The organism is Nonomuraea sp. NPDC003804, from assembly GCF_040610675.1.
Taxonomy (GTDB): domain Bacteria; phylum Actinomycetota; class Actinomycetes; order Streptosporangiales; family Streptosporangiaceae; genus Nonomuraea.
On sequence record NZ_JBEXMT010000004.1, the window covers coordinates 141738 to 199408 of the forward strand.

General features: G+C 72.2%; 39 protein-coding genes (2 of these 39 cut by a window edge). 19 read left to right on the forward strand and 20 right to left on the reverse strand.

Going from position 1 to position 57671, the window contains the following annotated elements; genetic code table 11:
* Positions 1–26: the 5' portion of a hypothetical protein gene (locus ABZX22_RS06875; protein WP_354906635.1), read on the reverse strand. Its footprint begins 568 nt before the window's first position; 26 of the gene's 594 nt are visible here — the first part of the coding sequence; its start codon is at positions 24–26; its stop codon lies beyond the left edge, outside the window.
* Positions 27–769: 743 nt separating this feature from the next.
* Between ABZX22_RS06875 and ABZX22_RS06880 the strand changes: the two genes are divergently transcribed.
* Positions 770–913, forward strand: a complete 144-nt coding sequence (locus tag ABZX22_RS06880) for a hypothetical protein (RefSeq protein ID WP_354906636.1) — start codon at positions 770–772, stop codon at positions 911–913.
* A gap of 107 nt (positions 914–1020) precedes the next feature.
* On the opposite strand, the gene miaB is transcribed toward ABZX22_RS06880, so the two are convergent.
* Positions 1021–2502: a tRNA (N6-isopentenyl adenosine(37)-C2)-methylthiotransferase MiaB gene (miaB, locus tag ABZX22_RS06885; RefSeq protein WP_354906637.1), complete on the reverse strand. Its 1482-nt coding sequence runs from the start codon at positions 2500–2502 to the stop codon at positions 1021–1023.
* A 124-nt stretch (positions 2503–2626) separates the two neighbouring features.
* Here miaB and ABZX22_RS06890 point away from each other — a divergent pair, with 124 nt between their 5' ends.
* From ABZX22_RS06890 to ABZX22_RS06910, 5 genes are all read left to right on the forward strand, one after another.
* The gene (locus tag ABZX22_RS06890; RefSeq protein ID WP_354906638.1) at positions 2627–3376 is read left to right on the forward strand and encodes an amino acid ABC transporter ATP-binding protein; all 750 of its coding nucleotides are present in this window, start codon (positions 2627–2629) and stop codon (positions 3374–3376) included.
* 20 nt (positions 3377–3396) lie between these two features.
* The gene (locus ABZX22_RS06895) at positions 3397–4266 is read left to right on the forward strand and encodes a glutamate ABC transporter substrate-binding protein (RefSeq protein ID WP_354906639.1); all 870 of its coding nucleotides are present in this window, start codon (positions 3397–3399) and stop codon (positions 4264–4266) included.
* A gap of 76 nt (positions 4267–4342) precedes the next feature.
* Positions 4343–5011, forward strand: a complete 669-nt coding sequence (locus tag ABZX22_RS06900) for an amino acid ABC transporter permease (protein WP_354906640.1) — start codon at positions 4343–4345, stop codon at positions 5009–5011.
* Positions 5008–5922, forward strand: a complete 915-nt coding sequence (locus tag ABZX22_RS06905) for an amino acid ABC transporter permease (protein ID WP_354906641.1) — start codon at positions 5008–5010, stop codon at positions 5920–5922. The genes ABZX22_RS06900 and ABZX22_RS06905 overlap by 4 nt, the downstream gene beginning before the upstream one ends.
* A 38-nt stretch (positions 5923–5960) precedes the next feature.
* Positions 5961–7778 carry a prolyl oligopeptidase family serine peptidase gene (locus tag ABZX22_RS06910; protein WP_354906642.1) on the forward strand — a complete coding sequence of 606 codons (1818 nt, stop codon included), beginning with the start codon at positions 5961–5963 and terminating at the stop codon, positions 7776–7778.
* Between the two features lie 228 nt (positions 7779–8006).
* Here the strand turns inward: ABZX22_RS06910 and rny are convergent, their stop codons facing one another.
* From rny to recA, 3 genes are all read right to left on the reverse strand, one after another.
* A complete protein-coding gene (rny, locus tag ABZX22_RS06915; protein ID WP_354906643.1) occupies positions 8007–9626 on the reverse strand; it encodes a ribonuclease Y in 1620 nt (539 codons plus the stop codon).
* Positions 9627–10688: 1062 nt separating this feature from the next.
* Positions 10689–11132, reverse strand: a complete 444-nt coding sequence (locus ABZX22_RS06920) for a regulatory protein RecX (protein ID WP_354906644.1) — start codon at positions 11130–11132, stop codon at positions 10689–10691.
* 3091 nt (positions 11133–14223) lie between these two features.
* On the reverse strand, positions 14224–15321 hold the full coding sequence (gene recA / locus ABZX22_RS06925; protein ID WP_354906645.1) for a recombinase RecA: 1098 nt from the start codon (positions 15319–15321) through the stop codon (positions 14224–14226).
* 226 nt (positions 15322–15547) lie between these two features.
* On the opposite strand from recA, the gene ABZX22_RS06930 reads away from it, so the two are divergent.
* Positions 15548–15838: a hypothetical protein gene (locus ABZX22_RS06930; RefSeq protein WP_354906646.1), complete on the forward strand. Its 291-nt coding sequence runs from the start codon at positions 15548–15550 to the stop codon at positions 15836–15838.
* Positions 15839–16149: 311 nt separating this feature from the next.
* Here ABZX22_RS06930 and ABZX22_RS06935 read toward each other — a convergent pair whose 3' ends face one another.
* From ABZX22_RS06935 to ABZX22_RS06945, 3 genes are all read right to left on the reverse strand, one after another.
* Positions 16150–16344 (reverse strand): DUF3046 domain-containing protein, encoded by a 195-nt coding sequence (locus ABZX22_RS06935; protein WP_354906647.1) that lies wholly within the window; start codon positions 16342–16344, stop codon positions 16150–16152.
* 243 nt (positions 16345–16587) lie between these two features.
* Positions 16588–17076 (reverse strand): VOC family protein, encoded by a 489-nt coding sequence (locus tag ABZX22_RS06940; RefSeq protein ID WP_354906648.1) that lies wholly within the window; start codon positions 17074–17076, stop codon positions 16588–16590.
* Between the two features lie 42 nt (positions 17077–17118).
* A complete protein-coding gene (locus tag ABZX22_RS06945) occupies positions 17119–18438 on the reverse strand; it encodes an aminotransferase class I/II-fold pyridoxal phosphate-dependent enzyme (protein ID WP_354906649.1) in 1320 nt (439 codons plus the stop codon).
* A 116-nt stretch (positions 18439–18554) separates the two neighbouring features.
* On the opposite strand from ABZX22_RS06945, the gene ABZX22_RS06950 reads away from it, so the two are divergent.
* Complete coding sequence (locus tag ABZX22_RS06950) at positions 18555–23240, forward strand: ATP-dependent helicase (protein WP_354906650.1); 4686 nt, start codon at positions 18555–18557, stop codon at positions 23238–23240.
* A 391-nt stretch (positions 23241–23631) separates the two neighbouring features.
* Here the strand turns inward: ABZX22_RS06950 and ABZX22_RS06955 are convergent, their stop codons facing one another.
* On the reverse strand, positions 23632–24294 hold the full coding sequence (locus ABZX22_RS06955) for a hypothetical protein (protein WP_354906651.1): 663 nt from the start codon (positions 24292–24294) through the stop codon (positions 23632–23634).
* A 9-nt stretch (positions 24295–24303) separates the two neighbouring features.
* Here ABZX22_RS06955 and ABZX22_RS06960 point away from each other — a divergent pair, with 9 nt between their 5' ends.
* Positions 24304–24513 (forward strand): hypothetical protein, encoded by a 210-nt coding sequence (locus ABZX22_RS06960; protein WP_354906652.1) that lies wholly within the window; start codon positions 24304–24306, stop codon positions 24511–24513.
* Between the two features lie 5 nt (positions 24514–24518).
* Positions 24519–25421 carry an oxidoreductase gene (locus tag ABZX22_RS06965; RefSeq protein WP_354906653.1) on the forward strand — a complete coding sequence of 301 codons (903 nt, stop codon included), beginning with the start codon at positions 24519–24521 and terminating at the stop codon, positions 25419–25421.
* A gap of 387 nt (positions 25422–25808) precedes the next feature.
* Here the strand turns inward: ABZX22_RS06965 and ABZX22_RS06970 are convergent, their stop codons facing one another.
* From ABZX22_RS06970 to ABZX22_RS07005, 8 genes are all read right to left on the reverse strand, one after another.
* Positions 25809–26993: a tetratricopeptide repeat protein gene (locus ABZX22_RS06970; protein WP_354906654.1), complete on the reverse strand. Its 1185-nt coding sequence runs from the start codon at positions 26991–26993 to the stop codon at positions 25809–25811.
* Entirely contained in the window at positions 26990–28579 is a 1590-nt protein-coding gene (locus tag ABZX22_RS06975; RefSeq protein ID WP_354906655.1) for an ATP-binding protein, read from the reverse strand. The genes ABZX22_RS06970 and ABZX22_RS06975 overlap by 4 nt, the downstream gene beginning before the upstream one ends.
* Positions 28580–28845: 266 nt before the next feature.
* Positions 28846–34173: an amino acid adenylation domain-containing protein gene (locus tag ABZX22_RS06980; RefSeq protein WP_354906656.1), complete on the reverse strand. Its 5328-nt coding sequence runs from the start codon at positions 34171–34173 to the stop codon at positions 28846–28848.
* A complete protein-coding gene (locus ABZX22_RS06985; RefSeq protein WP_354906657.1) occupies positions 34173–35249 on the reverse strand; it encodes a 2-oxo acid dehydrogenase subunit E2 in 1077 nt (358 codons plus the stop codon). The genes ABZX22_RS06980 and ABZX22_RS06985 overlap by 1 nt, the downstream gene beginning before the upstream one ends.
* Positions 35242–36207, reverse strand: a complete 966-nt coding sequence (locus ABZX22_RS06990) for a transketolase C-terminal domain-containing protein (protein WP_354906658.1) — start codon at positions 36205–36207, stop codon at positions 35242–35244. The genes ABZX22_RS06985 and ABZX22_RS06990 overlap by 8 nt, the downstream gene beginning before the upstream one ends.
* On the reverse strand, positions 36204–37064 hold the full coding sequence (locus ABZX22_RS06995; protein WP_354906659.1) for a thiamine pyrophosphate-dependent dehydrogenase E1 component subunit alpha: 861 nt from the start codon (positions 37062–37064) through the stop codon (positions 36204–36206). Before ABZX22_RS06995 ends, ABZX22_RS06990 begins: the two co-directional genes overlap by 4 nt.
* Positions 37061–38434: a condensation domain-containing protein gene (locus ABZX22_RS07000; protein ID WP_354906660.1), complete on the reverse strand. Its 1374-nt coding sequence runs from the start codon at positions 38432–38434 to the stop codon at positions 37061–37063. Before ABZX22_RS07000 ends, ABZX22_RS06995 begins: the two co-directional genes overlap by 4 nt.
* Positions 38427–39806 (reverse strand): AMP-binding protein, encoded by a 1380-nt coding sequence (locus tag ABZX22_RS07005; protein WP_354906661.1) that lies wholly within the window; start codon positions 39804–39806, stop codon positions 38427–38429. The genes ABZX22_RS07000 and ABZX22_RS07005 overlap by 8 nt, the downstream gene beginning before the upstream one ends.
* A gap of 182 nt (positions 39807–39988) precedes the next feature.
* On the opposite strand from ABZX22_RS07005, the gene ABZX22_RS07010 reads away from it, so the two are divergent.
* The 4 genes from ABZX22_RS07010 to ABZX22_RS07025 are packed head-to-tail and all read left to right on the forward strand — an operon-like array spanning position 39989 to position 49243.
* A complete protein-coding gene (locus ABZX22_RS07010; RefSeq protein WP_354906662.1) occupies positions 39989–45967 on the forward strand; it encodes an amino acid adenylation domain-containing protein in 5979 nt (1992 codons plus the stop codon).
* Positions 45964–46200 (forward strand): acyl carrier protein, encoded by a 237-nt coding sequence (locus tag ABZX22_RS07015; protein WP_354906663.1) that lies wholly within the window; start codon positions 45964–45966, stop codon positions 46198–46200. Before ABZX22_RS07010 ends, ABZX22_RS07015 begins: the two co-directional genes overlap by 4 nt.
* Positions 46197–47441, forward strand: coding sequence for a condensation domain-containing protein (locus ABZX22_RS07020; protein WP_354906664.1), 1245 nt, complete (start codon positions 46197–46199; stop codon positions 47439–47441). Before ABZX22_RS07015 ends, ABZX22_RS07020 begins: the two co-directional genes overlap by 4 nt.
* The gene (locus tag ABZX22_RS07025) at positions 47438–49243 is read left to right on the forward strand and encodes a N,N-dimethylformamidase beta subunit family domain-containing protein (RefSeq protein ID WP_354906665.1); all 1806 of its coding nucleotides are present in this window, start codon (positions 47438–47440) and stop codon (positions 49241–49243) included. Before ABZX22_RS07020 ends, ABZX22_RS07025 begins: the two co-directional genes overlap by 4 nt.
* A gap of 60 nt (positions 49244–49303) precedes the next feature.
* Here ABZX22_RS07025 and ABZX22_RS07030 read toward each other — a convergent pair whose 3' ends face one another.
* Positions 49304–49945 carry a M15 family metallopeptidase gene (locus ABZX22_RS07030; RefSeq protein ID WP_354906666.1) on the reverse strand — a complete coding sequence of 214 codons (642 nt, stop codon included), beginning with the start codon at positions 49943–49945 and terminating at the stop codon, positions 49304–49306.
* A 12-nt stretch (positions 49946–49957) separates the two neighbouring features.
* Complete coding sequence (locus ABZX22_RS07035; protein ID WP_354906667.1) at positions 49958–51118, reverse strand: ROK family transcriptional regulator; 1161 nt, start codon at positions 51116–51118, stop codon at positions 49958–49960.
* A 166-nt stretch (positions 51119–51284) separates the two neighbouring features.
* On the opposite strand from ABZX22_RS07035, the gene ABZX22_RS07040 reads away from it, so the two are divergent.
* The 4 genes from ABZX22_RS07040 (at position 51285) to ABZX22_RS07055 (ending at position 56140) form a co-directional block, all read left to right on the forward strand.
* Complete coding sequence (locus tag ABZX22_RS07040) at positions 51285–52625, forward strand: extracellular solute-binding protein (RefSeq protein WP_354906668.1); 1341 nt, start codon at positions 51285–51287, stop codon at positions 52623–52625.
* Between the two features lie 2 nt (positions 52626–52627).
* Positions 52628–53644: a sugar ABC transporter permease gene (locus tag ABZX22_RS07045; protein ID WP_354906669.1), complete on the forward strand. Its 1017-nt coding sequence runs from the start codon at positions 52628–52630 to the stop codon at positions 53642–53644.
* Positions 53641–54492, forward strand: coding sequence for a carbohydrate ABC transporter permease (locus ABZX22_RS07050; RefSeq protein ID WP_354906670.1), 852 nt, complete (start codon positions 53641–53643; stop codon positions 54490–54492). Before ABZX22_RS07045 ends, ABZX22_RS07050 begins: the two co-directional genes overlap by 4 nt.
* Before the next feature lie 214 nt (positions 54493–54706).
* Positions 54707–56140 (forward strand): glycoside hydrolase family 3 protein, encoded by a 1434-nt coding sequence (locus ABZX22_RS07055; protein WP_354906671.1) that lies wholly within the window; start codon positions 54707–54709, stop codon positions 56138–56140.
* Here ABZX22_RS07055 and ABZX22_RS07060 read toward each other — a convergent pair whose 3' ends face one another.
* The gene (locus ABZX22_RS07060; RefSeq protein WP_354906672.1) at positions 56141–57301 is read right to left on the reverse strand and encodes an ROK family transcriptional regulator; all 1161 of its coding nucleotides are present in this window, start codon (positions 57299–57301) and stop codon (positions 56141–56143) included.
* Positions 57302–57504: 203 nt separating this feature from the next.
* On the opposite strand from ABZX22_RS07060, the gene ABZX22_RS07065 reads away from it, so the two are divergent.
* Positions 57505–57671: the beginning of an Rrf2 family transcriptional regulator gene (locus ABZX22_RS07065; protein ID WP_354906673.1), read on the forward strand. It continues 283 nt past the right edge of the window; the window shows 167 of its 450 coding nt (coding positions 1–167); its start codon is at positions 57505–57507; its stop codon lies off the right edge, out of view.

A 57671-nucleotide genomic window follows, 5' to 3' on the forward strand; every position in this document is an offset into this window, starting at 1 on the left:
GTCGGGGAGGGGACGTGCCCGTGCATGAGAGAACTCCCTGCGGTCGTATCGGGGGGAAACGCGATGGCTTCCGCGGGTGATGGACCACACTAACCGCAGGAGCCGAATGCCCGCACACCAATCACAAAGGAATCACGACTTGTCATCATTTGACGCCATATGCCCAGGTTGGCGGGCGAGAGCGGTTCCCATCGCGGGCGTGGCCGCCGTCCTCGGGACCGCCGGACTGGGGGTTTTCCTGGCGCTTCCTGCGGATATCGATGATCGCTCCGATGAGCGTCGACCTGGGGCGATAAGGGCACTTACCGCAAATCCTGAAATATCAACTTCCACGGCAAGGGCAGACTCTCCCTGGGTACGGCCGGTGCCCGCCCCGCCGTACCCAGCGGCCGGACGGTGGTTCGGCGGCGGCCGCACCGGGGAAGCGGTGCCGCCCATGGACAGTGCGGCGTTCCTCGACGGAATGCCGCGCTCCGGCGGGCCGACGCTCCTCGACGGAACGCTGCGGTCCGGCGGGGCGGCGGTGGTGGACGGGACGCCGTCCTCCGGTGGGCCGTCTCCGGCCGAGGGGGAGCGCGTCGGTGGAGCGCCGCGTTCGGGTGGGGCCGCGAGTGTCGACGGAGCGCGGGGTTCGGGTGGACCGGCGAGAGTCGACGGAGCGCCGGGTTCGGATGGACCGGGGGAAGTCGGCGGAGCGCCTGGCTCCGGCCGGCCGACCGGTGACGAGGCCCCGGGCGGTCAAAACGGCGGCGCCCCGCCGCGGGCGAACGTGGCGGAGCGGACGCCGCGCAGCGAGCCCCGCACGCCCGCGGTCCAGCCGTCCGCGCCGGGCCCGGCGCCCGACCCCTGCGCCACGTTCCATGACCTGCGGCGCACGTACTGCTACGACGTGCTGGACCGCCTGACCCCCTGAACGGCACGGCCGCCGCGTCGAATGGCCCGCGGCCGGCACGGTTGCCTGGGGAAACCCGAAGGGCGGGGCCGCCCCACGTGCAGGAGCGCCCCGCCGTACGGCACGCGTCAGGAGGTGACGGCGCAGCCGGACGGTTCGACGGGCAGGGGCGCGGGCCTGCCGATGGTCGGCATGCCGAGCGCCACTCCCTTCGGCCTGGCAGCGGCGCCCTGGCGGGCCTCCCACGCGTCGCCCGCGCGGGTGCGGCGCAGCCCGAGCGGACGGTCGGCGACCAGGTGGTGCGGGGCGGCGTAGGTCACCTCGACCGTCACCATGTCGCCGGGCCGCGGCGCCCGCTCGCCCACCGCGAAGTGCACGAGCCGGTTGTCGGGCGCGCGGCCCGACAGGCGCCTGGTGGTCTCGTCCTTGCGGCCCTCACCCTCGGCGACCAGCACCTCGAGCGTGCGGCCGACCTGCTTCTTGTTCTCCTCCCAGGAGATCTCCTCCTGGAGGGCGATCAGGCGCTCGTAACGTTCCTGCACGACCTCCTTCGGCACCTGGTCGGGCATGGTGGCCGCGGGGGTGCCGGGGCGGATGGAGTACTGGAAGGTGAAGGCGTTGGCGAAGCGGCTCTGCCGTACGACGTCGAGGGTGCCCTGGAAGTCCTCCTCGGTCTCGCCGGGGAAGCCCACGATGATGTCGGTGGAGATGGCCGCGTCGGGCATGGCGGCGCGGACCCGGTCGATGATGCCGAGGAAGCGCTCGGCCCGGTAGGAGCGGCGCATCGCCTTCAGGACCCGGTCGGAGCCCGACTGCAGCGGCATGTGGAGCTGGTGCATGACGTTCGGCGTCTCGGCCATGGCGGCGATGACGTCGTCGGTGAAGGCGGCCGGATGCGGGGAGGTGAAGCGGACCCGCTCCAGCCCCTCGATGTCGCCGCAGGCGCGCAGCAGCTTGCCGAAGGCGAGCCGGTCGCCGAACTCGACGCCGTAGGTGTTGACGTTCTGGCCGAGCAGCGTGACCTCGAGGACGCCCTGCTCCACCAGCGTCCTGACCTCGGCCAGGACGTCGCCGGGCCGCCTGTCCTTCTCCTTGCCGCGCAGCGAGGGCACGATGCAGAAGGTGCAGGTGTTGTTGCAGCCGACCGAGACCGACACCCACGCCGCGTACGGCGACTCGCGCTTGGTCGGCAGCGTCGAGGGGAAGACCTCGAGCGACTCCTTGAGCTCGACCTGCGCCTCCCCGGCGATGCGGGCGCGTTCGAGCAGCACGGGCAGCGACCCGATGTTGTGGGTGCCGAAGACCACGTCGACCCACGGGGCCTTGCGGACGATCTCGCCCTGGTCTTTCTGCGCCAGACAGCCGCCGACGGCGATCTGCATGTCGGGGTTCTTCAGCTTGGCCGGCCGTAGGTGGCCGAGATTGCCGTAAAGGCGGTTGTCAGCGTTCTCGCGAACGGCGCACGTGTTGAACACGACCACGTCGGCGTCCTGGCCCTCGGGGGCGGGAACGTATCCGGCGTCCTCCAGCAGGCCGGAAAGCCGCTCGGAGTCGTGCACGTTCATTTGGCACCCGTAGGTGCGCACCTGATAAGTCCGGGTCACAGTCATGGCACTTCCAAGCGTAGGCGTTCCGCCGCAACACTCGCGCCGGGGCCGAAAATGAGGATGCCGTGATCGGATCGGTACCACCCGGTTAGTGACCGTTGCGTCCGACCCCTCTACGTTGTCATCCATGACGGAGAACTCGACTCCGCTGGTCAAGCTGGAGAATGTCCAAAAGCACTTCGGGGCGCTGCACGTCCTGAAGGACATCAATCTGACCGTTTCCCGCGGTGAGGTCCTGGTCGTGATCGGCCCTTCGGGCGGTGGCAAGTCCACCCTCTGCAGGACGATCAACCGCCTGGAGACCATCGACGGCGGCCAGATCATCTTCGACGGCACTCCGCTTCCAGCCGAGGGCAAGGCGCTGGCGAGCCTCCGCTCCGAGGTCGGCATGGTCTTCCAGTCGTTCAACCTGTTCGCCCACAAGACGATTCGGGAGAACGTCACGCTCGGGCCGACCAAGGTGCGCGGCGTCGCCAAGGACAAGGCCGACAGGCGGGCGATGGAGCTGCTGGAGCGTGTCGGCATCGCCGCGCAGGCGGACAAGTATCCGGCCCAGCTGTCCGGCGGGCAGCAGCAGCGGGTGGCCATCGCCAGGGCGCTCGCGATGGACCCCAAGATGATCCTGTTCGACGAGCCCACCTCCGCGCTGGACCCCGAGATGGTGCAGGAGGTTCTCGACGTCATGATCGGGCTGGCCCGTGACGGGATGACCATGGTGGTCGTCACGCACGAGATGGGCTTCGCCCGTAGGGCGGCCAACAGGGTGGTGTTCATGGCCGATGGTCAGATCGTCGAGGAGGCCACCCCCGAAGAGTTCTTCACCAACGCCCAGACCGATCGGGCCAAGGACTTCCTGTCGAAGATTCTTACGCACTAGAACTAGAAGAGGTGTCATACATGCGTGTTCAACGTGCGGGTGCCGCGATCGCGGCAGCGGGCGTCCTGATCGGGAGCCTGGCGGCTTGTGGCGGCGACAAGACCTATTCCAGCGTGCTTGAGAAGGCCCAGGACGGTGCGACGGTCGTCGTCGGCACCAAGTGGGACCAGCCGAGCCTGGGGTTGAAGAAGGGCGCCGAGCCCGAGGGTTTCGACGTTGACGTCGCCAAGGCCGTGCTCAAGGAGATGAACGGCGGCAAGGATGTCAAGATCGAGTGGAAGGAGTCGGCCTCGTCCAACCGCGAGCCGTTCCTGGCCAACGGCACGGTCGACATCATCTTCGCCACCTACTCCATCACCGAGGCCCGCAAGCAGAAGGTCACCTTCGGCGGGCCGTACGTGGTCGCCCACCAGGACGTGATGGTCCGCGGCAACGACACCGCGATCACCAAGCCGCAGGACCTGACCGGCAAGCGCATCTGCAAGGCCTCGGGTTCCAACTCCTACAAGCGGATCACCGACCCGCCGCCGGACGGCCAGCTCGACCTCGACGCCACGACGGTCGACGCCGCCAACTACTCCGAGTGCGTCCAGAAGCTGCAGGGCAGCAACCTCGACGCCGTCACCACCGACGACCTGATCCTGGCCGGCTTCGCCAAGCAGGCGCAGGCCTCCGGTGGCAACTTCAAGGTGCTCGGCCAGCCGTTCACCGACGAGAAGTACGGCGTCGGCCTGAAGAAGGGCGACACCAAGACCTGCGAGGCCGTCAACACGGCCGTGGCCAAGCTGTGGCAGAACGGCACCATGAAGCAGCTGCTGGAGAAGTGGTTCGGCGGCATTCAGGGCCTGCAGCTGTCGTCGGAGGCCCCGAAGGCCGAGGGTTGCGCCTAGCCGGACGGCGAGCGAAGGACCGGACGCGGCGGCCGGGTAGCCTCGGCCGCCGCTGTCATATCAACGGTGGAGCACTGTGGACGAACTGATTCAATACGCCCCTGAACTGGCGCGGGGGTTCATGGAGAACATCAAGCTCTCGCTGGTGGGCCTGGTGGTCTCCCTCACCCTCGGCACGGTGCTGGTGGCGATGCGGGTGTCTCCGATCCCCGTCATGCGCGTGGCCGGCACGGTCTACGTCAACATCGTGCGGAACACGCCGCTGACGCTGGTGCTGGCGTTCTCGGCGCTGGGCCTGAGCGACACGCTCGGCCTGGTCTTCTCCGACATACCGCGGACCAACTCCTTCTGGATCGTCGCGATGGGCCTGTCGTGCTACACGGCGGCGTTCGTCTGCGAGGCGCTGCGCGCGGGCATCAACACAGTGCCGCTCGGCCAGGCGGAGGCGGCGCGGGCGATCGGGCTGACGTTCTTCCAGTCGCTCAGGCTGATCATCCTGCCGCAGGCGTTCCGCGCGGTCGTGGCGCCGCTCGGCAGCGTGATGATCGCCATGGTGAAGAACACCACGGTGGCGACGGCGGGCGGCTTCCTCGGTGAGGTGGCGGCGACGATGAAGGAGATCTTCGACACCACCGGCGCCTCGATCCCGATCTTCGTGGGCATCGTGCTCGCGTTCATGGCCGTGACCCTGCCCATCGGCTACTTCACCGGATGGCTCTCCCGACGGTTGGCGGTGGCCCGATGAGCACCTCTGTCCTGTTCGACGCGCCGGGGCCGCGGGCCAAGATCCGCAACGGCATCCTGACGGTCGTCAGCGTGGTCGCGGTCGCGGCCGTGCTCTACGGCATCTACGCGGGCTTCGACGCCAAGAACCAGTGGGACAGCCGCATCTGGCAGCCCTTCCTGCAGGCCGAGACCTGGGAGATCTGGATCATCCCCGGCCTGATCGGCACGTTGCGGGCGGCGGCCGTGGCGGCCGTGCTCGCGCTGCTCTTCGGAGCGGTGTTCGGCCTGGCCAGGCTCTCCGACCACAAGTGGATCAGGGTCCCGGCGGGCGTGGTGGTCGAGGTCTTCCGCGCCATCCCGCTACTGCTGCTGATCTTCTTCATCTTCTACCTGGCGCCCACGCTGTTCGGCGGTGGCGACTACGCCTTCATCTCGGTCGTCCTCGGCCTGATGCTCTACAACGGCTCGGTGCTGGCCGAGGTGGTCAGGGCCGGTGTGCTGGCCGTGCCCAAGGGCCAGTCGGAGGCGGCGTACGCGATCGGGATGCGCAAGAACCAGGTGATGCGCCTGGTCCTGCTGCCGCAGGCGGTCACCGCCATGATGCCGGCGATCGTCAGCCAGCTCGTGGTCCTGCTCAAGGACACCGCGCTCGGCTACATCATCGCCTACGTCGACCTGCTCAACACCGGTTTCAAGATCCTTCCCTCGGCGCTCTTCGGCTCGCTGATCCCGGCCGCGATCGTGATCGGCGTCATCTACGTCGGCCTCAACATGGCGCTGAGCGCGCTGGCCACCTGGCTGGAGCGGCGCAGCAGGCGCAGCCGCAAGACCGCGGCGCCGCCGGTCGTCCCGCCCGCCGCGGGCATGCTCGGCGGCGGACCCGCTCCGGCGGCCCCCGGCGCGGCGGAGGCCGTGTCCACGATGGAGTAACGGCCACGAGAGGCATGGTTTTCCGGCAGGATGCGGCTATGCCTCTCTGGCTTTCTCCCATCTCCACCACCGACGTCGCGAGCTCGGGCCTGCGGCTGGCGTGGCCCACCGTCTCCGGCGAGGAGATCTGGTGGACCGAGGACCGGCCCGACGAGGGCGGCCGCACCACGATCGTCCACCGGGCGGCCGACGGCACGCGCACCGAGCTGCTGGCCGCCCCGTGGAACGCCCGCAGCAGGGTCCACGAGTACGGCGGGCAGCCGTACCTGGTGACGCCGCGCGGGGTCGTCTTCGTCAACTTCGCCGACCAGCGCCTCTACCTGGTGACCTCCGGCGAGCCGCGACCGCTCACCGCCGACGACGGCTCCCGCTACGCCGACCTGCACCTCGGCGACGGCCGATTGTGGTGCGTGCGCGAACGCCACGACGGCAAGGTCACCCGCGCCATCGTCTCGATCCCCCTCGACGGCGGCGACGCCGGCGAGCTGGTGACCGGCAACGACTTCTACGCCTCCCCCACCCTCTCCCCCGACGGCCGGCACCTTGCCTACATCTGCTGGAACCATCCGCGCATGCCGTGGAACGGCACCGAGCTGCGCGTCGTCCGCCTGTCCGACGGCGACTCGTGGACCGTCAAGGGCGGATCCACCGAGTCGGTCCTGGCGCCGCAGTGGAAAGACGACAGCCACCTCTACCTCGTCTCCGACTCGTCGGGCTGGTGGAACCTCTACCTGATCGGCATCCACGGCACCTCCCTCCAGGCGCTCCACCCGGCCGAGGAGGAGTTCGCGGGGCCGCTGTGGTTTCTGGGCGGCCAGCCGTACCAGGTGATGGGCGACGGGCGGCTCGCCGTCCTGCACGGGCGGGGCGACCTGCGCCTCGGTCTCCTCGACCCGCGGACCGGCGTCCTGAACGACCTCGACGTGCCCTACTCGGGGTGGGATCCGGCCCTGTCCGCCGACGGCACGATGCTGGCCGGAGTCGCGTACGGCGGGGCGATCCCCCGCTCGGTGGCCAGGATCGACACCGTGACCGGCACGGTCGAGGGCCTGCGCCGAGACATCACCGAACTGCCCGACGTGGCCTACCTGCCCACGCCCGAACCCGTCGAGTTCACCGGCCGGCTCGGACGGCAGGTGCACGCCTTCCTCTACCGGCCGCTCCACGCCGACGGCGCGGCACCCTACGTGGTGTTCGTCCACGGCGGGCCGACCGCGCACAGCGGCTCGGCACTCGACCTGGAGAAGGCGTTCTTCACCTCGCGCGGCATCGGCGTGATCGACGTCAACTACGGCGGCTCCACCGGGTACGGCAGGGCCTACCGCGACCGGCTGCGCGGCCAGTGGGGCATCGTCGACGTCGAGGACACGGTCGCCGCCGCCGAATGGCTCGTCGCCGAGGGGATCGCCGACCCGGCGCGCATCGCCGTCCGCGGGGGAAGCGCGGGCGGCTGGACGGTGATGGCGGCCTGCTGCCGGTCGGACGTCTTCGCCGGCGGCGTGTCCTACTACGGGGTGAGCGCGCTCGCCCCGCTCAACGCCCACACGCACGACTTCGAGTCGCGCTACACCGAATGGCTGGTCGGGCCGGAGGATCCCGCGCTCTACGCCGGACGGGAGCCGCTGGCACTGGTCGGCGGGGTGTCATGCCCGATGCTGCTGCTCCAGGGGCTGGACGATCCGGTGGTACCGCCCGCGCAGTCGTCGGCGTTCGCCGACGCGCTGTCGGAGCGGGGGGTGTCGTGCACGTATCTCGCGTTCGAGGGGGAGTCGCACGGCTTCCGCCGCACGGAGACGAGGACGGCGGCGCTGGCCGCCGAGCTGTCGTTCTACCAGCAGATCTTCACGTTGCCGTAGGGGCCGGGGCGGCGGCCCGCGCACCACGGGCGCGGGACCGGCCTCAGGCTTCGAGCCGGGGGCGGGCGCGGGACCGACCCCGGCCGGTGGGCCGAAGAACCCGGCCGGCGTCCCCGACGTGACGGCGGGCACCGAAGTCCTGCTGGAGCACGCGTGGGAGGACGGACGGTCACCGGTGACCCCGGTGGCCTCGACCGTGGCGTGCCGTACGGGAAGGACCGGACGGCGTCAGCGGGCGAACTCGGTGGCCCGGGACTCGCGGACGACGGTGATGCGGATCTGGCCGGGGTAGGTGAGCTCCTCCTCCACCTGCTTGGCCACGTCGCGCGCGATCACCTGGGCCTGGATGTCGTCGACGGCGTCCGGCTTGACCATGACGCGGATCTCGCGGCCCGCCTGCATGGCGAACACCTTGTCCACCCCGTCGAAGGAGGTGGCGATCTCCTCCAGGCGCTCCAACCGCTTCACGTACGCCTCCAGCGACTCGCGCCGCGCCCCCGGCCGCGACCCGCTGATCGCGTCGGCCGCCTGGGTGAGCACCGCCTCCACCGTGCGCACCTCAACCTCGTTGTGGTGCGCCTCGATGGCGTGGACGACGTCCTCGTGCTCGCCGTAGCGGCGAGCGATCTCCGCGCCGATCAGCGCGTGGCTGCCCTCGACCTCGTGCGTGAGCGCCTTGCCGATGTCGTGCAGCAGCGCGCACCGCTTCAGCAGCTGATGGTCCATCTTGAGCTCGGCGGCCATGATCCCGGCGATGTGCGCGGACTCGATCAGGTGCTTGAGCACGTTCTGACCGTAGCTGGTGCGATAGCGCAGCTGGCCCAGCAGCAACGTCAGCTCCGGGTGCATGTCGGTGATCCCGAGCTCGACCAGCGCGTCCTCGCCCGCCCGCGCGCACAGGTCCTGCACCTCCTGGCGGCTGCGGTCGTGGGCCTCCTCGATGCGCTGCGGGTGGATCCGCCCGTCGAGCACGAGCTTCTCCAACGTCAGCCGCGCCGTCTCCCGCCGCACGGGGTCGAAACAGGACAGCAACACCGCCTCGGGCGTGTCGTCGATGATGAGGTTGACCCCCGTCGTCGACTCGAACGCCCTGATGTTGCGCCCCTCACGACCGATGATCCGGCCCTTCATGTCGTCACCGGGCAGGTGCAGCACGCTGACCACGGACTCCGCCGTCTGCTCGGCCGCGATCCGCTGCACCGCCAGCGTCACGATCTTGGTGGCGCGCTTCTCGCCCTCCTTGCGGGCGTCGCTCTCGATCTCCCTGACGATCAGCGCGGCCTCGCGCTTGGCCTGGTTCTCGATCTCCTTGACCAGCTCGTTCTTGGCCTGATCGGACGTCAGCCCCGCCACACGCTCGAGAATGGCCCGGCGCTCGGTCTCGACCTGCAGCAGCTCCTCACGGCGGTCGGCCAGCTCCGTCTCGGTCTCGGCAAGCTTCCTGCCCCGCTCGGTCTGCCGTCGAGCCTCCTCGTCGAGCCGTTGCTCCCGCTCGCCCAGGCGGTTCTCCCTCCGCTCCAGGTCGGCCCGCAGCTCCTTCAGCTCGTTCTTGAGGATGCGGCTCTCCTCCTCGACCTGCTGCCGCATCTGCGCCGCCGTCTCTGCCGCCATCTCCGACCTGCGCAGGATCTCGACGGCGTCGGACTGGGCCTTGTCCCTGATCTGTACGGCTTCGCGGCGCGCCTCCTCCAGCTCCGACTGCACCGCGGCCAGCTCGTCCGGTGACGGTTTGACCGCCTGAGGCGGCGTCAGGGCGGCAGTACGGCGCAACAGCACGACAAACGCGACGATCATCACGCACGCCAGCAGGAGCACCGCCACCGCCAGCACCACGACAGGCGTCTCCATGTGCGCCCCGCCCTCCTCGCGTCACAGCTTCCAAACGCCCCAGGAGGGGTCACGTGCACGGCACGGATCGCCCCATCGGTGTCTCCACCAGGACAAATATCAAGCCAAGGCGGACCGGGCGTCGACGTGGACCGCCGACACCTTGTCGTTCATGGTCAATCGAGCTCGCTCGTCCGTAGTTCACCGGTATGGCAATCCGCACTGCGCGGAGTAACTCCTCACTGCCGTCGAGGTTATGCGTCGAAGAGGTAACGGGCAAGCAAAGACTCATTGTCAAGCGTGTCCTACCATCAAATCGAGCACATACCGCACGATCTTTCCCAAAATGGCCGACATGCCGTCATTTACCCAGCTAATCCTGACCTGACGCGCCCCGGAGACGCTGATCTCAGCACCTCTTACCGGTTCATGACCGGACCGCCGCACCACCCCCGATCATGATCGTCGGAGGGTCGGAGCGACCATGATCAGGCCTGCTCGAACCGGCGTTTCCACCGCGCCTGACGGGCTCCTCGCGGATCACCCACCGGCCCCGGTGCGGGACTCCTTAGTTTGGAGAACGGTCTAACGTCCGGGGGCGATCGCACGGTCCCCCGACTCGCCCGCACGACGGGTCGTGCAGCCCCATGACCAGCGCAACCACCCTCGACGGGCCCGCCCAGGCCCCAGCTCCCGGGCAAGGCGAGGTCGGCGAGACCTCACGGCCGGGTCAAGCACCCGCCGTCGCCAGGAAAGCCCACCCTCCTAGGCTGAAGGAGGCCGCCTACCGCTCGTCCGAGGGAGGCCGCCTGCCGCTGTCTGGAGGGTGCCACCTACCGCCTCGGATGGTGGAGAAGCCCCTGCCGCGGTGGAGAAGCCCCCGCCCGCCTCCGCGTCGCGAGGGAGCCGCAAGGCACTCCCTCCGCGTCGTGGGGAGCCGCAAAGCACTCCCTCCGCGTTGCAGGGAAGGCGCGGACCACCCCTCCGCGTCGCGAGAAGCCGCAAAGCACTCCCTCCGCGTTGCGGAGAAGCCGCGGACCACCCCTCCGCGTCGCGAGAAGCCGCAAAACGCTTCCTCCGCGGCTAGGGGAAGTCGTCCTCCACCTCGACACCCTCGCTCTCCAGCGCCTCACGGACCACCCGGTAGGCCACCCCTGCCCCGTACCCCTTCCGCGCCAGCATCCCGGCCAGCCGCCGGGTACGGGCCTGCGGATCAAGCCCACGGGTGGAGGCGAGCTTGCGTTCGACGAGCCTGCGGGCCGTCTCCACCTCCTGGTCGGAGTCGACACGCTCGACGGCCTCGTTGATCGTGTCGCTGTCGACGCCCCGGTGCCGCAACTCCGCCGCCAACGCCCGGCGTGCGAGCCCCCGACCATGGTGCCGGGAGTCCACCCACGCGTCGGCGAACGCCTCGTCGTTGATCAGCCCCAGCTCGGTGAACCGATCCAGCACCGCCTCCGCGGCCTCCCTGGGCACATCGCGCTTCCGCAATGCCTCGGCGAGTTGCGCCCTCGTCTTCGGCGCCATCGTGAGCAGCCTCAGGCAGATGGCCCGCGCGACCGACTCCGGGTCCGCCTCGGGGCCCGAGGCCGCCTCGGACCCTTCCTGCGGCCCCTCCGCCCAGCCTGCGGAGCGAGCTCTGCCGCTTCCCTTCCGCGACCCGCCGCCGCGCCGCCTTCCCTGCCCCTGACGTCGACCCTCACGGCGCCCATCTTCCGCCCCGGACCATCCTTCAACAGAACCGTCCTTCGACCCGAACAGGCCACCCTCGGGACCGTCCCCGGCCCCCAACAGGCTGCCACCGGGACGCTCTCCCGACCCGAACAGGCCATCACCGGGCCCCTCTCCGAACCCGAACAGGCCATCACGGGACCCCAACCGGGCGTCACCAGGCCGGTCTTCCGCCCCGGACCGCCCTTCACCAGGCTCCTCTCCGGCCCCGAACACGCCCTCAGAGGGCCGCTCTTCCGCTCCGGACCATCCTTCGGCAGGACCGACTTCCGCTCCGGACCGCGCTTCGCCAAGCCCGTCTTCGGACCCGCACCGTCCTTCACCGGCACCCAGGCCCGGCGCCGACCTGTAAGGACCGGCTCCGGCCGCGTCCGTCTGCCGCTCCTGGGGCTCGTCGTCCTGCTCCCGGTGCCCCCGCTCGTCGTGTGGCGGACGTTCGACCGAGCCTCGCCTCCGGGGGATGGACTGTGGCCACCCCGTAGGGCCCTTGCCGCCGACCTCCCCGACGCCCCCGGAACCGGACGTTCCGGAAACGGCAGGACGGTAATCGCTGGATGGCCCAGCCGACCACGCGGCATCCGACGCTCTGTTCGGCGTGTCCTCTCCCCTGGCCCACTCGGGCGCCTCACCTTTGGAGTCGAAGTCGACGAAGCCGTCACCTGAGCCGAAGCCAGCGCGCCCCCGTCCCGAGCCGGCACGATCCCGGCCTCGGCTGCTACCCCAGCCGCCCTCAGCGCGACCGTCCGAACGGCGACCACCCCGACTGCCATCGCTACGCCGGCCCGAGGAGCTTGCATCCCAGCCGCCCCCATCACGGCCGGCACCCCGGTGGCCATCAAGCTGTCGCCCCGAGTCGCTCGCACCCCGAGCGCCATCACCACGGCCGCCTGAAGCACCCCAACCACCGTCACCACGACCACGTGAAGCGCTTCCGCCCCGGCCGCCATCGCCATGACCGTCCGTGCTGCCGTCATCCCAGCCGCTGTCGGCGTGATCGGTCGAGAGGTCGTCACCCCAGCCGGTAGGGGTCGAGGAACGCCTTCCCGCAGATCCACCGCCACCACGGGTCGACCGAGGGGCGCTGTCGTCACTGCCGGTCCAGCGGGACTCACCTCGGGCGCGGCGGGAGCCCTTACGCGAGCGTGATGCCCCGCGACTTCCCGACAGGCCGTCGTCGCCGGAAGCGAGCCCACGTTCCAAGTGGGTGCCGTCGTCTCCTGACTCCAGCCACCCGTACGGCCGGCCGCCGTCATCGCCGGACTCGAGCCACGCGTTCGACCCGCTGCCGTCGTCGCCCGAGCCGAGTCCTCCCTCGGGGACGGCCCACTGGTCCCTGGACGATCGGGCCTGAGACCGGCGCTTGGATCGTGGTTCCCGCTGCGGGATGTCAGGCCACGCGCCCCAGTCATGCGCCGCCCCCGGACGGTCATCCTCTGCCTCGCGTCGAGAGGGCGGTTCCTGTGCGGCGGTGTCTTCAACGGGGTCTTCTGCGCGCGCGCTGCTGGGCGATGGTTCCGGCGAGGCCGTGTTCTCGCCGGCCGTCGGAGCGACGGCCGGTTCTCTGAGGACGGGGTCGCCACGATCGTCCGGAGAAGCGCCCCCTTCGCCGCCACCGGCCGCCTGAGCGAAGGACGAGCGTCCCTCCCCATAGGGCGAGCGTCCCTCCGCGTGGGACAAACGCTCCGCCACGAGTGGAGTCGGCCCCTCGGTGTGGGAGCTGCCGCCCTCCACACGGGCAGTCCGTTCCTCGGCCCGGGAAGTGCGGTCTTCCACACGGGAGGCGCGTTCGTCTCGTGTCGAGGGACGCGCCTCTGCCTGGGACGTCCGATCCCCACTGTCGGAGGCGCGGTCGTCAGGGTGGTCGGTGGGTTCGGCGCTGCTGGTGGGTGACCAGGCCGGGCCTGTCGCGGCGAACGGCCAGGCGGGGGTGGGCTCGTCGGCCGAACGCGGCCGTGCCCGGCCTCTTCCACGCGACGCGCGGGGTGAGGCGAGGTCGGCGACGCCGTCGGGGATGCTGCCCCAGGCGTCCGCGCCGGTGGTGTTCGTGCCCCACGAACCCGTGCTCCGGGATGCCGTGCCCCAACTGTCGGCGCCCGCGCTGTTCGTCTCCCACGAACCCGAGCCAGGGGATCCCGTGTCCCAGGTGTCCGCGCCCGTGCTGTCCCCGCCCCACGGACCTGAGCCAGTGGGCCCCGGGCTCCAGGCGTCCGAGCCGGCACTGTCCGTGCCCCACGACCCTGAATCCTGGGTCCCCGTGTCCCAGGATTCAGGGTCGGCGCTGTTCGTGTCCCGCGAGCCCGAGCCAGAGGGTCCCGGGCTCCAGGCGTCCGCGCCGGCACTTTCCGCGTCCCATGAACCCGAGCCCCGGGATTCCGAAAGTCGGGATGCTGTGCTCCAGATGCCCGAGTTCCACTGGTCAGCGTCATACCGCCGTCCGGGGCCCCAGCCGGTGGGGTTCCGTAGGTCCCAGGAACCAGAGCCGGGTGAGGTCCACGGGTCGGAGTCTGCCGTGTGCCGGCCGTCCGGTCCGCGGTCATCGAGGCCCCAGCGGTCGCGGGGTCGGTCACCGGTGTCGCGGCCGTCATGGTCGCCGCGACCCAGGGGGTGGTGTGCGCCATCGTGAGGGTCACCGGCGAAGGGGCCGTCGTCGGCCGAGGGCTCACCGTGGGCGGGGGTGACGGCATCGCGGTCGCCGGAAGACGTGGGAGGGGTGGCTGAGCCGCCGTGCAGTTCGGAGGCGGTCGTGGGAGAACCTGCCACCTCCGGGGGAGTGCGCGCGTCAGGACCCTGGCCCGGCCGCTGGAGGGTCGCGGAGGCGGGCGGCTCCGGCGTGGAGCCGGAGGGCCGCTGGTCAGGGTCCGACGACGTGCTCATGGCTCAGCCCGGATCAGACGTCACCAGGCTTGGGCGCGGAAGCCTTGGAGCCGCGGCCCGAGGAGGCGGGAGCCGGAGGGGCGGCGGGAGCGGCGGCCTCGGCGGGCGCGTCGACGCGCGGGCCCACGCCCAGCTTCTCCTTGATCTTCTTCTCGATCTCGTTGGCCACGTCGGGGTGGTTGCGCAGGAAGTTACGCGCGTTCTCCTTGCCCTGGCCGAGCTGGTCGCCCTCGTAGGTGTACCAGGCGCCGGACTTGCGGACGAAGCCGTGCTCCACACCCATGTCGATGAGGCCGCCCTCACGGGAGATGCCCACGCCGTACAGGATGTCGAAGTCGGCGACGCGGAAGGGCGGCGCCATCTTGTTCTTGACGACCTTGACGCGGGTGCGGTTGCCGACCGCCTCCGTGCCGTCCTTGAGCGTCTCGATGCGCCGGATGTCGAGGCGGACCGAGGCGTAGAACTTCAGCGCCTTACCACCGGTCGTGGTCTCGGGCGAGCCGAACATGACACCGATCTTCTCGCGCAGCTGGTTGATGAAGATGGCGGTGGTGCCGGTGCTGTTGAGCGCGCCCGCGACCTTGCGCAGCGCCTGGGACATCAGACGGGCCTGGAGACCGACGTGGCTGTCGCCCATCTCGCCCTCGATCTCGGCCTTGGGCACCAGGGCGGCGACCGAGTCGATGACGATGATGTCGACGGCGCCCGAGCGGATCAGCATGTCGGCGATCTCCAGCGCCTGCTCACCCGTGTCGGGCTGGGAGACGAGCAGCGCGTCGGTGTCGACGCCGAGCTTCTTGGCGTATTCGGGGTCGAGGGCGTGCTCGGCGTCGATGAACGCGGCGATGCCGCCGGCCCGCTGGGCGTTGGCCACCGCGTGCAGCGCCACCGTGGTCTTACCGCTGGACTCGGGACCGTAGACCTCGATGATGCGGCCGCGGGGGAAACCACCGATGCCGAGCGCGACGTCGAGCGCGATCGAACCGGTCGGGACAACCTCGATGGGAGCCCTGGCGTCATCGCCGAGGCGCATGACGGAGCCCTTGCCGAACTGCCGCTCGATCTGTGCGAGGGCAGTCTCAAGGGCCTTCTCGCGGTCGTTGATAGCCATGGGAACTCCCCGGGAGGGTCGTGGTGTGGTCGGTCGAGTGAAAGCTACGCGGTGGGACCGACAATTTTCCGCCGGACGCGCGAGGCACCGTGGCCGGCGCTTCTCATGGTAGCCGAACGGCTGTTCGATCGCGCCTCGAACACGCCGGCCACCCACCGTGCCCGGCCGACATTCCCTGACAATCCGCCGGGCCGGTTGCCATGGCCGCTGACCTGGGGAGATCCTGTTGGAAAGGTCGAGAGGCGGCGACGTGACGAGCACGTACACCGGGCAGCGGCGCACCCACCTGGAGGCGCTCGCGGCGTTGCTCCCCGGCTGCGGGCTCGTGGGGCGCATGATCGGCGGCGACGACCCGGTGCTGTGGGTGTGGCATCCGCGCACGGGCCGTCAGACCATCATCTTCGCGACCCCGTCCGCCGCCGCGTGGGTCTTCCTGTGGTCGCCGGGCGGCCAGGGCCACGCCGACGATCCCGCCGGTACGGCGGAGGCGCTCCACACCTGCCTGACCGACGAGTGACCCGGACCGGGTACGGCAAGCGCGAGCCGGAGAAGCGCCCCCGACCGGTACGGCACAAGCCGAGAACCCGCACCTCTACGGCCCGCGCGACCCAGCCGAGCGACCCCCACCGCTACGGCACGCGCGAGCCGCCCGGCGGACACCGCACGCGCCTGTCACCCGACGAACGAGGCCCGCAGGCCCGCCACGGTGTTCGCAGGCCGTCGGCCGCGGCCCGGTCGAGCGCTCCCGTGAGCGGGCCTCCGGTGAAGACCACGAGCCGCGGCCCCGCCGTACAGCACGAGCAGGTGTGCACCGTTCCTCCCCGGCGGTCAGCGCAGCTTGCCGTCGACGTTCTCCACCTGGCACACCGCGCGCCAGACGTCCTTGGCGCTCTCGCCCTGGGCCAGTGCCTGCTCGACCGTGCGCCCGCCCAGCGGGGCGAGCACGTAGTCCCTGGCCCACGACTCGGCGTAGACGTCGCCGAAGTGGGCCCGCATCCTTCTCCAGAACTCGGTCAGACGCATGCTCCCCAGTATGGAACCCGCCCCGCACTGGGTAGGACAGACCGTATGGCGAAATCCTCCAAAGCGGCTCCCAAGCCGTCAATCGATGCCAGGTCACATCGGGAGCGACGCCGCGCCCTGCTCCTGCAGCAGCGGCTCGCCGTACAGAAGGAGAAGGCCGAGCGCGCCGAGCGGCACGCCGGTCTGAGGGCCGAACCCCGTGAGGGTGCGCCGCGCACCCGCAGGGCGTCACGGAGGTAGCGGCTACAGCACGCGCGAGCCGTACATCTCCCCCAGATGGTCGGCGAGCAGTTCCAGTCGGGCGCCGTCGGGGTCCCTGAAATAGATGGAGGCGCCGCTCTCGATCTGGTGCGGCACGCCGGCCATCTCCAGCTTGCCGCGCAACCGTTCCCACGTCGCGGGGTCCACGGAGATCGCGATGTGGTGCAGCCCGCCCAGGACCTCCTGGTACGGCCCCAGGTCGAGCCCGGGGAAGTCGAAGAACGCCAGCAGGTTGCCGTTGCCGATGTCGAAGAAGAAGTGGTTGGAACCCTTGTAGTCGCGGTTCTCGAAGATCTCCGTGAGGGGGAACTCCAGGAGCTCCTGGTAGAACCGGACCGTCCGCTCCACGTCGGAGGACAGCAGTGCGAAGTGGTGCAGACCGCGCGCGCTGCTCGATGGACGGTGCGGGAGGAGGTACTGCCGCTTGATACGCTCGCGATCAGCCTCGATGGCTGCGTAATCGATGGTCACGTCGCTTCACCTCTCCCGCTCTATGTCCCCGGGATCGGCGCCTCAATCGCGCATCGTGGCCACAATCTCCTTCACGATCTCCATCGTGGTGCCGGGATGCAGGAAAGCGAAACGCGCGACGGTCTCGCCCTCCCAGCCGGTGGGGGTGACGAATCCGATCTGCCCGGCCAGCAGCCGCTCTGACCACGTGTAGTAGTCCTGGGCGGTCCATCCAGGACGCCGGAAGAGCACGGCGGACAACTCGGGCTCGCGGATGAGCTCCAGGTGGTCGCTCTCCCTGATCAGCTCGGCGGTCTCTCTCGCCAGGGCGAGCCCGCGCTCGACGGCCTCGGTGTAGGCGTCGGTCCCGTTGACCGCGAGCGAGAACCACAGCGGCAGCCCGCGGGCGCGCCTGGTCAGGTGGTAGGCGTAGTCCGTGGGGTTCCACTCGCCGCCGTCGGTGTGCAGGACGTCCAGGTAGGAGGCGTCCTGCGTGTGTACGGCACGCGCCAGGTTGGGGTTGCGGTAGATGAGCGCGGCGCAGTCGAACGGGGCGAACAGCCACTTGTGCGGGTCGACGACGAACGAGTCGGCGTGCTCGATGCCCTCGTAGCGGTGCCGGACGGAAGGGGCGAACAGCCCGGCGCCGCCGTACGCGCCGTCGACGTGGAACCACAGCCCGCGCTCGCGGGCCACCTCCGCGACGCCCTTGAGGTCGTCGACGATGCCCGCGTTCGTGGTGCCGGCGGTGGCGACCACGCCGATGACGTTCTCCTGCCCTTCGAGCGCCTTCCGCAGGGACGCGCCTGTGAGGCGGTGGTCCTCGGAGGGCACGACGAGCGCCTCGACGCCGATGATGCGCAGCGTGTTGGCGATCGAGGAGTGGGCCTGGTCGCTCACGGCGATCTTCGCGTTCGGCACGCCGGCCGTGTCCCTGGCCACGACGAGAGCCGACAGGTTGGCGGCGCTGCCGCCGGAGACGAAGCAGCCGCCCGCCGTGCCGGGCAGGCCCGCGTAGTCGGCGATCAACCGCAGGACCTGGTTCTCCGCCGCGATGGCGCCGGAGGCCTCCAGCCAGCTGATGCCCTGCAGCGAGGCGCAGGAGACCACCATGTCGAACAGCAGCGCCGCCTTGGTGGGGGCGGCGGGGATGAAGGACAGGAACCGGGTGCTGTCCGCGGAGATGACCGCGCGGGAGAGCTGCTGGTCGTAGACGTCCAGCACCTTGGCGGGGTCGGCGCCCTCCTTGGTGATCAGCCCGGCGAGCGCGGCGTCCAGCTTGCCCTTCTCACCCGGGTGGTCCAGGGGAACCGGGTCGAGGGCGAGGCGCTGCCTCATGTAGTCGAAGACCAGGGTGGTGAGGCGCTCGTCGTAGCTATGCACGCATGCAGTATGGGGATAAAACCGAAAAAAAGGGAAATAGCAGACGAAGATCTACCAAACCGGTTGGCCGGTACGGCCCGGCTCGTTTTGTCGGTGCCGGAAGGCACCATGGTGGAGTGAGCTTCCTCGACCACTTCAGCAGGGTGACCCGCGAATGGTTCACCGGGGCCTTCGCGGCTCCCACGCCTGCCCAGCTGGGGGCGTGGGAGTCCATCGCGCGCGGCGACAACACGCTGGTCGTCGCGCCCACCGGGTCCGGCAAGACGCTGGCGGCCTTCCTCTGGTCGCTCGACAGGCTCGCCGCCCGGCCGCCGGCCCAGGAGGGCAAGCGGACCTGCAGGGTGCTCTACGTGTCGCCGCTCAAGGCGCTGGCCGTCGACGTGGAGCGCAACCTGCGGGCGCCACTCGCCGGGCTGCGGCAGACGGCGCGGCGCCTGGGCCTGGCCGTACCCGAGATCTCGGTGGCGATCCGCTCGGGCGACACCTCGGCGGAGGACCGCAGGCGGTTCGCCGCCAAGCCGTCCGACATCCTCATCACCACGCCCGAGTCGCTGTTCCTGCTGCTCACCAGCCAGGCCCGAGAGGCGCTGCGGGGTGTCGAGACGGTGATCGTCGACGAGGTGCACGCGGTGGCGGCCACCAAGCGCGGCGCGCACCTGGCGCTCAGCCTGGAGCGGCTCGACTCCCTCCTCGAACGGCCCGCCCAGCGCGTCGGGCTGTCGGCCACCGTGCGGCCGGTCAGCGAGGTGGCCGCCTTCCTCGGCGGCGCCCGCCCCGCAGCCGTGGTGCAGCCGCCCTCGGACAAGCGCATCGAGGTGGAGGTCGTCGTCCCGATCGAGGACATGACCGAGCTCGACGCGCGGCCGGTGTCCGACCCCGACGCGTTCGTGCAGGAGCCCGCGCGCAGGTCGATCTGGCCGCACGTGGAGGATCGCCTGTTCGACCTGATCGAGGCCCACAGCTCGACGATCGTCTTCGCCAACTCCCGGCGGCTGGCCGAGCGCCTGTGCACGCGGCTCAACGAGCTGGCCTACGAGCGGGAGCGGGGCGGCGACGACATGATCGACCTGTCGATCTGGGAGAGCGGGCCCGAGCCGCCCGGATCCACGCCGGCGGCCTTGCCGGCGCCCGCGGAGATGATGGCCCAGGCAGGCGCGAGCAAGGGCGCGGTGCCCGAGATCGTGCGGGCCCACCACGGATCGGTGTCCAAGGAGGAACGCTCGCAGATCGAGGAGGCGCTCAAGTCGGGCCGGCTGCCCGCGGTGGTCGCCACCTCCAGCCTGGAACTCGGCATCGACATGGGCGCGGTCGACCTGGTGGCCTGCGTCGAGGCGCCGCCCAGCGTGGCCAGCGGCCTGCAGCGGATCGGCAGGGCGGGCCACCAGGTGGGCGCGGTCTCCAAGGGCGTGATCTTCCCCAAGTACCGCGGCGACCTGATCCAGACGGCCGTCGTGGCCGAACGGATGCGCAGCGGCCAGATCGAGGAGCTGCGCTACCCGCGCAACCCGCTCGACGTGCTGGCCCAGCAGATCGTGGCCATGACCGCGCTCGACGACTGGACCGTCGACGAGCTCGAAGAGGTGGTCAAGCGGGCCGCGCCGTACTCCACGCTGCCGCGGAGCGCGCTGGAGGCGACGCTCGACATGCTCGCGGGCCGCTACCCGAGCGAGGAGTTCGCCGAGCTGCGTCCACGGCTGGTGTGGGACAGGGTGACCGGCGTGCTGCAGGGCCGCCCCGGCGCCCAGCGGCTCGCGGTGACCAACGGCGGCACCATCCCCGACCGCGGGCTGTTCGGGGTGTTCCTGGTCGGCGAGAAGGGCTCCAGGGTCGGCGAGCTCGACGAGGAGATGGTCTACGAGTCACGGGCCGGTGACGTGTTCGTGCTGGGCGCGACCTCGTGGCGGATCGAGGACATCACGGCCGACAGGGTGCTGGTCTCGCCGGCGCCCGGCCAGCCGGGCAAGCTGCCGTTCTGGCACGGCGACACCCCCGGGCGTCCGGCCGAGCTGGGCAGGGCCATCGGGGCGTTCCTGCGGGAGCTGAACTCCGGCCTCGGTCCTTCCTCCGGTACGGCGGGCACGAGCGGCGCGGCCGACGCGCTGAACGACGGCCTGGCCGAGCGGATGCGGGCGGCGGGCCTCGACGAGTGGGCGGCGGGCAACCTGCTGGCCTACCTGCAGGAACAGCGCGAGGCGACGGGCTACGTGCCCGACGACCGCACGCTGCTGGTCGAGCGCTTCCACGACGAGCTGGGCGACTGGCGCGTGGTGATCCACTCCCCCTACGGCGCGCGCGTCCACGCCCCCTGGGCGCTGGCCGTCAACCGGAGGCTGCGCGAGCGCTACGGCGTCGACGTGCAGGCCGTCCACTCCGACGACGGCATCGTGCTGCGCATCCCCGACACGCTCGCCGAACCGCCGAGCGACGTGGCCGCCTTCGACGCCGACGAGATCGAGCAGATCGTCACCGAGGAGCTGGGCGGCTCGGCGCTGTTCGCCTCCCGGTTCAGGGAGTGCGCGGGGCGGTCGCTGCTGCTGCCCCGGCGGACACCGGGAAAGCGCACCCCGCTGTGGCAGCAGCGCCAGCGGGCCGCCCACCTGCTGGGCGTGGCCGCGCAGTACGCGAGCTTCCCCGTGGTGCTGGAGACGATGCGGGAGTGCCTGCAGGACGTCTTCGACGTGCCGGGGCTGGTCCAGCTCATGCGCGACATCGCGGCACGGCGGGTGCGGGTGGTGGAGGTGGAGACCTCGCAGGCCTCGCCGTTCGCGGCCTCGTTGCTGTTCCACTACATCGGCGCGTTCATGTACGAGGGCGACGCGCCGCTGGCCGAGCGGAGGGCGCAGGCCCTCGCGCTCGACACCACGCTGCTGGCCGAACTGCTCGGCCAGGCAGACCTGCGCGAGCTGCTCGACCCCGACGTGATCGCCGACGCCGAGCGGGAGCTGGCCAGGCTCGACAGGCCGCTGCGCGACGCCGAGGACCTCGCCGACCTGCTGCGTTCACACGGTCCGCTGCTGGCGGCCGACGTGAGCGTGCGCGGCGGCGACCCGGCGTGGCTGGCCGAGCTCGAACGCGGCCGGCGGGCGATCAGCGTCCGGATCGCCGGTGAGGAGCAGTGGGCGGCGATCGAGGACGCCGCCAGGCTGCGCGACGCGCTGGGCGCGCCCCTGCCGGTGGGCGTGCCGCACGCCTTCCTCGAGCCGGTCGCCGACCCGCTCGGCGACCTTGTGGCCAGGCACGCGCGCACCCGCACGCCGTTCCACGCCGGGGCGGCGGCGGCCAGGTTCGGGCTCGGCGTCGCGGTGATCAGCGACGCGCTGCGCAGGCTGGCGGCCCAGGGGCGGGTGGTGAGCGGCGAGTTCCGGCCGGGCGGACGCGGCGAGGAGTGGTGCGACGCCGGCGTCCTGCGGATGCTCAGGCGCAGGTCCCTGGCGCGGCTGCGCAAGGAGGTCGAACCGGTGCCGCCGGAGACGCTCGCGCTGTTCGCGCCGAGCTGGCACGGTGTCTCCGGCCGTCCCGCGGGGCGGGCCGCGGGCGGCGCCATCGGCGCGGCCAGATCGATGGACTCCCTGGTCAACGCGATCGAACAGCTCCAGGGCGCGGCGGTGCCCGCCTCCTCGCTGGAGACACTGGTGCTGCCCTCGCGGGTGCCCGGCTACCATCCCGCGCTGCTCGACGAGCTCACCTCCTCGGGCGAGGTGATCTGGGCCGGGCAGGGGGCGCTGCCGGGCGGCGACGGCTGGGTGTCGCTCTACTTCGCCGACACCGCCCCGCTGCTGCTGCCCCCGCCTGCCGAGATCACCATGACGCCGTTGCACGAGAAGGTGCTCGAGGTGCTCGACGGCGGCGGGGCGCTGTTCTTCCGCGGGCTGTCCGATCGCGTGGGCTCGCTCGACGACCTCGCGCTCACCACCGCGCTGTGGGACCTGGTCTGGTCCGGCCGGGTGTCCGGTGACACGCTGGCTCCGCTCCGGGCGACGCTCGGCTCGGGACGGCCCGCCCACCGGCCCGCGACCACCCGGCGGCGGCGGGCGGTGCTCCCGTCGAGGAGCGGATCGCCGCTGGTGGGCGGCAGGTGGTGGCTGCTGCCCTCGCCGTCGCCCGACGCCACGCAGCGGGCGCACGCGCAGGCGGAGGCCCTGCTCGAACGCCACGGCGTGGTCACGCGCGGTGCGGTGATGGCCGAACGGCTGCCCGGCGGGTTCGCGGCGGTGTACCAGGTGTTGCGGGCGTTCGAGGAGAGCGGGCGCTGCCGTCGGGGTTACTTCGTGGAAGGGCTCGGCGGGGCGCAGTTCGCCCTGCCGGGGGCCGTCGACCGGATGCGCGCCCTGGCGCCTGACTCATCCGGCGGTGTCGCCGGTGACGCCTCTGGTGGCTTCTCGGGCGGGACCGGGCTCTCGGATGGCGCCTCCGGCCGGCGCGGCGCGGAGGCGGGACAGCGCGCGGTGGTGCTGGCGGCGGCCGACCCCGCCAACCCGTACGGCGCGGCGCTCCCCTGGCCCACGCGTCCTGGTGACGTCGGGCACAAGCCGGGTCGCAAGGCGGGCGCGCTGGTGGTGCTCGTCGACGGGCACCTGGTGCTGTACGTCGAGCGGGGCGGCAAGACGCTGCTGTCGTTCGCCGACGACGGGCGGCTGCAGCCAGCGGTCGACGCGTTGGCGCTGGCCGTACGGGACGGGGCGCTCGGCAAGCTCACGGTGGAGCGGGCCGACGGTGAGTCGATCAACGACTCGCCGCTGGCGGCGGCTCTGGAGGCGGCGGGCTTCCACCCCACCCCCCGCGGCCTCCGCCTCCGCGCCTGACCCCCGGAGGAGCCGCCCACCAGCCACCGGAGGAGCGGCCCACCAGCCATCGGAGGAGCCGCCCATCGACCACCGGAAGAGCGGCCCACCAGCCACCAGAGGAGCCGCCCATCGGCCGCCGAAGGAGCCGTCCATCGACCACCGGAGGAGCCGTCCGTCGGCCGCTGGGGTTCGGGTGACCGCCCTGCACGTGAACACCTCCGGACCGGCGTTCCGCAGCGGGCCGTCCGGAGCAGCGGCCACACCGGCTGGCCGCCGGCCCCCGTACCTGGCCACCGGTCCCCGGAACCACCGGTCACTTCGGCTCCCGTCGATCGGCAGCCACTGTGCACGGGGGCTTGGCGGGCGCCGCACGCGCGTACGGCCCCTTCCCCTTCCTGGGCGACGGCGGTCATGAGGCGAGGAAGTCGAAATGGAAGCCGATGATGAAGAGCACCGCGGCCACCACTCGCGCGGGATGAGCTGGTCGAGCCCGGTCCAGCAGGAAGGCGGTCCCGCGCAGGAGAGGCACGCACAAACCACAGATCAACGCCCACGGGAGCCAGAAGCACACGGCCGTCAGCACGTACGCGAACGCTTCCGGGACGTGGACGAATCCGGCCGCGATCGCCTCCGAGCCGGTGGCTCGTCCTGTCACCTGGAACGCCAGGGCGGCCGCTCCCCACAGCGCGAGGAACAGGCCCATGGCGATCAACGGCCAGTGACCGGGCACCCCGGGAAGATCCGGTACCGGCTGGCCCTGTTGTTCCATGAACGCCAACGAGACAGCCAGAAGGCCCGCCACGGGAAGGCTGAGAACGAGGATCGCCACGATGACGGCCAGCACCGCCCTGCCTACCTGCCGCGCCCGTGACCAGGAGATCCCCGTCAAGCGCCGGCCGAATCCGCGCAGCGCCTCCGGGCCCACAAGATCGAGGACGACCGTCAGCGCGGCGAGGAACTGTGACGCTTTTCCCACTCGTCCCCACAGGAACAGGGGCCAGCCCCACAGCGTCACCCCGGTGAGTTGCCGACCGTCGAGCCAGCGCATCCATAAGTCCCAGAGTTCCGCCATGAACGCATCATGCGGCGCCGGCTCGGTCGCGTCACGCGACCGCTTCTCCTGGACGAGCTGGGCGCGGCGCCGATCCCGCCCGACCAGGCGCTCAACCGGGGCAAGAGCCTCGACCGGACGGCCAGGCCCCGAGGCTCGTCGACGGGTAGGCGGCGGCCTCTGGGGCTCGCCGTTCGCGGAGATCCGGTCCTGCTCGCTCCGGCGGAGCGGCTACGGTGATCTTCATGGTGTGGACAGCGGCGGAGATTCCCGATCTGTCGGGTAAGACGGCGATCGTGACGGGTGCCAGCAGCGGCCTCGGCATGATCACGGCGGGCGAGCTGGCGAGGCGTGGTGCCACCACCGTGCTGGCCTGCAGGGACACGGCGAAGGGCGAGAGCGCGCGCAAACGGATGCTCCGGGCCGCTCCCAGGGGTTCGATCGAGGTCCGGCGGCTGGACCTGGCCGACCTGTCGTCGGTGCGGGAGTTCGCGGCGGGCATCACCAGCGGCGTCGACATCCTGGTGAACAACGCGGGCGTGATGGCGCTGCCGTACCGGAAGACGGCCGACGGTTTCGAGATGCAGTTCGGCACCAACCATCTCGGGCACTTCGCGCTGACCGGGCTGCTGCTGCCGCGGCTGCGCGGCGCCAGGGTGGTGACGGTCAGCAGCCTGGCGCACGTGGCGGCGCGCATGAGGTTCGACGACCTCAACGGCGAGCTGGGCTACCACAAGTGGCTGGCGTACGGGCAGTCGAAGCTGGCCAACCTGCTGTTCGCCCATGAGCTGCAGCGCCGCGCGAACGGCCACCTGACCAGCGTGGCGGCGCATCCGGGTTACGCCTCCACGAACCTCCAGACGGCGGGTCCGCGCATGGCCGGCAACCGCTTCATGGAGCTGGGCCAGACGGTCACCAATGCGGTCTTCGCGCAGAGCGCGGGGCGGGGAGCGCTACCGCTGCTCTTCGCGGCGACGGTGGCGGACCTGCCCGGTGGGAGCTTCGTGGGGCCTGGCGGTCCGTTCGAGGTGTGGGGCTATCCCACGATCGTGGACTCCTCGCCGGCGTCGAAGGACCGGAAGGCTGCGGCGAGGTTGTGGGAGATCTCCGAAGAGTTGACGGATGTTCGCTTCGCGATGAACGGGTAGGGCACACCGCCCGCATGGGCGAGCTTGCGGTGGTGTGCGGCAGGCTCGAGCTCGGGCCGGCGGCCACAACGAGGTCCGGCGGGTCGGCGCGATCAGCGGCGCGGTGAAGCGGCTGGCGTGCACGCCGTTCACCGGCACGATCGGGATCGAACGGGCGGCGGCCGCGAGGGTTCTGATGCCGGTCCCTGTGCCCGAGCCTGGCGGATGGGCTCAGGCGTCGCAGGGCAGCGCGCGCGCACGCCCGGCAGGGTCAGACGCAGGAGCGGGCTCAGGCGTCGCAGGGCAGCGCGCGCCGCACGCCCGGCGAGGTCAGGCGACGGGAGTGGGTTCAGGCGTCGTGGGGCAGCGCGCGCCGCACGCCCGGCGGGGTCAGGCGCGGGAGCGGATTCAGGCGTCGTGGGGCAGCGCGCGCCGCACGCCCGCCGCGAGCCAGATCGTGGCCAGCGCCGCGTACACGGCCAGCAACGCCGTCGTCGCCGAGGCGAACGCCACCGCCGCGACGACGGCCAGGACGAGCAGCGCCGTCCAGCCGTACAGCAGCCCCCTGCCGGCGGCGGAGCCGGTGTGCACGGCCTCCTGCACGGGAGTGGCCAGGGCCATGACCGCCACCCCCGCGGTGCCCACCGCGCCGAGGCCGGCCACCACCCCCAGTGTGAGCAGCGCCGCACCAGCCGCGACCAGCCCGCAGCAGGCCACCGCCACCCGTGCCTCGACCCCCTCGAACAGCAGGCTGGTGGCCTTGGCGCGGGCCAGGCGCAGCGTCGTCCACGACTCGGCCACCCACGCCGCCCAGTGCAGCACCGCGATGAGGATGAACACCACGATCAGCGGCGGCACGGCGGGCAGCAGGAACGCCAGCCGCCCGCCCCGGAAGTTGCCTCGCAGCCTGGCGAGCAGCCGGTAGAGCGGATTGCGCTCCTTCAACGCCTGCACCAGCAGCTCTCGCGCCTGGCCGAAGCCCGGGTCGAGCCGCAGCACCTCGCGGAAGGCGGTGGCGGCCGTCCCCGGATCCTTGAAGGCCAGCGCCATCCTGCCGTAGGCGAGGTGCGCGGTGGCGCTCTCCGGATCCAGATGTACGGCACGCGCCGCCGCCGCCCTGGCCGGCTCGGCCTGCCCGAGCATGGTGAGCGCGACGGCCAGCAGGCTGGCCAGGTCGGCGTCGTCGGGGTCGATCGCCATTCCCCGGCTCGCCGCCTCCGCCGCCCCCTGCCACTCGCCCCGCAGCAGATGCGTCCTGGCCAGCAGCTCCCAGGTCGGCGCGTGCTGCGGCTCCAGCGCCAGCGACGCGTTGACCGCTGCGAACGCCTGGTCGGGACGGCCGGCGCGCTGGTGCACCTGGCCGGCCACGTAATGGGGGAACCAGTGGTCCGGCGCCAGCCGTACCGCCTCGTGCGCCTCCGCCACCGCCTCGGCCACGCCGCCCTGCTGGATGAGCGCGAGCGCCAGGAAGGCGTGCGCGGTCGTGTCGTGCGGCTCCCGCGCGAGCACACCGCGCAGCTCCCGTTCGGCGTCGGCGGGCCGGCGCAGCTCCAGCAGCGTCCGTGCCCGGTCGAGCGAACCGGTGACCGTCACCACTTCCCCTTGACCCACGGCATCAGCTCGTCCCACGCGCCCGAGTCGTTGGCGTGCAGCACGTAGTTGCGCGCGGTCGCCATCCACTCGCGGACCGCCGTCGGCCGCACGCTCCCCGCGGCGGCCAGCAGGTCCGGCGTCGACAGCGGCAGCGGCCGGCCCGCGCTGATCGACTGCTGGAGCTTGGCCTCGACCGCCCGGTCGACGACACCCTTCAGGTCCGCGCCGACGCAATGCTCGGTCGCCCGCGCCACCGCGTCGAAGTCCATCTCGGCCAGCGGCTTGTCGCGGCACAGGATGCGCAGGATGGCCGCCCGTGCCGCCGCGTCGGGCGGCGGCACGAACACCGGCTGGTCGAGCCGGCCCGGACGGCGGAAGGCCACGTCCACGTACCAGGGGGCGTTCGTCGCCGCCAGCACCAGGACACCCTCGTTGGCGTGCTGGTCCACGCCGTCCAGCTCCGCCAGGAACTGGTTGACCAGCTGCCGCGCGTGCGCCTGCCGCATGTCGGAGCGGCGGGCCGCCAGCGCGTCGACCTCGTCGAAGAACAGCACGCACGGCCGGTTACGGCGGGCCAGGTCGAAGGTGGCGCGCAGGTTGCGCTCGCTCGACCCCACGTACATGTCGAGGATGTCGGCCAGGCCCACGTTGACGAACGAGGCGCCGAGCTCACCGGCGGCGGCCCTGGCCAGGTGGGTCTTGCCGGCTCCCGGCGGGCCGTACAGCAGGACACCGCCGCCGGCGCGCTTGCCGTACGCGGCGAACAGCTCGGGCTGCTGGATCGGCAGCAGCAGCTTGATCCGCAGCGCCTCCTTGACCGACTCCATGCCGGCCACGTCCGCGAAGGACGTGGCGGAGCGCTCCACCTCGGCACTGGTCTCCGGCGCCTGTTGGTAGCCCTGACCCTGCTGGTAGCCCTGACCCTGCTGGTAGCCCTGACCCTGCTGGTAGCCCTGACCCTGCTGGTAGCCCTGACCCTGCTGGTAGCCCTGACCCTGCGGGTAGGCAGGGGGTTGTTCCTGGTAGGCCGGGCTCTGCTGGTAGGTGGGAACCTGCTGGTAGGCCGGTTGCTGGTGCTGGTAGCCCTGGCCGGGCGCCGGGTACGACGGGTGCCCCTGGTGTCCCTGGCGTCCCTGGTAAGGCTGGTACGGCTGCTGCGGCGCCGGGTATGACGGGGCCGGCGCGGCGGGGACCGCGAGCTTGGCGGCGAGTTCGGGGTCGCCGACGGACGGGTCGCGGGAGACCGCCTCGTGGTAGCGCCTGGCCGCCGCGGGCACATCGCCCTCGCCGAGCAGCGCCCGCGCGGCCAGCACCCCCAGCCTGGGGGGATAGCCGGGTACGGCGAGCAGCTGGTCGAGCGCCGCCAGCGCGGGACCGTGGTTGCTCTGCCTGACGAACGCCTCCGCCAGTCCGGCGATGATGTCCGGGTTGCCGGGCGCGAGCACGAGCGCGGCACGGAATTCGGCTTCGGCCTCGGCGAGGTACCCCTTGTCCAGCAGCTGGCCGGCCAGGTGCTGGCGCAGGGGGAGGTTGTCGGGTGACAGACGCGCCGCCTCACGGAGCGCCTGGAGGCCTGCGTCGGGCACGAGCCATTCCCTTCTGTCGCAGGAGTATCAATCCACCACAAATACGCAACATACCGAAATGGAGCGACATGGCGGCCCGAAAAGCGGCCGGGCGCGGAGGGAAGGAGGCCCTCGCCGCCCCCGTCGACAGCGCGGGCGGCGGTTCGGGAGGTTGCTCAGGTGACGGTTCGGGAGGTTGCTCAGGCGGCGGTTCGGCAGGCGGCGGTTCGGGAGACTGCTCAGGTGACGGTCCGGGAGGCTGCTCGGGTGACGGTCCGGGAGGCTGCTCAGGTGGCGGTTCTGGTGGTGATGGCTTCGACGCCCACCAGGTCGTCGGGCAGGGCGTCGGGCACCTCGGTGTCGAAGCGGGCCAGCCGCCGTACCCGCAGCGCCCCCGCCACCACCAGCACCATGCCGACCGCGCACACCAGGTAGAGGAAGGCGATCCCCCTGCCCTCCCCCACGCCGATCACCGCGCCGACGGTGCCGGCCAGCGCGCCGCCGGGGGCGAGCATCGGGTCGAACAGCGCGGCGCCGAGGGGCGCGACGAGCCCCATCCCGATGGGCAGGGTCGACCAGGCGACGAGCGTGTTCAGGGCGAACACCCTGCCGTGGTAGCGGTAGGGCACCTTGATCTGGACGATCAGCGAGTAGATCCCGTTCATGAGCGTCAGGAAGTAGGTGATCGCGAACGCCCCGACGCCCACGAGCACCACCGACGGGGCCAGCCCGGTGACGACGCTTCCCGCCACGATCGCCAGCGTGGTCAGCAGGACGCCGCTGAACCTGCGCCTGGGCGGCCCGCCCCAGACGGCCATGGTGAGGCCGCCCAGCAGGACGCCGAGCCCGGTCACCACGGAGACCACGCTCACCTCGCGCAGCGTGGCGAACGACAGCACCAGCGGGGAGACGAGCAGCAGGAGCGGCGACAGGAAGATGTTCAGCACGGCGAACCAAACCAGCATGGCGCGCAGGCCGGGCGCGTGCCAGGTGTAGGCGAAGCCGTTGCGGATCTCGGTGGGCAGCGGCTCGCGCGGCCGCCACGGCAGCGTGTCGGGGAAGCGGACGAGCAGCACGACCAGGACGGCGAAGGCGTAGCTTGCCACGTCGAGGGCGACGATGCCGCCGAGCCCGATCCACGCCAGGAGTCCTGCCGCGATGAGCGGGACGACGAGCTGGGCGACGCCGTTGGTCATCTGGGTGACGCCGACGGCGTGCCCGAGGTAGCGCTTGGGCACGAGCTGCGGCACCGCGGAGGAGTAGGCGAGGCGCTGGAAGCTGCCGGCGACGGAGAGGGCGACGATCAGCGTGTAGACCTGCCAGAGCCGCAGGTCGCCGAGGAAGATCAGCACGGCCAGCACGCCCTGGACGGCGGCGGCGGCCACGTCGGCCAGCAGCAGCACGCGCCGGCGGTCGCCCCTGTCGACGATGGCCCCTGCCAGTGGCGAGATGAGCAGGCCCGCCAGGTTGAGCACGGCCAGGACGGAGAACTGCGCGATCGATCCTGACTCGACGAGGACGGTGATCGGCAGCGCCCATCCGGTGAGCGCGGAGCCGATCATGGAGATCTGCTGCCCGGCGGCGATGGTGAGGAAGCGCCGCATGCTGGGCGCGGGTGACGAAGCCGATGGGGCCGACGACCGAGCCGATGAGGGTTCCGGCGAAGAGGCCGATGAGGGGGCCGATGAGGGTTCCGGCGAAGGGGCCGATGACAGGGTCGCCGGTGTGGAGACCGCGTGCACCCACCAGGAGGCGGAGCGGTCGGTGGGTTCGAGCCGCCGGTGGGTGCGCAGCACGGCGGCCAGCTCGTCGGCGCGGTAGCGCAGGAAGTAGTGGCCGCCCTCGTCCAGCACCGCGAGGGCGGTGGTGTCGCTGAGGAAACCCCACTCGCGGTAGCGCTCCTCGTAGTAGTCGGTGGCGGGGTCACGCTCGCCGATCACCGAGATGATCGGGGCGTGCAGCCTGGGCCGGTCCGCGGCGTTGAAGAGCGAAGTGAAGTACTTCTCGGCGGCCTTGGAGTCGTGCCGCATCGTCCTGATGATGCGCTCGGCGACACCCGGGTCGAGTTCGTCGAGGTCCACGCCGCGCGCCTTGAGCCGGTTGAGGTCGGTCTGGTGCGAGCGCAGCCGGTCCAGCAGCTCGAAGCGCCACCATCCGCGGGGCCTGGCGAACGGGAAGATCGCCCCGATGTAGAGGGCCTCCAGGGGACGGCCCGCCGCCTCGACCCTTCTGGCCAGTTCGACGGCCAGCGCCGCGCCCACGCCGCAGTGGCCGTAGATCACCAGCGGGCCGTCGATGCGGAGGATCTCCTCGGTGGTCCTGGCGGCCAGTTCGTCGAACTCCATCGGTTCCTCGTCGAGGCCGATGTCGTGTCCGGGGATGGCCAGGGCGTACAGCGCGGCGTCGGCGGGCAGCGCGTCGGCCAGCGGCTGGTAGACGATGGCGCTGCCCGAGCCGTACGGCACGCAGACGTGGGTGACGGAGGCGGTCCGCGGGCCGGTCAGCCGTTGCAGCAGCGGGCGCGGCCGGTCGGCCGCGTTCTCGAGGAAGGCGGCGATCTCGCGGACGGTCCGGTAGGTGAACAGGTCGACGAGGCCGAGCGGGCCGACGCCGGCCTTGCGCAGCCTGGCCACGACCTGGATGGCCAGCAGCGAGTGGCCGCCGAGGTCGAAGAAGTCGTCGTCGACGCCCACCCGCTCGGCGCCGAGGACCTCGGCCCACACGTCGGCGACGGCTTGTTCGGCGGGGGTCGACGGCGCGGTGTAGGCGACGTCGGACGACGGCACGGGCTCGGGCAGCGCCTTGCGGTCGAGCTTGCCGTTCGGGGTGAGCGGCAGCGCGTCGAGCGGGACGAACAGCGAGGGCAGCATGTACTCGGGCAGGAACCCGCGGATGGCGGCCCTGATCAGGGCGGGCTCGGTGGGCCCGCCGACCAGGTAGGCGACGAGCTTGCCGGCGCGGACGACCACGACGGCCTCGCTCGCGCCGGCCTGCTCGCGCAGCGCGGTCTCGATCTCGCCTGGTTCGATGCGCAGGCCGCGGAGTTTGACCTGGTCGTCGAGGCGGCCGAGGAACTCGATGGTGCCGTCGGGCAGCCAGCGGGCCGCGTCGCCGGTCCGGTAGCGGCCCGCGGCGAAGCGGGCGGCGGTCAGCTCGGGCCGGTTGTGGTAGCCGAGCGCGACGCCGACGCCGCCGATGTGGAGCTCGCCGGGCACGCCGACGGGTACGGGGGCGCCGTGCCGGTCGAGGACGTGCAGCGTGATGTTCTGGATGGGCGAGCCGATCGGGACGGTGGCCCGTCCTTCGAGGCCGTCGAGGGTGCACTGCCAGGAGGAGACGTCGATGGCCGCCTCGGTCGGGCCGTACAGGTTGTGCAGGTCGGCGGGCAGGGCGCGCAGGCACCGGGTGGCCAGGTCGACGGGCAGTTCCTCGCCACTGCAGATGATCGTGCGCAGGGAGGTGCAGGTGGCCACGCCTTCCTCGGCGAGGAAGAGGGCCAGCATCGACGGGACGAAGTGCAGGGTGGTGACGTGCTCGGTGTTGATGAGGTCGCGCAGGTAGGCGGGGTCCCGGTGGCCGCCGGGCGCGGCCAGGACGAGGCGGGCGCCCGCGATCAGCGGCCAGAAGAACTCCCACACCGACACGTCGAAGCCGGCGGGGGTCTTCTGCAGCACCACGTCGGCGGCGGTGAGCCGGTAGCGCTTCTGCATCCAGTCGAGGCGGTTGACGATGCCGCGGTGGCTGTTGGGCACGCCCTTCGGCTTGCCCGTCGAGCCCGAGGTGTAGATCATGTACGCCGCCTCGCCGGGGGCGGCGCCGGGCGGCGAGGCGGGCAGGCCGTCCCAGACCTGCGGGTCGTCGAGCGGCAGGATGGCGGCACCGCCCGAGGACAGCAGGGGCGCCAGGCGGGTCTGGGTGAGCACGACCGGCGTGGCGGCGTCCGCCAGCATGAACGCCAGGCGGTCGGCCGGGTACTCGGGGTCGAGCGGTACGTAGGCGGCGCCCGACTTGAGGATGCCGAGCAGCCCGACGACCAGTTCGAGGGAGCGCTCGGCGCAGATGGCGACCAGCGGGCCGGCGCCGGCGCCGGCGAGCCGGTGCGCGACCTGGTTGGCCCGCTCGTCCAGCTGGCGGTAGGTCAGGGAGGTGCCGTCGAAGGTGACGGCGACCGCGTCGGGTGTCCTGGCGGCCTGCTCCTCGACCAGGCCGTGGAGGCTCTGGTGGGCGGGGTAGTCGGCCTCGGTCGCGTTCCAGGCCTCGATCTCGGCGATGTCGCCCAGCGACAGGCGGCTGACCGGCCGGTCGGGCGTGTCCACGGCGGCGCGGACCAGCGCCGCGAAGTGCCCGGCGATCCGCTCGATCGTGCCGGCGGAGAACAGCGTGGTCTTGTAGGTGAAGGCGCAGGCCAGCCCGGTGCCCGAGGGGACGACGTACAGTTCCAGGTCGTACCGGGACGAGCCGGGACGCAGCGGGAAGTCGTCCTCCCCCGCCGCCAGGTCGTGCATCGAGAACAACGCGTCGGTCAGCGGCTGCCTGCTGGGGTCGCGCGGCACGCCGAGCGCGTCGACCAGCGTGGCGAAGGGCAGCTCCTGGTGGTCGAGCGCGTCGATCACCACGCCCCTGGTCCGGTCGAGCAGGTCGGCGAAGCTGGGGTCGTCGTGGAGCCGGGCGCGCAGCACGAGCGTGTTGACGAACATGCCGACGACGTCGTCGAGCTCGGGCCGGGTACGGCCGGCGACGGGGGTGGCGACGGCCAGGTCGTCCTGGGCGGACAGCCGTGCCAGCAGTACGTGGAAGGCAGCCAGCAGCGTCATGAAGGGCGTCGCGCCGTGCCGCCTGGCCAGCGCCGCGACCCGTTCGGTCAGCTCGGCGTCCAGCTCCAGCACGTGCGTGGCGCCGTCGAAGCACTGGGTGGCCGGTCGGGCGCGGTCCAGCGGCAGCTCGGCGCGCGGCAGCCCCTCCAGCTGGTCGCGCCAGTAGCCGAGCTCGCGCTCGAACGACCGCTCGCGCAGCCACAGCGCGACGTCGCCGAAGCGGACGGCCGGTGCGGCGGGGCGCTCGCCCCGGTAGAGCGCCAGCAGGTCGCGCATGAGCAGCTGCGCCGACTGCCCGTCGGCCACGATGTGGTGCACCAGCAGGGCGAGCACGTGGTGGTGGTCGCCGAGCGTCACCACGAGCGCCTTGAGCAGCGGGCCCGCGGCCAGGTCGAGAGGTACGGCGGCGGCCGCGTCGATCAGCGCGACGGCCGCGTCGTCGTCGCCGGCGCGCGCGGTCGCGAGCGGCACCTCGGCCGTCTCGGCGACGTCCACGTCGGGCGTGCCGTCCTCGCTGGTCGGGAACCTGTGCCGCAGGCTCTCGTGCCGTCTCGGCAGCTCGTCGAGCGCGAGGCGGAGCCTGTCCTCGTCCAGCGGCTCGCGCAGCCGTACGGCGAGGGTGATCGTGTAGGTGGCGGTGCCGGGCGACAGGTGCTCCATGAACCACAGGGGTTCCTGGGCGGGGGCCAGCGGGGGGCGGCCGCCCTCGGGGCGGCGCGGGATGCCGCCGGTCGCCTGCCGGCCCTGTAACCGGCGCCGCAGCAGCTCCTTCTTGGCCTCCGACAGGTCGACGACGGACATCAGCTCAGCCCTTCGACGGCGGCTTTGAGTGCGGTCATGAACAGGGCGGCGTCCCTGCCGTTGATCAGGCGGTGATCGTAGGCCAGCCCGATGTCGGCCACGGTGCCCTCCTGAGGCGCGGTCACGGCCAGCGCGCAGGCGGTGCCGGGGAAGACGAACGGGATCGCGAGGACCACGCCGCCGTCGGTGTGCAGCGTGACGACGAAGTTGGCGCCCGTGAGGTCCGGCTCCCTGAAGTCGCCGGTGGTGGCCGCCACCCGGTGCCGCATGAGCGCGGTGGCGATCTCCTTGGTGGTACGGCGGGCCGCGTCGTGGATCACCGGCACGTACAGCCCTTCCCCCATGTCGACGGTGACGCCGATGGCGGGGGTGCGCGACAGCCTGGCCGTGGTGCCGTCGAGGGCGGCGAAGAAGAGCGGGAAGCCGCCGTGCAGGCTCGCGACGGCCTGGACGAAGATCTCCGCCAGGCCGACGGGCCGCCTGACGGCCCTGGTCTGGGCGGCGGCGTGGCCGAGCGCCGCCGCCAGGTCCATCCGAACGGCCAGGTAGGCGGCCGGGATGGTCCGGTGCGACTGCTCCACCGCCCTGGCGACGGCGCGCTGGACCTTGGGCAGCTCGTGGACGAGGCCGAGCGCGCGTTCGACGTCGGCCGTCCTGACGACCTTGAGGCCGAGCGCGTGGATCCGCTCCAGGGGGACGCCGTGCTCGTCGATCAACCGCCGGGCGGGGGCGGTGATCAGGATGTCCGGCTCGGGGGCGGTCTCGGTGCTCAGCACGTCCGGTTCGGGGTCGGCGGGCGCGGCCGTCCCGTCGGAGATGCGCGCGATGACCTCGTCTGCGGCCGTCCCGTCGGAGATGCGCGCGATGACCTCGTCCGGGCGGCACCACGCGCCCGCGCGCACCACGTGCCGCAGGATCCCGGAGGTGTCCGCGGGCAGTTCCTCGGCAGCCTTGGAGGTCTCCACGAGCGCGACCATGTCGTCCTCGTGGACCGGGGCGCCGTCGGCCACCAGCCACTCGACCAGCAGGTACTCGGTGTCGTTGGTATTCAGCTTGGGCACGCGCAGCTCAGCCACGGAGCTTCTCCCTGATCGCGCGGTGGATCGCCGACTCCGACACCAGCACCTCGTCCTCCAGGTGGGCGGCGGTCGGGATGACGGAGTCGGCGGAGTGGACGAGGGTGACCGGGCCCGCCAGATGTCCCCAGTGGCGCCGGTGGACCTGGTGGGCGACCTCGGCGCCCCAGGTGCCGCCCGCGCTGCTCTCCTCCACGACGAAGACGTACCGTGCCGGGGGCACCTCCACCTCGAACGGGTAGAGGCGGGAGGGCACCAGCAGCGTGCAGACGATCTCCTCCTCCAGCAGGAGGGAGCGCATGGCGGCCAGCGCCCGGTGCGCGGTCCCGCCGGTCGCGACGATCACGCAGTCCGGCTCGTCGTCGAGGAAGACCCTGGCCACGCCGTCGGCGACGGCCAGCGAGAAGGGGGCGGGCACGTCGTGCATGGGCCGGGTGTAGAGGACCTTGTCCTCGAACAGCACGCACGGCTCGGCGCGGCCCAGCATGTGAGTGAGCAGCGCGAGGTTGTCGTGGAAGGGCGACATCTCGTAGAGGGACAGGCCGGGGATGCCGACGAAGTGTTTCTGCAGGCTCTGGCTGTGGGTGGGGCCGTAGCCCCGGCCGCCGCCGACGGGGCAGCGCACCACCATGCGCATGGGGACGCGCGAGCCGTACATGGAGACGGACTTGGCGGCGAAGTTGAGGATCTGGTCGAAGGCGAGTGCCGCGAAGTCGCCGAACATGATCTCGACGATCGCGGCGTCGCCGGACAGCGCGAGGCCCGCCGCGACGCCGGTGATGGCGTTCTCGCTGATCGGCGTGGACAGCACGCGGCCGGGGAAACGCGTGGACAGGCCCCGGGTGATCTTGAAGGCGCCGCCGTAGGGGTCGGAGACGTCCTCGCCCAGCAGGTAGAGGTCGTCCGTGGCCGCCATCACCTCGTGCAGAGCGGCGTTGAGGTTCTCCGCCACTCTCATCGCGTCTCCCACCGGGACAGGGGGCGGGCCATCACGTCGGCGGCGACCGCCTCGACGCGGGCCCGCGCCTCGGCTTCGAGCCGCTCCAGGCGCGGGGAGAGCAGCTTGTCGCGCCAGTCCTCGCCGACGGCGTGGGCGGGCCTGGTGTCGTCGCCCTTGCTGTGCGGGCCGAGCCGGTGGGTGACGAACTCGATCACGGCGGGCCTGCCCTGCCGTACGCCGGTCACCAGCGGGGCGAGCCGGTCCCTGATGCCGTCGACGTCGGCGCCCTCGACCAGCGCGTAGGCGATGCCGAACGCGGTCGCGCGGCCCTCGATGGTGCCCGCCGTGTGCGCAGGGGTGGGCGTCGACTGGGCGATGCCGTTGTTCTCGACGACCACCAGCAGCGGCAGCCCCCAGAGGGCGGCCAGGTTCAGCGCCTCGTAGACGGCGCCCTCGCCGAAAGTGCCGTCGCCGATGTAGGCGCAGGCCAGGCGGCCCGGCTCGGCGCGCTTGAGATGCAGCGCGACGCCGGCCGCCACGGGCAGGCTCTCGCCCTGGACGCCCGTGGACAGGTAGCGGTCGCGGCGGATGTGCTGGCTGCCGCCCACCCCGGAGCACACCGCGCCCTCCCGGCCCATGATCTCGGCGAGCAGGCCCTCGGGGTCGTCGAAGCGGGCCAGGTAGTGGCCGTGGCCGCGATGGTTGCTGAAGACGTGGTCGGCGGGGTCGAGCAGGCCCTCCATGGCGACGGGGACGTACTCCTGGCCGAGGCAGGTGTGCGTCGTGCCGTTGAGCAGCCCCCTGCCGAACAGGTCGAGGAGCTTGCGCTCGAAGGCGCGGATCAGCAGCATCCGCGACAGGTCGGCGTCGATCACCGTCGGATCACTCCGAGCACGCCCGCGATCGTGGGGTTGTCGAAGAAGTCGTCGAGCTCGATCTCGATGTCCAGCCGCTTGCGCATGCGGGCGATGATCTGGGTGATGGTCAGCGAGTGGCCGCCGAGGTCGAAGATGTCGTCGTGCGGTTCGACCGGCGACAGCTGCAGGACCTCCTCCCAGATCGCGGTGATTCCCGCGAGCAGCGGGTCGTCCCCGTCGACGGCGACGGCGGAGCCCGCGGGAACGGTCGCCGGGCCGTCCGCCACGACCGGTCGCGGCGCGGCGAGGGGGATCGACGGGTCACCGGCCACCTTGGCCAGCAGGGCGCGCAGGTCGGCGACGACAGGCTCGGGGTCTGGCAGCTCGGCCGCGTCGTAGCGCAGGCTCGCCGCGATCCCCCGGCGCCCGTCGAGGAGCTGGAGCTGGAGGGCGCCCCTGACCGCCCCGTTGAAGGCCAGCCAGTCCACCCGCTCGTCGTCGTCGCCGCGCCGGTAGCTGACCGACACGGGGGCCAGCGCGGCGTGCGGCTTGAGCCCCCGCACCGCCCTGGCCAGCGGCACCCGCCGGTGCCGGTAGATCTCGCGCAGCTCGGCCCGCAGCGCCTGGGCGAACCGCGCGAACGGCACGCCGGGCGTGGGTTCGGAGAAGAGCGGCAGCTCGTTCACGAACGGGCCGATGTGTCCCTCCTCGGCGGGGGTGCGGGTGGACAGGTCGATCGCGGTGCAGACCGTGGCGTTGCCGTAGGCGGCCAGGACGGCGTGCAGCGCCGCCATGAGCACCTCGAACCTGGTGAGGCCGTCGAGCTCGGGCACCTCGAGCGGGAACTCCAGCACCCGTCCCTCGCCCGCGCGCCGCGAGCGCAGCAGGCCGCCCGGCACGATGACCTCGCCGGGGACGCGCCACCTGGCTTCCCAGAAGGCGCGGGCATCGCCGGCGGGCGCCTCCCGCGGGCCGGCCGGCGGCAGCGGGGGCAGGACCTCGCCGCGGTAGGCGGCCAGCAGGTCGGTGACGAGCACCTGCTTGGAGTGGCCGTCGAAGACCGCGTGGTGGGCGACCACCCGCAGCGTGTCGCCCGCCAGTGTGAAGCGCACGAGCGGGCCGCGAGCCAGGTCGAAGGGGCCCGGCTGCTCCTCGCGCGAGAGGGCAGGGGGCCGCTGGGCGGGCACCAGCCTGGGCACGCCGTCGCTCTCGGCGAAGGCCATGCCGAGCAGCGGATGTCGCTCGACCACGGCGGCGCACGCCTTGGCCAGCGCGCCCTCGTCGACGGGCGCGTCCAGCCTGATCACGAGCGGCATGTGGTAGGCCGATCCGGCGCCCGCCAGCTCGTTGATCCAGATCCCGTGCTGGACGGGCGACACCTCAGTCATGCCTCAACCTCCGCTTGTCGACCTTGCCGCCGTGGTTGCGCGGCAGGGCGTCGAGGGTGACGAGCTCGGCGGGCAGCTCGTGCGGGGCCAGTCGCCCCTTCAGGAAGATCCGCAGCTCCTCGTGGGCGACGGAGCCGACGACCGCCACGGCGACGGCCTTGCCGAGGGTGGGGTGCGGCACGCCGTACGCCGCCGCCTCGATCACGCCGGGGTGCTGGTGGACGACCTCCTCGACGTGGATCGTCGAGACCTTGTAGGCGCCCGACTTGATCACGTCGCTCTCCCTGTCGACCAGGTAGAGGTAGCCGTCGTCGTCCAGGTAGCCGAGGTCGCCCATGCGGACCCAGCCCGCGCGGAACACCTCGCCGCTGGCCTGCTGGTCCTGGTAGTAGGTGCGGGTGGCCGCGGGCGAGCGCATCCAGACCTCGCCGGTGACGTTCGGCGGCAGCGGGTCGCCCTTCGCGGTCGCGATCTTCACCGCGCCGCCCGACGCGGGACGGCCGACGCTCGCCGGCCGGTCCGGGTCGAAGATCATCACGGTCTGGGCCGGCGCGGCCTCGGTCGAGGTGTAGTAGTTGGTGATCGTCGCGTTGCGGAAGGCCGTGCCGAGCTCGGTGGCGACCTGGGAGGGCAGCGGCGCGGCCGCAGAGCCGAGCAGCAGGACGCTCGACAGGTCGTGGGTGGCGTGGGCGCGGGCGGCCAGCAGCTCGATCGCCATGGCGGGCACGAGGAAGACGGTTCCGGCCCGGTGGTGCTCGATCAGCGCGGCGAACCGGCCGGGGGTGAACCTGGGGAGCGTCACCACCTGCGGGTGGGCGTCGACCGCGTTGACGAGCATCCACTGCCCCGCGTTGGTGCCGATCGGGAAGGCGTGGGCCAGGTGCGCGCTGTGCATGAACGGCCTGCGCCTGCCGCCGCAGCCGTAGGCCAGGTTGGCGTGGGTCGCGGCGACGCCCTTCGGCCTGCCGGTCGTGCCCGAGGTGTAGAGGATCTGGGCCAGGTCGCGCGGTCGCGGAGGGTCGGGCGCGCCCTCCGCGAAGGGTAACCCGCCCGGACGCAGCACCGTGGTCGCACCGCAGTGGGCCAGCATGGCCTCGATGTCGGCGGCGGCCAGCCGGTCGGACAGCGGCACCGCGACGGCACCCGCCTTGACCACGCCGAAGAACGCCACCGCGTACTCCAGCCAGTCGCCGTTGCCGAACACCAGCCCCACGCGGTCGCCCGGCCGCGCGTCGAGTGCGGCGGCCACCCCGGTGGAGCGCCGCTCCCACTCGCCGAAGGTCAGTGAGCCGACCCCGTGGACGGTCATCGCCACCCGGCCGGGATCGGCCGCGGCCCGCGCTCTCAGCAGGTCAGGAAGGGTCACGCTCACGACAGACCCCCGAAACTACTAAAAGGAAACTTTCCTTATTTTCGGACGGCGCCAGTCTGGCACGGCCGCGAGAGGGAGACAAGCCCGAGAACCCCGTGTTTGTCGGCCCTTGCGACCACATCAAGATCCGTGGTTGACTGCCAAACAGTTAAGAACCTTTCCAGATTCGGGGGAAGGGATACGTGACGCTTTCGTACGCCCAGGAACGACTCTGGTTCCTCCACCGGCTCGACCCGGGCGATCCCTCGTACAACACCGCGTACGCCTACCGGCTGCGCGGCGACCTCGACCTGGCCAGGCTCGAAGCGGCCTTCACCGCCGTCGCCGCCAGGCACGAGGCGCTGCGCACCCGCTTCCCCGAAGTGGACGGCCGCCCCGTGGCGGTCGTCGAGCCGCCGGGCCGCATCGCCTTCGAGATCGTCGAGGTCGATCCGGAGAAGGGCGATCCGGAGAAGCTGGTGGCCGAGCGCACCAACGCCCCCTTCGACCTGGCCGCGCGCCCGCCCTTCACGGTGACCGTGGTCAGGATCGGCCCCCGCGACCACGTGCTGTGCGTGGTGCTGCACCACATCAACGGCGACGGCTGGTCGTTCAACGTGCTGCGCGAGGAGGTCGCCGCCTGCTATGCGGGCAGGCCGCTGCCCGACGACCCGCCGCAGTTCGACCCCCGCCTACGCGACCCCGCCGCCGGCGACGACCTCGACTGGTGGGCCGAGCGCCTGGCCGGGACGCCGGTACTGGAGCTGCCCGCCGACCGGCCCCGCCCGCCGCAGCGCGGCACGGCGGGCGGGGAGGTCCTCTTCCACCTGCCGCCCGAGCTGGTGGCCAGGGTCGCCGAGCTGGCCAGGGCGGCGCGGTGCACGCCGTACATGGTGCTGCTGGCCGCCTACCAGGTGCTGCTCGCGCGGCACAGCGGGCAGCGGGACTTCTGCGTCGGCGCCCCCTCGGCCGGGCGGACCAGCACCGAGCTGGAGCGGGTCATCGGCTACCTGTCCACGACGATGGTGCTCAGGTGCGACCTGTCCGGCGAGCCGACCTTCTCCGAGGTGCTGCGCCGTACCAGGAGGGCGGTCCTGCAGGGCCTGGCACGCCAGGAGGTGCCGTTCGGGCGGCTGGTCGGCGCACTCGGGCTCGACCGTGACCTGAGCAGGACACCGCTGTTCCAGACCATGTTCGCGCTGCACACGCAGGGCGAGATCGACGAGCCCGTGCCGGGGGTGGCCGCCGAGCCGTTCCCCATGGGCTGGTCGCCAGCCCGCTGCGACCTGTCGCTCGACCTGTACGACCTGCCGGACGGCCGGATGCTCGGCGTGGCCATCTACAGCGAGGACCTGTTCGACCGGGCCACCGTCGAGCGCCTCATGGCGCGCTTCACCGTGCTCGTCTCCTCCGTCGTCGCCGATCCCGGCCTGCCGATCGCCGAGCTGGACCTGCTGCCGCAGGCCGAGCGCGACCTGCTCGCCGCGTGGAACGACACGGCCGCCGACCTGCCCGCCGTCACGCTGGTGGACCTGGTGACGGCGCAGGCCGAGCGCACGCCCGGCGCGGTCGCCGTGGTCTGCGGCGACACCTCGCTGACCTACGGCGAGCTGGTCGGGCGGGCGGGCCGCCTGGCGGGCGCGCTGCGCGAGCGCGACATCGGCCGCGGGTCGCTGGTCGCCGTACGGCTCTCGCGCGGCGCCGACATGCTGGTCGCGCTGCTGGGCGTGGCCATGTCGGGCGCCGCCTACCTGCCCGTCGACCCGGACTACCCGCCCGCGCGGGTCTCCTACGTGCTGGAGGACTCCGGCGCGGCCCTCGTGCTGACCGACGGCGAGCTGCCGTCCGCCGCCCCCGGAGAGCCCGGCGAGCCCGCGCCCGTGCTGACGCCCCCGCGCCCCGACGACACCGCCTACGTCCTCTACACCTCCGGCTCCACCGGACACCCCAAGGGCGTGGTCATCCCCCACCGCGCGCTGACGAACTTCCTGCTCGCCATGGGGTCGCTGGTCGGCTCCCGCCCCACGGACGTCTGGCTCGCGCTCACCTCGCTGTCCTTCGACATCTCCGCGCTGGAGCTCTACCTGCCGCTGATCACCGGCGGCACGGTGGCCGTCGCCGACGCCGAGACCGCCCGCGACGGCGCCGCCCTGTCCAGGCTGATCGCCGACCACGGCGTCACCCACGTCCAGGCCACGCCCTCGGGCTGGCGGGTGCTGCTCACCGGGGACCTGCCGCCGCTGACCGCCCTGGCCGGCGGGGAGCCCCTGCCTGCCAGGCTGGCGGCGGAGCTGCGCGCCCGGGTGGACCGGCTGCTCAACATGTACGGCCCGACCGAGACGACGATCTGGTCCACCGCGTGGGAGGTGCCGCGCGATCCCGATCGCGTGACGATCGGCCGGCCCATCGCCAACACCACCGTGCACGTGGACGCCCCGATCGGGGTTCCCGGCGAGCTGCTGATCGGCGGCGCGGGCCTGGCCGCCGGCTACCTGGGCCGCCCCGACCTGACCGCCGAGCGGTTCGTCCGGTACGGCGGCGAGCGCGTCTACCGCACCGGCGACCTGGTCCGCCTGCTGCCCGACGGCACGCTGGAGTTCCTCGGCAGGACCGACCACCAGGTCAAGCTGCGCGGCCACCGGATCGAGCTGGGCGAGATCGAGACCGTGCTGGAGACGCACCCCGGCGTCGCCCAGGCCGTGGCCGCGGTGCAGGACGACCGGCTCGTGGCCTTCGTCGTCGGCGACCCGGCCGGCGTGAAGGAGCATGCCGCCGCGCGGCTGCCCGGCACCATGGTGCCCGCGTCGATCGTCGCGCTCGAGGCCCTGCCCCTCACCCCCAACGGCAAGGTGGACCGCGCGGCGCTGCCGGCGGCCGGGGTCGTCGCGCCGCGCGCCGTCGTCCCGCCGCGCACGCCGCACGAGCGGCTGGTCGCGGGCGTCTTCGCCGACGTGCTGGGGGTGCCGGAGGTCGGCGCCGACGACGACTTCTTCGCCCTCGGCGGGCACTCGCTGCTGGCGACCGTGGTCACCTCCAGGCTGCCGGTCGAGGTCCCGGTGCGTGAGCTGTTCCTGCGCCCGACCGTGGCCGCGCTCGCCGCGCTGCTCGACGCGCCCGCCGGCGAGGAGGGACCGCGACCGCGGCCCGCAGGGACACCCGTGCCGCTCACCCGCAACCAGGAGCGGCTGTGGTTCCTGCACCGGCTGGATCCCGGCGACGCCGCCTACAACATGTGGATCGTGCGGCGCCTGCGCGGCCCGCTCGACGTCGCGGCGCTGGGCCGGGCGCTCGACGCGCTGGCCGCCAGGCACGAGAGCCTGCGGACCCGCTTCCCCGAGGCGGACGGCGTGCCGTACGCGGTGGTCGAGCCGCCGGGCCGGGTTCCCGTCGAGGTGGTCGGGGCGCAGACCGGGCAGGACGCCGAGAAGCTGGTCGCCGAGCGGGTCAACGCCCCCTTCGACCTGGCCGCCGCGCCGCCGTTCCGGGTGACGCTGGTCGGGCTCGGCGCCGGGGACCACGTGCTGTGCGTCGTCCTGCACCACATGATCGGCGACGGCTGGTCGCTCAACGTCCTGCTCGACGACCTGGCCGCGCTCTACTCCGGCCGGCCGCTGCCCGAGCTGCCGCTGCGGTTCGGCGACGTGGCGCGCTGGCAGCTCACGCAGGACTCCATGGCCGGCTACTGGGCGGACCGGCTCGCCGGGAGGCGGCCGCTCACCCTGCCGGCCGACCGGCCGCCCGGCGAAGGCCCGCGCAGGGCGGCCTTCCACACGCTGAGGCTGCCCGTCGCCGCCGTCGCCAGGGTGCGCGGCGCGACGATGTTCATGACGCTCATGGCCGCCTACCAGGCCGTGCTCGCCGCGCACAGCGGACAGCGGGACATCTGCGTGGCCACCGTCACCTCCGGCCGCGACCGTGCCGGACTCGACGGTGTCGTCGGCTACTTCGCCGACACTGTCGTGATCCGCGGTGACCTGACCGGCGCCTCCACCTTCGGCGAGATCGTCGAGCGCGTCCGCGACACGGTCATGGACGCCTTCGCGCACCAGGGCGCGCCGCTGGAGCGGGCGCCCTCGTTCGAGACCATGGCGATCCTGCACACCCAGGACGCGGGACGGGTCCCGGGCGCCTTCGCCGCTCTGGCGGCCGAGCCGTTCCCCCACGGCTTCGCGCAGGTCAAGTTCGACCTCATGCTGGAGGCCTGGCAGGACCCCGACGAGCTGACGGTGGTGCTGTCCTACGACGCCGCGCTCTTCGAGGCCGCCACCATCGAGGCGATGGCGGCCCGGCTCGAACGCGTCCTGCTCCAGGATCCCGCCCTGCCGCCCCAGCTCCTCACCGGAGGCGACCTCGCGCTCCTGCGGTCGTGGGGGAAGGGTCCCGCCCTGGCCGAGGTGCCGTCCACGCCGGAGCGGCTGGCGCGGGCCGTACGGGAGCACGCCGGCCTGCCCGCGGTGGGCGAGCTGACCTATGCCGCCTTCGACCGGCGGGTCACCGAGCTGGCGGGTCTGCTGCAGGCCAAGGGGGTACGGCGCGGCGACCTCGTGGGCGTCTGCCTCGGCCGGTCGAGCGACGCCGTCGCCGCGCTGGCGGCGGTGTGGCGGGCGGGCGCCGCCTACCTGCCGCTCGACCCCGGCCACCCGCCCGCGCGCCTCGGCCACCTGCTGGCCGACAGCGGTGCCGTCCTCGTGCTCACCTCGATCGACCTGGCCGACCGGCTGCCCGAGGGGACGCCGCTCGCCTGCACCTGCGAGCCCGCCGCGCCGCCGACCCCCGTGGCGCCGGGCGAGACGGCCTACGTTCTGTACACCTCCGGCTCCACCGGCACCCCCAAGGGCGTCGTCGTCACCCACCGCAACCTGGCCGCCCGCGTCGCGTGGATGGCCCAGGAGTACGGCCTGGGTCCCGGCGACCGGATCGTCCAGTTCGCCTCGCTCGGCTTCGACACGCACGCCGAGGAGATCTATCCCGCGCTCGTCTCGGGCGCCCACGTCACCGTGCTGCCCGACGGGGCCGTCACCCTGCCCGGCCACCTGGACGGCGTGACCGTCCTCGACCTGCCCACGGCGTACTGGCACCACCTCGTCGACCAGCTGGACGCGGTGTCCTGGCCGCCGACGCTGCGGCTGGTCATCCTCGGCGGGGAGCAGGCGCACGCCGCGGCCGTCGCCCGCTGGCGGGCCCGCTTCGGCGACCGGGTGCGGCTGGTCAACACCTACGGGCCCACCGAGGCGACGATCATCGCCACCGCGACCGACCTCGACGGCTCACCGGGCCTGCCGCCGATCGGCCGCCCGATCGCCGGCACCACCGCCTACGTCGTCGACGCCGAGGGCCGCCTGGCGCCGCCGGGAGCCCCTGGCGAGCTGTGCGTCGGCGGCGCGGGGGTCGCGGCCGGCTATCTCGGCCTGCCGGAGCTGACCGCCGCGCGTTTCGTCTCCTTCACCGGCGACCGGCTGGCCGCGCCCGTCGAGCAGGACGCCTACGGCCAGCGGCACCAACGGGATCAGCACGGCCGGGGCGGCGAGCGCGTCTACCGCACCGGTGACCGGGCGCGGTGGCGCGGCGACGGCCGGCTGGAGTTCCTCGGCCGCCTCGACGACCAGGTGAAGGTCAGGGGGTACCGGATCGAGCCGGGCGAGGTGGAGGCCCGCATCATGACGCACCCCGGCGTCGGGGCGGCCGCCGTCGCGGCCTCCGGCGACACGCTCACCGGATACGTCACCGGCGAGGCCGACCCGCGGGAACTGCACGACCACCTGGCCGCCACGCTGCCGCCGTACCTGGTCCCGACCCGCTGGGTCCGCCTGGACCGGCTGCCGCTCACCCCCAACGGCAAGGTCGACAGGGCCGCCCTGCCCGAGCCCGAGGCCGTCCACGCCGACTACCGGCCGCCGTCCACCGACGCCGAGCACCTGGTCGCCGGCGTCTTCGCCAAGGTGCTCGACGTGGACAAGGCGGGCGTGCACGACGACTTCTTCGCGCTGGGCGGCCACAGCCTGCTGGCCGTCCGCGTGGTCGCCAGGATCCGCGCCGCGATCGACCTCGACGTCCCGATCCGCACGCTCTTCGCGCGGCCGACCGTGGGGGCGCTGGCCCGGGCGGTCGAGGACCTGCTGGTGGCCGAGCTCGACCAGATGTCCGACGAGGAGGCCGAACGCCTCGCCAGGGAGCTGACATGATCAAGGAAAGACTCGCCGCGCTGGTCGAGGAGGCCTCCGACGGCGCGCTCACCGCGCCCGAGGTGCTGTCGGCGGCCGTGCCGCTGTCGGCGCTCGGCCTGACGTCGGTGGGCCAGATGCGGCTCATCGACGCGATCGAGACGGAGTTCGGGGTCGAGGTGGACCTGACCGAGCAGGGCCTGGAGCTCCTCGACGACCTGGACAGGCTGGCCAGTCACCTCTCGGCCCGATGAACGTCGACTTCCAGGGGCCTGACGAGGGCGTCGCCCCGCTGACCTGGGGCCAGCGGGCCATCTGGGACGCGATCCGCGAGACCGAGCCGGACGACCACTACTTCAACTTCGACAGGGTGGTGAAGGTCCCCGGCTCCAGGAGCGTGCCCGAGGTCCTGGCCGCGGTGAAGGCGCTGGTCGAGCGGCACGGGGCGTTCCGCACCAGGCTGGGCGAGCGGCGGGAGCCGTACCAGAGGCTGGAGCGGGAGGGGCGGCTGGCGGTGACGTTCGGCGACCCGCCCGCCGGCAGGTTCGACTACGAGCGCGAATGGCCGCTGCGGGTCGGGCTGGTCACCGACGGCGACCGGGTCACCCACGTCAAGCTGGTCTTCTGCCACCTGGCCGCCGACGGGGAGGGCGCCGAGGTGGCGGTGCGCGACCTGCGGATGCTGCTGCTCGGCCGCCCGCCCGCCACGCCCGCCCCGCGCCCGCTCGACCTGGCCGCCTGGCAGCGGGGTCCGGACGGCAGGCGCGCCGCGCAGGCGGCGGCCGCGCACTGGGAGCGGGAGCACCGGCGGATCGCCGCCTCCATGTTCCCCACGCCCGCCGCTCCCGAGGCCGCCGACCGTCCGCCGATCTGGCGCGCCCTCATGCGCTCGCCCGCCCTGGACCTGGCCGTGCGGTCCGTCGCCGCCGCGCACGGCGCCTCCACCTCCACCGTGCTGCTGGCCGCGGTGGCCGAGTTGGCGGGCCGCCTGGCCGGGCAGGAGATCAGCTCGGTGCTCACGATCGTGAGCAACAGGTTCCGGCGCGACACGACGAACATCGTCAGCACGCTGTCGATGGAGGGCCTGTTCACCCTGGAGACGGGCCGTCCCTTCGCGGACGCGTTGCGCGCCGCGAGGCCCGCCGCGCTGCGGGCCTACCGCAGCGCCTACCACGATCCCGCCGACAGGGAAAGGATCGTCGCGGCCGAGAGCGCCAGGCGCGGGCTGCCCGTGCACCCGCACTGCTGCTTCAACGACATGCGCTTCGCCGATCCCGGGCCCGCCGCGAGCGCGCCCGACGAGATCGGCAAGGCGCGCGCGGAGACCACGCTCACCTGGCCGCTGAGCCAGGACGAGCTCGACTGCCGATTCTGCGTGCACGTCACCGCCGAGGGTCTCTCGCTGACCGCCGACACCCGCTACCTGCCCCGGCGCGTCATGGAGGGCTTCCTGCTCGACCTGGAGGACCTGCTCGTCGGGACGGCCACGGCATGACCGTGCGCGCCTACGCCCGCGCGACCTCCGTCGCCCAGGGCCAGAGCCTCCGTTTCGTGCTCGACCGCCCCTCGCCCGTCGTCGTGATGGACGCCACCGACGACCGCGTCGTCCACACCGGGCACGCCGGCACCGACTGGTCGCTGGAGATCCCGCCCGGGTGGCCGAGCTCCCTCTACGTGGCCCGCTTCGGCCCCGCCCAGCCGTGGCCGCGCACGCTGCCGGGCGCCGCCCCCTGCCCCGACAACGAGGTCCACTTCGTCGTACGGCAGGCGGAGCCGAGCGCCGCGATCCTGGTCAGCGTGCCGTTCACCACCTGGCAGGCCTACAACAGGGCGGGCGAGCCCGACCAGAGCGTGTACTGGACCGAGTCGCCCACCCGCGCGGCCAAGGTCAGCTTCGACCGGCCCGGCGGCGGCCCGCCCCCCGAGCGGTGGGAGGAGGGCCTGATGCGCTGGCTGCGGCCGGCGGGCTACGAGGTGGGCTACTGCTCCAACCTCGACCTGCACGACGGGCTCGACCTGCTGTCCAGGCACCGCCTGCTGGTGGTCAACGGCCACGACGAGTACTGGTCGGCCGGGATGCGCGACGCCGTCGAGGAGTTCGTCAGGCGCGGCGGCAACGTCGCCTTCCTGTCCGGCAACACCGCCTGGTGGCAGATGCGCCTGGAGGACGGGGGCCGCACGATGGTCTGCCACCGCGACCCCGTCTCCGACCCGACCGGCGACCCGCTGCTCACCACGGTCGAGTGGTCGGCCGCCCGGCGCCCCGAGAACACGCTGACCGGCGTCAGCTTCCGCGCGGGCGCCGGCGCGTGGGGCGAGCACATGCCGCGCATGCTCGAGGAGTCCTACACCGCGCGGTTCGCGGAGCACTGGGTCTTCGAGGGCACGGGGCTGACCGACGGCGACAAGTTCGGCCAGGGATGCCTCGGCTACGAGACCGACGCCGCCGAGTTCGAGGAGGTCGCCGGCGTGCCGAGGGTGACCTGCCGCGACGGCACGCCGTCCTCCTTCGTCGTGCTGGCCACCGCGGACCTGCGGCACTGGAGCGCCTACGGCCAGGGCGGCGCCGCCACGATGGGCGTGTTCACCAGCGGCCTCGGCACCGTCTTCACCGCGGGCACCGTGAACTGGGGCGGCACGCTGCACGACCCCGTGGTGGCGCGGGTGACCCGCAACGTGCTCGACCGCCTGTCGCGGCCCGCCGTGCCGTCCTGGGACGTGATCGGGCCGGCCGCCGACGTGCGGGCGCTCGCGGTGTCCGGGCGCGAGCTGCACGCCGTGGACGGGGAGGGGGTGCTGCTGTCGCGCGAGCTGTGCGGGCAGAACCTGCCGTGGCGGCCGCTGACGGGACCGTCGCAGGTGTGCGGGCTGGCCGTCCCCCGGGAGGCGGCCGGCGGTGTCGGGGTCGGCCTGTACGGCGTGACCGCGTCGGGCGCGCTGCTGTACCGGGAGGGGGCGGCCTGGCGCGAGGTCTGCCCGGCACCGCCCGGCGCGGTGGGGCTGGCGATCGCCGACTGCGCCTTCTACGTGGCGACCGGCTCGGGGGCGCTGTGGCGGCTGCCGTTCGGCTCGGCCATCTGGGAGGACGACGGGTCGTCGGCGGGGGCGGTGTCGCTGGCCGGGATGAACGGCAGGCTGTTCGCCCTGGACGCCTCGGGGGTGCTGCGGACGCGGATTCCCGGGGCGGCGTGGGCGGAGCACGCCGTGGCCGTCCCCGGACGGGTGCTGACCGCGCACGCGGGGCTGCTGGTCACCGCGGGGCCCGGTGACCCGTTGCGCTGGCGTCCCGTCCGCTGACCCCGCTGACCCGCTGACCCGCCCCGCGTCCGTCCGGGCTCCCGCCGGGGAGCCCGGGGCTCAGGACAGGTTCGTCGGCCCGTACAGCGCGTGCGGGGCGCCCGTCGCCATCGCCCAGTACCGGTCCCCGTACGACCAGTGCCACCACTCGGTCGGATAGTTCACCAGGCCGATCTCCTCCAGCGCCGCCACCAGGATCTCCCTGTTCCCGCGCGCCTCGGCGGAGATGTTCGGCGCCCCCGTGTAGCACGCCCCGTCGCTCTGCTCGGGGTTGTCGTTGACGGCCGTGCCCATGTCGTACTCCTCCCCGTCGGGTGAGCACAACGTCAGGTCCACCGCCGCCCCGGCCGTGTGGGGGGCGACGGACACCGGCGAGACGTACCGGCTCGCCGCCACATGCGCCTCGTCGGGCGACATGTCAGGGAAGTCGGTGAGCAGCTGGTCCCGGTACTCCTCGAAGTACCTCCGCTGTGTCTCGATCGGCCGGTATCCCTCGACGACCAGCAACTCGTACCCCGAAGGCAGCGGCGCCTTCTCCAGCCTGGCCAGCAGACCCGCGCGCAGGTGCGCGTAGGCGCCCTCCGCGTCCGCCAGGCGTGAGTCGACCCGCAACCTCCCCCGCACGTCCTCGAGCGGCTCGCCGCACTCCTGCACGGGAATGGCAGCCACCCGGGGATCGGAGATCAACACGATGTCGCGCATAGTCGAGAATTCTCACACAGTGTCGGAGAAGACCTGCTCGCGGGCCTGCTCAAGGGCGGCGACCAGCGCGCCGCGCAGCACCGGGTTGCCGGCCACCGCGGTCGCGGCGACGCGCGGCTGGCTCGGGCAGACCTTGGCCACGGCCTGCTCCACCCGCTCGGCCAGCGCCGGTCCGCCCGCCCTGCCGAGATCGCCGCTCAGCACGATGAGACCCGGGTCGAGGACGACGGCGACGGCGGCGACGCCGACCGCCAGCCGTCCCGCGACCTCCTGCAGGTAGGCGTCGTGGCCCTGCGCGGTCGCCGCGCGGACCTGGTCGGCGACGCCGGCGCCCGCGATGCCGTACGTCTGGGCGAGGCCCTCCAGCGCCTCCTTGCCGACCAGGCGCTGGAAGGAGCCGGACTGCGGGTGGGAGACGTCGACCGGCAGCGGCTCGCCCGGCACGGGCAGCCAGCCGATCTCGCCCGCGCCCCCGGTGATGCCCCGGTGCAGCCGCCCGCCGAGCATGACGCCGAGCCCCTGCCCGACGCCCGCCCAGATCACGGCGAAGTCGTCGTGCCCGGCCGCGGCGCCGTGGCGGTGCTCGGCGAGGGCGACCAGGTTGACGTCGTTCTCGATGGTGACGGAGGCGCCGAGCCGTTCGCGCAGGCTGGCCAGCACGCCGACGTGCCAGGACGGCAGGTCGTAGGAGAATCGCACGTCGCCGGTGCGCGGGTCGACGACACCTCTGGTGCCGATGACGAAGGAGCGCAGCTGGGACAGGCTGATCAGCGCGGAGTCGCAGGCCCGCTGGACGGCGCCGTGGACGGCCCTGACCGGGTCGCGGCCGTCGCACGGGTCGACGGTGACCTCGACCACGACTTTACCTGTGATGTCGGCCACACCCACCGCGATGCTGTCGGGCAGCACTTCGAGCCCCGCGACGTACGCGCTGGAGGGAACCACGGCATAGAGGGCGGCGTGCGGCCCCCTGCCGCCGGCGCGCTGGCCCGCGACCTCGACCAGGCCTCTCTCCTCGAGGCGGGACAACAGCTGACCCGCGGTTACCTTGGAAAGCCCCGTGCGTTCTCCCAGCTCAGCCCGGGTGAGCGGGCCTTCCGACAGAAGGAGTTCCAGCGCCGTGCGGTCGTTCAACCTGCGCAACAACTGCGGGGTTCCCGGGTTCCGTGCCATGGACGGCCCCTCCTCTCGTCACGATCCGCTAACGCCCGTTTTTTTTAAGAAAGTTTCTTGTTAGTTTAGCAGCAGTCAACCGAGGCCGGCGATCAAGGCTTCGGTGATCTCTACGGCATGACATGAGCGCAACCCCCGACGCGTTAGCCGGGAAGGGAGAACCCTAGTGAAGATCGCGAAGATCACGGCCGCCACGGCGACCACCGCCGCGCTTGCGCTGGGCCTGGCAGCCTGTGGCTCCGGCCAGCCCACCCAGTCCGCCGCGCCCGCCGCCTCCGGCTCCGCCTCCGCCGCCGCCTCCGAGGCCGGGCCCAAGTACGCGGGCAAGACGCTCAGCGTCTGGCGCCTGGGCGACAGCAACCCCGCCGCCGCCAAGTACATGGAAGAGCTGAACGCCGAGTTCAAGAAGCAGACCGGCGCCGACGTGAAGCTCGAGTGGATCCCGTGGCCGCAGGTGAACGACAAGTTCGCCGCCGCCGCCACCGGCTCGGGCGGCCCCGACGTCACCGAGATCGGCAACGACCAGGTCCCGCTGTGGCAGAGCCAGGACGCGCTGACCCCGGTCACCGACGTCGCGCAGGTCGGCGACCAGGCGGCCATCCCGAAGAACCTGTTCGGCCTGGAGACCATCGACAACGAGATCTACGGCGTGCCGTGGGGTGCCGGCGCCCGCGCCGTCCTCTACCGCGCCGACTGGTTCAAGGAGCTCAAGATCGAGGTCCCCAAGAGCTGGGACGAGCTCGTCGCCGCGGCCAAGAAGATCCAGAAGGAGAAGGGCGCGGACATCGACGGCTTCGCCTTCAACGGCGGCTCCGACGCCAACCACCTGCTGGGCGCGCTGGCCTGGTCCGAGGGCGCCGAGTACGCGGTCAAGGAGGGCGACAAGTGGGTCGGCAAGCTGACCGACCCGGCCTTCGCCAAGGGCTTCGCGACCTACACGGGCCTGGTGCAGGACGGCCTGTCCGGCAAGTCCCGCCTCACCCAGAACACGGTGGACATCCGCAAGCGCTTCGCCAACGACAAGGTCGGCATGTACCTGACCGCCGGTTGGGACCTGCCCGGCATCCAGGAGGACAGCAAGGGCAAGCTGAAGGGCGACAAGCTCGCCTTCTTCCCGCTGCCCGCCAAGTCCGGCGGTGAGGCCCCCTCCTTCTTCGGCGGCAACGACATCGCGCTGTGGGGCAGCACCCAGCAGGCCGACCTGGGCAAGGAGTACATCAAGCTGGCCACCAGCAAGACCTGGGCCGACCGGTACGCCATGGAGCAGGGCCTGCTGCCGATCTACCCCGACTCGCTGGCCAAGCTGAACGAGGACCCGGCCCAGGGCCCGTTCGCCCGCGCCTTCGCCAAGGCCAAGGCCTTCCCCGCCGACCCCAACTGGACCGAGGCCAACGAGACCAAGGCCGTGCTCCAGAACGCGGCCAGGTCGGTCATCGAGGGCAAGAAGGACGCGGCGGCGGCCCTGGCCGACGCCAACAAGGAACTCGAAGAGATCCTGAACCAGTAGTAATGGCGAACACGTCTACGATCGCCCGGGACGGGGGCCAGTCCCCCGCCCCGGGTCGGCGCCGCAAGAGCCCCGACCGCCCCAACCGGGCCGGCGGGCTCCCCACCTGGGCGGTCCCGTACGTCCTGCTCGTGCCCGGCCTGCTGGTGATCGCTGGACTCCTGCTCTACCCCATGGTCCAGCTGACCGTCATGGCCTTCCAGAAGGTGGGCCTGGCCCAGGTCAGGGGTACCAGGCCGGCCGAATGGGTCGGCTGGGACAACTTCCAGAGAGTCCTGGACAACGAGATCTTCTGGTCCGCGCTGCGCAACACCATCATCTTCGCGGCCGTGACGGTGACCCTCACCCTCGTCGTGGGCACCGCGGTCGGGGTGCTCCTGCACAAGCTCAGCAAGAAGATGTCGCTGTTCGTCGTCATCGGCTGCATGTTCGCGTGGGCCGTGCCGCCCGTCGCGCAGGGCGTCATCTGGCGCTGGCTGTTCGACGCAGACGCGGGCGCCATCAACTGGGTGCTCAACCTGCTGCCCGACGGGCTGTCCTCCCTGCTGTTCGGCAGGGCCGACTGGACCGGCGAGCCCTGGCTGAACGACGCGTTCACCCTCTACGTGGTCCTGATCTTCTGTCTGGTGTGGGCGGGTTTCCCGTTCATCGCGGTCTCGGTGCTCGCCGGCCTCAAGGGCATCCCCGCCGAGCTCTACGAGGCGGCCAAGGTGGACGGCTCGGGCGCGTGGCGGACCTTCGGGAAGATCACCCTGCCGCTCCTCAGGCCGGTCTTCGCCGTCCTGACGATCCTGTCGATCATCTGGGACTTCAAGGTCTTCAGCCAGCTCTACGTGCTGATGAACGGCCCGACCAACCGTGAGGCGTTCAACCTGTCGATGTACGCCGTGGCCGAGGCGTTCAAGCCGCCGCAGAAGCTCGGCAGCGGCGCGGCCATCTCCGTGATCCTGACGATCATCCTGCTGATCATCACGGTGGTGTACGTCCGTCAGATCGTGAAGCAGGAGGAGATGTCATGACTCCGCTGGCCCGCAAGAGGCTCGGCAAGATCCTCCTCAACGGAGCAGGGGTCCTGGTCTTCCTCTACGCGACCTTCCCCGTGTACTGGATGGTCTCCACCGGCTTCAAGGCCAACGACCAGATCTTCACCACCGACTTCATCCTCTTCCCCACGCACTTCACCTTCGACCACTTCGCGCGGGTGCTCACCGAGGGCGTGGCGAACAACTCGATCTGGCTCTACATGCGCAACAGCGCGATCGTCGCGCTCGGCACCGTGCTGATCGGCTCGACGTTCGCGCTGCTGTCGGCCACGGCCATCGCCAGGTTCAGGTTCAAGGGGCGCGCGCCCTTCCTCATCGTGCTGCTGATCGTGCAGATGCTGCCCTCCGAGGGCCTGCTGATCCCGCTGTACATGATGGTCAAGCGCGTCGGCCTGGGCGACCAGCTGCTCGGCCTGATCGTCACGCAGGTGGCGCTCACCCTGCCCTTCGGCATCTGGATGCTGCGGACCTTCGTCGCCGCCGTGCCCAAGACCCTCGAGGAGGCGGCCTGGATCGACGGCGCCAGCCGGTTCACGACCTTCTGGAAGGTCCTGTTCCCGCTGGTGGCGCCCGGCCTGGTGGCGACGAGCATCTTCTCGTTCATCACCGCGTGGAACGACCTGGTCTTCGCGCTCTACCTGATGTCCGGCTCGGAGGGCTACACCATGCCCGTCGCCCTCCAGTTCTTCTTCGGGCAGAAGGGCGTCGACTGGGGCGCGATCATGGCCGGTTCGACGCTGATGACGATCCCTGTCGTCATCTTCTTCCTTCTGGTGCAGCGCCGCATGGTCTCCGGCCTGGTGGCCGGCGCCGTGAAGGGCTGACCGAAACCCAGGTGCTCGTACGGCGCCGCACACCCACGCGGCCGCCGTACCTCACCCTGCCCACCGGCAGGGGGTACGGCTCGCGCCCCCGACAGCGGACGTGCGGGCCGTACCGGCTCCCTGCCCGTCAGAACCACCACACCCACGCCCCCGCACCGCCCGGCCACCGCACGGGCGCGGAGGGCTCGACCGCCGAAAAAGGGGAGTTTGTCAGATGAGCCGGAGAGATCGGGGGCTGCGCCGCCTTGCGGCCGGCACGCTGCTCGTCGCCTTCCAGGGCACCACCGCCCCGGACTGGATCCTGCGCGAGCTCGAGGACGGCCTCGGCGGCGTCACGCTCTTCGGTTTCAACGTCGCCGACCCCGCGCAGCTGAGCGAGCTCACCGCGACGCTGAAGGCCGCCGGCGAGCCGGTCATCTCGCTGGACGAGGAGGGCGGCGACGTCACCCGCCTGGCCTACCACGTCGGCAGCCCCTACCCGGGCAACGCCGCCCTCGGCGCCGTGGACGACGTCGAGCTGACCCACCGCGTCTACCGGGCGATCGGCGCGGAGCTGGCCGCCTGCGGCGTGAACCTCGACATGGCGCCGGACGCCGACGTCAACACCGCCGACGACAACCCGGTGATCGGCACCCGCTCGTTCGGCAACGACACCGCGCTGGTCGCCAGGCACACCGTCGCCGCCGTCCAGGGCCTGCAGTCGGTGAACGTGGCCGCCTGCGTCAAGCACTTCCCCGGCCACGGCGCCACCCGCGTCGACTCCCACCTGGCCGTCCCCGTGGTCGACGTCTCGCTGGACGTGCTGCGCGAGCGGGAGCTCGTGCCGTTCCAGGCCGCGATCAAGGCGGGCGCCAGGTCGGTCATGACCGCGCACGTCGCCGTACCGGTGATCACCGGCGACGAGCCCGCGACGCTGTCAGCCGCCGCGCTGACCGAGCTGCTCAGGGGCGAGCTCGGCTACGAGGGCGTCGTGATCACCGACGCCCTGGACATGCACGCGATCACCGACACCGTGGGCCTGGCCGGAGGCGCGTTGCGCACGCTGGCCGCCGGCTCCGACCTGCTGTGCCTCGGCCCCGTGCCGACCTACGACGACGTCCGGCAGGTCATCGCCGCGATCGTCGACGCGGTGGACGAAGGACGGCTGCCGCTGTCGCGCCTGGAGGAGGCGGCCGGGCGCGTGGCCGAGCTGCGGGCCTGGTTCGGCTCCGCCACCGGCGCCGCCGTCGAGGAGGGCGGCATCGGCCTGGACGCGGCGCGACGGGCGGTCACCGTCACCGGCGCCACCAACCCGCTGCGCGACCCGCTGGTGATCGAGATCGACACCCCGCCCACCATCGCGGTCGGCGACGTCCCGTGGGGCCTGAAGCTGCCCACCGCGGAGACCGTCAGGGTCAAGCCCGCCGACGCCGACCTCGACACGCTGCTGCGCAGGGCCGCCGGCCGCTCGCTCGTCGTGGTGGTCAAGGACGCGCACCGCTACACCGACAGCAGGGACCTGGTCACCGCCCTGGTGAGCGCCCGTCCCGACGCCACCGTGATCGAGATGGGACTGCCGATCTGGCGCCCCGACAGCGCCGCCTACATCGCGACGTACGGCGCGGCGCGGGCGAACGCGCAGGCGGCCGTCGAGCTGCTGACCGCCTGATCAGGACGCGAAGAGCTCTTCGCGGGCCTGGTCGAGGGCAGCGAGGACCGCGCCGCGCAGGACGGGGTTGTCGGCCACCGCGGTGGTGACGACCTCCGGCCTGATCGGGCAGATCCTGGCCACGGCCTCCTCCACCCGCGCGGTGAGCGCCGAGCCGCCCGCCTTGCCGACCTCGCCGCCGAGCACGACCAGCCCGGGGTCGAGCACCACGCACACCGACGCGACGCCGAGCGCGATCCGGTGGGCGATCTCGTCGAGCAGCGACTCGCCGCGCTCTCCCGCCGCGACCGCCTCGGCGATGCCGTCGAAGCCGTAACTCTGCGCCAGCTCCTGCACCGCGACCGCGCTGACCAGCGACTGCAGGCCGCCGGCCAAGGACGGCAGCCGCCCGGGCTCCGCCCTGATGTCCTCGGCGAGCGGCACGCCGGGCACCGGCAGGTAGCCGATCTCGCCCGCGCTGCCCGAGCGCCCCCGGTGGAGCCTGCCGCCGAGCATCACCGCGAGGCCGAGGCCGCGCCCCGCCCACAGCAGCACGAAGTCGTCGACCCCCTTGGCCGCTCCGGCCGCGCGCTCGGCCAGGGCGGCGAGGTTGACGTCGTTCTCGATCGTGACCTCGCGCTTGAGGTCGCCCGCCAGCGCCTCGTGGATGCCCTCGTGCCAGCCCGGCAGGTCGAAGGAGAAGCGCACGTCGCCGCTGCGCGGATCGACCACGCCCGGCGTGCCGATCACCACGCCGCGCAGCTTGGCCAGGCCGACCTTGGCGCTGCGGCAGGCCTTGACGACCGCGCTGTGGACGACGGAGACCGGGTCGTCGTGGCCGTTGGGGGCGACGGTGACCTCGGCGATCGTGCGCCCGTGGATGTCGGCGATCGCGGTGGAGACGAACTCGGGACCGACGTCGAGCCCGGCGACGTAGGCGCTGGAGGAGACGACGGAGTAGAGGGCGGCGTTGGGGCCGCGCCCGCCCGCCTGCTCGCCGACCACCTCGACCAGGCCGCGCTCCTCCAGGCGCGCGAGCGTCTGGGAGGCGGTCACCTTCGACAGGCCGGTGTGGTCGCCGATCTGGCCGCGGGTCATGGGCCCGGTGGCGAGCAGCAACTCCAATGCGGCCCGGTCGTTGATCTCCCTCAGCAACCTGGGCACACCAGGACGTCGCTCCACGCCCCAAAGCTTAGCCCCGTTGCCCAGTGGCGCGCATGACGTGAGGAAGGCTCACGCTCTCCCGCAGGGCCGCGTACGGCGCGCGCCTGCCGGGGCTGGTCGGGCGCATCCGCCGAGGTACCGCGCCTGCCGTACGCGGATCATCGGCCCATGCGGGTCCCCGCGCGTCTAACCAGTGTTGACCAGGAGGGATAATCGACAACATGCGCCTTTCCGCTCGTGTCGACTACGCCCTTCGTGCCGCCGCCGAACTCGCCGCAGCTGGAGCGGGTCCGACCACCGTGGGCGAACTCGCCAAAGAGCAGGACATGCCACCCAAGTACCTGGAGAACATCCTGCTCCAGATGCGCCGCGCGGGGCTCGTCCGCGG

Bases quoted from the DNA above. Each gene is read 5' to 3' on its own strand.
- miaB (WP_354906637.1), bottom strand. From the start codon at position 2,502: ATGACTGTGACCCGGACTTATCAGGTGCGCACCTACGGGTGCCAAATG.
- ABZX22_RS06890 (WP_354906638.1), top strand. From the start codon at position 2,627: ATGACGGAGAACTCGACTCCGCTGGTCAAGCTGGAGAATGTCCAAAAG.
- ABZX22_RS06895 (WP_354906639.1), top strand. From the start codon at position 3,397: ATGCGTGTTCAACGTGCGGGTGCCGCGATCGCGGCAGCGGGCGTCCTG.
- ABZX22_RS06905 (WP_354906641.1), top strand. From the start codon at position 5,008: ATGAGCACCTCTGTCCTGTTCGACGCGCCGGGGCCGCGGGCCAAGATC.
- ABZX22_RS06910 (WP_354906642.1), top strand. From the start codon at position 5,961: ATGCCTCTCTGGCTTTCTCCCATCTCCACCACCGACGTCGCGAGCTCG.
- rny (WP_354906643.1), bottom strand. From the start codon at position 9,626: ATGGAGACGCCTGTCGTGGTGCTGGCGGTGGCGGTGCTCCTGCTGGCG.
- ABZX22_RS06920 (WP_354906644.1), bottom strand. From the start codon at position 11,132: ATGGCGCCGAAGACGAGGGCGCAACTCGCCGAGGCATTGCGGAAGCGC.
- recA (WP_354906645.1), bottom strand. From the start codon at position 15,321: ATGGCTATCAACGACCGCGAGAAGGCCCTTGAGACTGCCCTCGCACAG.
- ABZX22_RS06935 (WP_354906647.1), bottom strand. From the start codon at position 16,344: ATGCGTCTGACCGAGTTCTGGAGAAGGATGCGGGCCCACTTCGGCGAC.
- ABZX22_RS06955 (WP_354906651.1), bottom strand. From the start codon at position 24,294: ATGGCGGAACTCTGGGACTTATGGATGCGCTGGCTCGACGGTCGGCAA.
- ABZX22_RS06960 (WP_354906652.1), top strand. From the start codon at position 24,304: ATGCGGCGCCGGCTCGGTCGCGTCACGCGACCGCTTCTCCTGGACGAG.
- ABZX22_RS06965 (WP_354906653.1), top strand. From the start codon at position 24,519: ATGGTGTGGACAGCGGCGGAGATTCCCGATCTGTCGGGTAAGACGGCG.
- ABZX22_RS06980 (WP_354906656.1), bottom strand. From the start codon at position 34,173: ATGTCCGTCGTCGACCTGTCGGAGGCCAAGAAGGAGCTGCTGCGGCGC.
- ABZX22_RS06990 (WP_354906658.1), bottom strand. From the start codon at position 36,207: ATGAGAGTGGCGGAGAACCTCAACGCCGCTCTGCACGAGGTGATGGCG.
- ABZX22_RS07000 (WP_354906660.1), bottom strand. From the start codon at position 38,434: ATGACTGAGGTGTCGCCCGTCCAGCACGGGATCTGGATCAACGAGCTG.
- ABZX22_RS07015 (WP_354906663.1), top strand. From the start codon at position 45,964: ATGATCAAGGAAAGACTCGCCGCGCTGGTCGAGGAGGCCTCCGACGGC.
- ABZX22_RS07020 (WP_354906664.1), top strand. From the start codon at position 46,197: ATGAACGTCGACTTCCAGGGGCCTGACGAGGGCGTCGCCCCGCTGACC.
- ABZX22_RS07025 (WP_354906665.1), top strand. From the start codon at position 47,438: ATGACCGTGCGCGCCTACGCCCGCGCGACCTCCGTCGCCCAGGGCCAG.
- ABZX22_RS07030 (WP_354906666.1), bottom strand. From the start codon at position 49,945: ATGCGCGACATCGTGTTGATCTCCGATCCCCGGGTGGCTGCCATTCCC.
- ABZX22_RS07035 (WP_354906667.1), bottom strand. From the start codon at position 51,118: ATGGCACGGAACCCGGGAACCCCGCAGTTGTTGCGCAGGTTGAACGAC.
- ABZX22_RS07045 (WP_354906669.1), top strand. From the start codon at position 52,628: ATGGCGAACACGTCTACGATCGCCCGGGACGGGGGCCAGTCCCCCGCC.
- ABZX22_RS07050 (WP_354906670.1), top strand. From the start codon at position 53,641: ATGACTCCGCTGGCCCGCAAGAGGCTCGGCAAGATCCTCCTCAACGGA.
- ABZX22_RS07055 (WP_354906671.1), top strand. From the start codon at position 54,707: ATGAGCCGGAGAGATCGGGGGCTGCGCCGCCTTGCGGCCGGCACGCTG.